The 55,181-nt window shown below is 44.9% G+C and carries 63 protein-coding genes and 1 pseudogene (2 of these 64 running past the window's edge); 48 read left to right on the top strand and 16 right to left on the bottom strand.

Features of this window, described 5'->3' with window-relative positions; genetic code table 11:
* Together rdgB and PV783_RS29370 are read right to left on the bottom strand one after the other, a co-directional pair.
* A protein-coding gene (gene rdgB, locus PV783_RS29375; protein WP_420990529.1) for an RdgB/HAM1 family non-canonical purine NTP pyrophosphatase crosses the window boundary here: on the bottom strand, positions 1-142 show its 5' portion. The gene continues 443 nt to the left of window position 1, outside the view; only the first 142 of its 585 coding nucleotides appear in the window; the start codon lies at positions 140-142; the stop codon falls past the left edge of the window.
* Between the two features lie 21 nt (positions 143-163).
* The gene (locus PV783_RS29370; protein WP_336389111.1) at positions 164-661 is read right to left on the bottom strand and encodes a hypothetical protein; all 498 of its coding nucleotides are present in this window, start codon (positions 659-661) and stop codon (positions 164-166) included.
* A 132-nt stretch (positions 662-793) separates the two neighbouring features.
* Here PV783_RS29370 and PV783_RS29365 point away from each other — a divergent pair, with 132 nt between their 5' ends.
* The 3 genes from PV783_RS29365 (at position 794) to rpsG (ending at position 3,060) form a co-directional block, all read left to right on the top strand.
* Positions 794-1,894, top strand: coding sequence for a branched-chain amino acid aminotransferase (locus tag PV783_RS29365; RefSeq protein WP_227024512.1), 1,101 nt, complete (start codon positions 794-796; stop codon positions 1,892-1,894).
* A 288-nt stretch (positions 1,895-2,182) separates the two neighbouring features.
* Complete coding sequence (gene rpsL, locus PV783_RS29360) at positions 2,183-2,563, top strand: 30S ribosomal protein S12 (RefSeq protein ID WP_012789278.1); 381 nt, start codon at positions 2,183-2,185, stop codon at positions 2,561-2,563.
* 29 nt (positions 2,564-2,592) lie between these two features.
* Entirely contained in the window at positions 2,593-3,060 is a 468-nt protein-coding gene (gene rpsG / locus PV783_RS29355) for a 30S ribosomal protein S7 (protein WP_079470783.1), read from the top strand.
* Between the two features lie 180 nt (positions 3,061-3,240).
* On the opposite strand, the gene PV783_RS29350 is transcribed toward rpsG, so the two are convergent.
* Genes PV783_RS29350 through PV783_RS29335 form a run of 4 tightly spaced genes read right to left on the bottom strand, consistent with a single transcriptional unit; the run spans position 3,241 to position 8,775 of the window.
* On the bottom strand, positions 3,241-6,576 hold the full coding sequence (locus PV783_RS29350) for a hypothetical protein (protein WP_420990528.1): 3,336 nt from the start codon (positions 6,574-6,576) through the stop codon (positions 3,241-3,243).
* A gap of 32 nt (positions 6,577-6,608) precedes the next feature.
* Positions 6,609-7,031, bottom strand: coding sequence for a hypothetical protein (locus PV783_RS29345; protein WP_420990527.1), 423 nt, complete (start codon positions 7,029-7,031; stop codon positions 6,609-6,611).
* Positions 7,032-7,053: 22 nt separating this feature from the next.
* Positions 7,054-8,235, bottom strand: a complete 1,182-nt coding sequence (gene porV / locus PV783_RS29340) for a type IX secretion system outer membrane channel protein PorV (RefSeq protein ID WP_420990526.1) — start codon at positions 8,233-8,235, stop codon at positions 7,054-7,056.
* A gap of 33 nt (positions 8,236-8,268) precedes the next feature.
* Complete coding sequence (locus PV783_RS29335) at positions 8,269-8,775, bottom strand: T9SS type A sorting domain-containing protein (protein ID WP_420990525.1); 507 nt, start codon at positions 8,773-8,775, stop codon at positions 8,269-8,271.
* A gap of 472 nt (positions 8,776-9,247) precedes the next feature.
* Here PV783_RS29335 and fusA point away from each other — a divergent pair, with 472 nt between their 5' ends.
* The 3 genes from fusA (at position 9,248) to PV783_RS29320 (ending at position 13,258) form a co-directional block, all read left to right on the top strand.
* Entirely contained in the window at positions 9,248-11,392 is a 2,145-nt protein-coding gene (fusA, locus tag PV783_RS29330; protein WP_079470779.1) for an elongation factor G, read from the top strand.
* A gap of 357 nt (positions 11,393-11,749) precedes the next feature.
* Positions 11,750-12,475 carry a glycosyltransferase gene (locus tag PV783_RS29325; RefSeq protein ID WP_420990524.1) on the top strand — a complete coding sequence of 242 codons (726 nt, stop codon included), beginning with the start codon at positions 11,750-11,752 and terminating at the stop codon, positions 12,473-12,475.
* 6 nt (positions 12,476-12,481) lie between these two features.
* The gene (locus PV783_RS29320) at positions 12,482-13,258 is read left to right on the top strand and encodes a polysaccharide deacetylase family protein (protein WP_079470777.1); all 777 of its coding nucleotides are present in this window, start codon (positions 12,482-12,484) and stop codon (positions 13,256-13,258) included.
* A gap of 216 nt (positions 13,259-13,474) precedes the next feature.
* On the opposite strand, the gene PV783_RS29315 is transcribed toward PV783_RS29320, so the two are convergent.
* On the bottom strand, positions 13,475-13,609 hold the full coding sequence (locus PV783_RS29315; protein WP_420990523.1) for a hypothetical protein: 135 nt from the start codon (positions 13,607-13,609) through the stop codon (positions 13,475-13,477).
* 36 nt (positions 13,610-13,645) lie between these two features.
* On the opposite strand from PV783_RS29315, the gene PV783_RS29310 reads away from it, so the two are divergent.
* The 33 genes and pseudogenes from PV783_RS29310 (at position 13,646) to carA (ending at position 35,408) form a co-directional block, all read left to right on the top strand.
* A complete protein-coding gene (locus PV783_RS29310) occupies positions 13,646-14,260 on the top strand; it encodes an outer membrane beta-barrel protein (RefSeq protein WP_079470776.1) in 615 nt (204 codons plus the stop codon).
* A 1,982-nt stretch (positions 14,261-16,242) separates the two neighbouring features.
* Complete coding sequence (rpsJ, locus tag PV783_RS29305) at positions 16,243-16,548, top strand: 30S ribosomal protein S10 (RefSeq protein ID WP_012789286.1); 306 nt, start codon at positions 16,243-16,245, stop codon at positions 16,546-16,548.
* A 193-nt stretch (positions 16,549-16,741) separates the two neighbouring features.
* Positions 16,742-17,359, top strand: a complete 618-nt coding sequence (rplC, locus tag PV783_RS29300) for a 50S ribosomal protein L3 (protein ID WP_079470775.1) — start codon at positions 16,742-16,744, stop codon at positions 17,357-17,359.
* Position 17,360: 1 nt separating this feature from the next.
* On the top strand, positions 17,361-18,005 hold the full coding sequence (gene rplD, locus PV783_RS29295; RefSeq protein ID WP_079470774.1) for a 50S ribosomal protein L4: 645 nt from the start codon (positions 17,361-17,363) through the stop codon (positions 18,003-18,005).
* A gap of 63 nt (positions 18,006-18,068) precedes the next feature.
* On the top strand, positions 18,069-18,368 hold the full coding sequence (gene rplW, locus PV783_RS29290) for a 50S ribosomal protein L23 (protein ID WP_079470773.1): 300 nt from the start codon (positions 18,069-18,071) through the stop codon (positions 18,366-18,368).
* Between the two features lie 88 nt (positions 18,369-18,456).
* The gene (rplB, locus tag PV783_RS29285; RefSeq protein WP_079470772.1) at positions 18,457-19,290 is read left to right on the top strand and encodes a 50S ribosomal protein L2; all 834 of its coding nucleotides are present in this window, start codon (positions 18,457-18,459) and stop codon (positions 19,288-19,290) included.
* A gap of 68 nt (positions 19,291-19,358) precedes the next feature.
* Positions 19,359-19,625, top strand: a complete 267-nt coding sequence (gene rpsS / locus PV783_RS29280) for a 30S ribosomal protein S19 (protein ID WP_079470771.1) — start codon at positions 19,359-19,361, stop codon at positions 19,623-19,625.
* Between the two features lie 96 nt (positions 19,626-19,721).
* The gene (gene rplV, locus PV783_RS29275; protein ID WP_079470770.1) at positions 19,722-20,069 is read left to right on the top strand and encodes a 50S ribosomal protein L22; all 348 of its coding nucleotides are present in this window, start codon (positions 19,722-19,724) and stop codon (positions 20,067-20,069) included.
* Positions 20,070-20,133: 64 nt separating this feature from the next.
* Entirely contained in the window at positions 20,134-20,925 is a 792-nt protein-coding gene (gene rpsC, locus PV783_RS29270) for a 30S ribosomal protein S3 (protein WP_079470769.1), read from the top strand.
* Positions 20,926-20,980: 55 nt separating this feature from the next.
* Positions 20,981-21,400: a 50S ribosomal protein L16 gene (gene rplP, locus PV783_RS29265; RefSeq protein WP_079470768.1), complete on the top strand. Its 420-nt coding sequence runs from the start codon at positions 20,981-20,983 to the stop codon at positions 21,398-21,400.
* 69 nt (positions 21,401-21,469) lie between these two features.
* Complete coding sequence (gene rpmC, locus PV783_RS29260) at positions 21,470-21,670, top strand: 50S ribosomal protein L29 (protein WP_079470767.1); 201 nt, start codon at positions 21,470-21,472, stop codon at positions 21,668-21,670.
* 91 nt (positions 21,671-21,761) lie between these two features.
* Entirely contained in the window at positions 21,762-22,022 is a 261-nt protein-coding gene (gene rpsQ, locus PV783_RS29255; protein WP_079470766.1) for a 30S ribosomal protein S17, read from the top strand.
* Positions 22,023-22,097: 75 nt separating this feature from the next.
* Positions 22,098-22,466 (top strand): 50S ribosomal protein L14, encoded by a 369-nt coding sequence (rplN, locus tag PV783_RS29250; protein WP_079470765.1) that lies wholly within the window; start codon positions 22,098-22,100, stop codon positions 22,464-22,466.
* Positions 22,467-22,635: 169 nt separating this feature from the next.
* Complete coding sequence (gene rplX / locus PV783_RS29245; protein ID WP_079470764.1) at positions 22,636-22,974, top strand: 50S ribosomal protein L24; 339 nt, start codon at positions 22,636-22,638, stop codon at positions 22,972-22,974.
* On the top strand, positions 22,974-23,549 hold the full coding sequence (gene rplE / locus PV783_RS29240) for a 50S ribosomal protein L5 (protein ID WP_079470763.1): 576 nt from the start codon (positions 22,974-22,976) through the stop codon (positions 23,547-23,549). The genes rplX and rplE overlap by 1 nt, the downstream gene beginning before the upstream one ends.
* A 20-nt stretch (positions 23,550-23,569) precedes the next feature.
* Entirely contained in the window at positions 23,570-23,839 is a 270-nt protein-coding gene (gene rpsN, locus PV783_RS29235) for a 30S ribosomal protein S14 (protein WP_079470762.1), read from the top strand.
* Positions 23,840-23,953: 114 nt separating this feature from the next.
* Positions 23,954-24,352: a 30S ribosomal protein S8 gene (gene rpsH / locus PV783_RS29230; RefSeq protein ID WP_079470761.1), complete on the top strand. Its 399-nt coding sequence runs from the start codon at positions 23,954-23,956 to the stop codon at positions 24,350-24,352.
* Positions 24,353-24,477: 125 nt separating this feature from the next.
* Positions 24,478-25,032: a 50S ribosomal protein L6 gene (gene rplF, locus PV783_RS29225; RefSeq protein ID WP_079470760.1), complete on the top strand. Its 555-nt coding sequence runs from the start codon at positions 24,478-24,480 to the stop codon at positions 25,030-25,032.
* Between the two features lie 90 nt (positions 25,033-25,122).
* Positions 25,123-25,476, top strand: coding sequence for a 50S ribosomal protein L18 (rplR, locus tag PV783_RS29220; protein WP_079470759.1), 354 nt, complete (start codon positions 25,123-25,125; stop codon positions 25,474-25,476).
* Between the two features lie 51 nt (positions 25,477-25,527).
* Positions 25,528-26,046 carry a 30S ribosomal protein S5 gene (rpsE, locus tag PV783_RS29215; protein ID WP_079470758.1) on the top strand — a complete coding sequence of 173 codons (519 nt, stop codon included), beginning with the start codon at positions 25,528-25,530 and terminating at the stop codon, positions 26,044-26,046.
* Between the two features lie 92 nt (positions 26,047-26,138).
* On the top strand, positions 26,139-26,324 hold the full coding sequence (gene rpmD, locus PV783_RS29210; protein WP_079470757.1) for a 50S ribosomal protein L30: 186 nt from the start codon (positions 26,139-26,141) through the stop codon (positions 26,322-26,324).
* A 121-nt stretch (positions 26,325-26,445) separates the two neighbouring features.
* A complete protein-coding gene (rplO, locus tag PV783_RS29205; protein WP_079470756.1) occupies positions 26,446-26,892 on the top strand; it encodes a 50S ribosomal protein L15 in 447 nt (148 codons plus the stop codon).
* Positions 26,893-26,970: 78 nt separating this feature from the next.
* Positions 26,971-28,314, top strand: a complete 1,344-nt coding sequence (gene secY, locus PV783_RS29200; protein WP_079470755.1) for a preprotein translocase subunit SecY — start codon at positions 26,971-26,973, stop codon at positions 28,312-28,314.
* A gap of 168 nt (positions 28,315-28,482) precedes the next feature.
* Entirely contained in the window at positions 28,483-29,283 is an 801-nt protein-coding gene (map, locus tag PV783_RS29195; protein ID WP_420990522.1) for a type I methionyl aminopeptidase, read from the top strand.
* A gap of 149 nt (positions 29,284-29,432) precedes the next feature.
* Positions 29,433-29,651, top strand: a complete 219-nt coding sequence (infA, locus tag PV783_RS29190; RefSeq protein ID WP_012789309.1) for a translation initiation factor IF-1 — start codon at positions 29,433-29,435, stop codon at positions 29,649-29,651.
* 70 nt (positions 29,652-29,721) lie between these two features.
* Entirely contained in the window at positions 29,722-29,838 is a 117-nt protein-coding gene (gene rpmJ / locus PV783_RS29185) for a 50S ribosomal protein L36 (RefSeq protein WP_073083232.1), read from the top strand.
* 59 nt (positions 29,839-29,897) lie between these two features.
* On the top strand, positions 29,898-30,278 hold the full coding sequence (rpsM, locus tag PV783_RS29180; protein WP_079470753.1) for a 30S ribosomal protein S13: 381 nt from the start codon (positions 29,898-29,900) through the stop codon (positions 30,276-30,278).
* 108 nt (positions 30,279-30,386) lie between these two features.
* Positions 30,387-30,788, top strand: a complete 402-nt coding sequence (gene rpsK, locus PV783_RS29175) for a 30S ribosomal protein S11 (RefSeq protein ID WP_079470752.1) — start codon at positions 30,387-30,389, stop codon at positions 30,786-30,788.
* Between the two features lie 154 nt (positions 30,789-30,942).
* Positions 30,943-31,548: a 30S ribosomal protein S4 gene (rpsD, locus tag PV783_RS29170; protein ID WP_079470751.1), complete on the top strand. Its 606-nt coding sequence runs from the start codon at positions 30,943-30,945 to the stop codon at positions 31,546-31,548.
* Positions 31,549-31,616: 68 nt separating this feature from the next.
* On the top strand, positions 31,617-32,612 hold the full coding sequence (locus tag PV783_RS29165) for a DNA-directed RNA polymerase subunit alpha (RefSeq protein ID WP_079470750.1): 996 nt from the start codon (positions 31,617-31,619) through the stop codon (positions 32,610-32,612).
* A gap of 115 nt (positions 32,613-32,727) precedes the next feature.
* Positions 32,728-33,078 (top strand): annotated as a pseudogene (gene rplQ / locus PV783_RS29160) (50S ribosomal protein L17); the annotation flags it as partial.
* 250 nt (positions 33,079-33,328) lie between these two features.
* A complete protein-coding gene (locus PV783_RS29155; RefSeq protein ID WP_133256167.1) occupies positions 33,329-34,156 on the top strand; it encodes a zinc ribbon domain-containing protein in 828 nt (275 codons plus the stop codon).
* Between the two features lie 139 nt (positions 34,157-34,295).
* Positions 34,296-35,408, top strand: a complete 1,113-nt coding sequence (gene carA, locus PV783_RS29150) for a glutamine-hydrolyzing carbamoyl-phosphate synthase small subunit (protein ID WP_079470747.1) — start codon at positions 34,296-34,298, stop codon at positions 35,406-35,408.
* 701 nt (positions 35,409-36,109) lie between these two features.
* Here the strand turns inward: carA and PV783_RS29145 are convergent.
* Complete coding sequence (locus PV783_RS29145; RefSeq protein WP_079470746.1) at positions 36,110-37,309, bottom strand: pyridoxal phosphate-dependent aminotransferase; 1,200 nt, start codon at positions 37,307-37,309, stop codon at positions 36,110-36,112.
* Between the two features lie 105 nt (positions 37,310-37,414).
* Positions 37,415-37,819 carry a DUF1573 domain-containing protein gene (locus tag PV783_RS29140; protein WP_079471001.1) on the bottom strand — a complete coding sequence of 135 codons (405 nt, stop codon included), beginning with the start codon at positions 37,817-37,819 and terminating at the stop codon, positions 37,415-37,417.
* A gap of 224 nt (positions 37,820-38,043) precedes the next feature.
* Between PV783_RS29140 and PV783_RS29135 the strand changes: the two genes are divergently transcribed.
* The 3 genes from PV783_RS29135 to PV783_RS29125 all read left to right on the top strand — a co-directional run bounded on the left by PV783_RS29135 (position 38,044) and on the right by PV783_RS29125 (position 42,592).
* The gene (locus PV783_RS29135) at positions 38,044-40,422 is read left to right on the top strand and encodes an alpha-ketoacid dehydrogenase subunit alpha/beta (RefSeq protein WP_420990521.1); all 2,379 of its coding nucleotides are present in this window, start codon (positions 38,044-38,046) and stop codon (positions 40,420-40,422) included.
* 250 nt (positions 40,423-40,672) lie between these two features.
* Entirely contained in the window at positions 40,673-41,629 is a 957-nt protein-coding gene (locus PV783_RS29130; RefSeq protein WP_420990520.1) for a D-2-hydroxyacid dehydrogenase, read from the top strand.
* Positions 41,630-41,869: 240 nt separating this feature from the next.
* Positions 41,870-42,592 (top strand): response regulator transcription factor, encoded by a 723-nt coding sequence (locus tag PV783_RS29125; RefSeq protein WP_079470743.1) that lies wholly within the window; start codon positions 41,870-41,872, stop codon positions 42,590-42,592.
* Between the two features lie 88 nt (positions 42,593-42,680).
* Here PV783_RS29125 and PV783_RS29120 read toward each other — a convergent pair whose 3' ends face one another.
* Positions 42,681-43,391: a YebC/PmpR family DNA-binding transcriptional regulator gene (locus PV783_RS29120; protein WP_079470742.1), complete on the bottom strand. Its 711-nt coding sequence runs from the start codon at positions 43,389-43,391 to the stop codon at positions 42,681-42,683.
* A gap of 174 nt (positions 43,392-43,565) precedes the next feature.
* A complete protein-coding gene (locus tag PV783_RS29115) occupies positions 43,566-45,062 on the bottom strand; it encodes an amino acid permease (RefSeq protein WP_079470741.1) in 1,497 nt (498 codons plus the stop codon).
* 197 nt (positions 45,063-45,259) lie between these two features.
* On the opposite strand from PV783_RS29115, the gene PV783_RS29110 reads away from it, so the two are divergent.
* The 3 genes from PV783_RS29110 to PV783_RS29100 all read left to right on the top strand — a co-directional run bounded on the left by PV783_RS29110 (position 45,260) and on the right by PV783_RS29100 (position 48,603).
* Complete coding sequence (locus PV783_RS29110) at positions 45,260-46,540, top strand: dicarboxylate/amino acid:cation symporter (RefSeq protein ID WP_111577869.1); 1,281 nt, start codon at positions 45,260-45,262, stop codon at positions 46,538-46,540.
* Positions 46,541-46,606: 66 nt separating this feature from the next.
* Positions 46,607-47,290, top strand: coding sequence for a DedA family protein (locus PV783_RS29105; RefSeq protein WP_079470739.1), 684 nt, complete (start codon positions 46,607-46,609; stop codon positions 47,288-47,290).
* A gap of 77 nt (positions 47,291-47,367) precedes the next feature.
* A complete protein-coding gene (locus PV783_RS29100; protein WP_079470738.1) occupies positions 47,368-48,603 on the top strand; it encodes an MFS transporter in 1,236 nt (411 codons plus the stop codon).
* Here PV783_RS29100 and PV783_RS29095 read toward each other — a convergent pair whose 3' ends face one another.
* The 3 genes from PV783_RS29095 to PV783_RS29085 all read right to left on the bottom strand — a co-directional run bounded on the left by PV783_RS29095 (position 48,604) and on the right by PV783_RS29085 (position 50,818).
* Positions 48,604-49,065, bottom strand: coding sequence for a MarR family winged helix-turn-helix transcriptional regulator (locus PV783_RS29095; protein WP_079470737.1), 462 nt, complete (start codon positions 49,063-49,065; stop codon positions 48,604-48,606).
* A 209-nt stretch (positions 49,066-49,274) separates the two neighbouring features.
* Positions 49,275-50,216 (bottom strand): malate dehydrogenase, encoded by a 942-nt coding sequence (gene mdh / locus PV783_RS29090; RefSeq protein WP_079470736.1) that lies wholly within the window; start codon positions 50,214-50,216, stop codon positions 49,275-49,277.
* A gap of 98 nt (positions 50,217-50,314) precedes the next feature.
* Complete coding sequence (locus tag PV783_RS29085) at positions 50,315-50,818, bottom strand: peroxiredoxin family protein (protein ID WP_079470735.1); 504 nt, start codon at positions 50,816-50,818, stop codon at positions 50,315-50,317.
* Between the two features lie 189 nt (positions 50,819-51,007).
* On the opposite strand from PV783_RS29085, the gene efp reads away from it, so the two are divergent.
* From efp to accC, 3 genes are all read left to right on the top strand, one after another.
* Positions 51,008-51,574, top strand: coding sequence for an elongation factor P (gene efp / locus PV783_RS29080; RefSeq protein WP_079470734.1), 567 nt, complete (start codon positions 51,008-51,010; stop codon positions 51,572-51,574).
* A gap of 132 nt (positions 51,575-51,706) precedes the next feature.
* Positions 51,707-52,177: an acetyl-CoA carboxylase biotin carboxyl carrier protein gene (gene accB, locus PV783_RS29075; protein ID WP_420990519.1), complete on the top strand. Its 471-nt coding sequence runs from the start codon at positions 51,707-51,709 to the stop codon at positions 52,175-52,177.
* A 113-nt stretch (positions 52,178-52,290) separates the two neighbouring features.
* Positions 52,291-53,628 carry an acetyl-CoA carboxylase biotin carboxylase subunit gene (accC, locus tag PV783_RS29070; RefSeq protein ID WP_079470732.1) on the top strand — a complete coding sequence of 446 codons (1,338 nt, stop codon included), beginning with the start codon at positions 52,291-52,293 and terminating at the stop codon, positions 53,626-53,628.
* Between the two features lie 82 nt (positions 53,629-53,710).
* Here the strand turns inward: accC and PV783_RS29065 are convergent, their stop codons facing one another.
* Positions 53,711-54,529, bottom strand: coding sequence for a hypothetical protein (locus PV783_RS29065; protein ID WP_420990518.1), 819 nt, complete (start codon positions 54,527-54,529; stop codon positions 53,711-53,713).
* Positions 54,530-54,736: 207 nt separating this feature from the next.
* Positions 54,737-55,181, bottom strand: partial view of a glutamine synthetase III gene (locus PV783_RS29060; protein WP_111577867.1) — the final stretch only. It continues 1,745 nt past the right edge of the window; 445 of the gene's 2,190 nt are visible here — the last part of the coding sequence; its start codon lies off the right edge, out of view; it ends in the stop codon at positions 54,737-54,739.

Raw genomic sequence — 55,181 nt, 5'->3', positions numbered from 1 at the left:
TGGCTTCCAGGGTATCGTGTGGCTCCGGGATGTCTATATCAATGCCGGCTTCCAGCAGGGTAACGATCTCAAACTGGTTACCGAGTAACGACCGGAACTCTTTTACTTTGTTTGGGTTATTGGTAGCGAATATCAATTTCATATGATTACAAAAGAAGTTTATTTAAATGCCTAATAATTGTTTTAACCCGGCCCATAGCCTGGCTTTCAGTACTTTATCGCTGCCTATCAGGGATAGCTCATCGGAAAACAATAACGTGGTACCGTTTACAGTTACCAGCTGATACAATGGAATATCATTTAACCCAAGTTGTTCCGGTGCAATCCCAAATACAACGCTCCGTTCTATCTTCACGGCAGCCTGCCAGTCGGGAAACGCCAGGGAAGGGTAGTGGATTACGTTGATAAGCGATACATCCTGCATCCCCAGTTTACAGGCATTTAATATATTAGTGAGGAGGTTGAATAATTCTTCGTTTAAGTACGCTTCGTTTTCGTTTTGTATGAAGAGCGCAATGTTTTTTTGATTTTCTCCTAAATATTTGACTTTGGGCGCCACTTTTTCTACGGCCTCAGCCGGCATGCTTTTCCCGGGAATGATTGGCTGGGTAAAGATTTTAGCCAGAAAGTACGGATCAAGTTGGGTTTGCTCAAGCGACATATTTATTATCGTTTAGTTTAATGTGAAAACCCCCTCTGGGGAAAAATCAGTTTATTTGCACTGCCGGTCCCGATAGGGCTCCGGTGGCACAGCGATTAAAATGTAAAAATATTGAGATAAAATCGATTAACCATGATGGTAGATAAATCAACAGTTAAGGAAGAGGCACTTCAGAAGATCAAAGTCACCAAAACTACGCGAAGCAGGCTGAGTGAGGTTGATTTCAACAACCTGGCATTTGGTAAAATGTATGCCGACCATATGCTGGTGGCCGATTTCGATGGAAAAGAATGGAAAAATGCGGAGATACTGCCTTTCCAGAACCTGTCTGTAAGTCCTTCAAATGCAGCCTGGCACTACGGGCAGGCCATCTTTGAAGGAATTAAAGCTTATAAAGATCCGGAAGGTCATCCCATGATCTTCAGGCCATATGATAACTATAAACGCTTTAACACCTCTGCCGAAAGAATGGGGATGCCCCAGGTACCGGAGTGGTTGTTTATAGGCGGATTGGATTTACTGATAGACCTGGACCGCAACTGGGTACCCACCGGTGAGGGTTGTTCCCTCTACCTGCGTCCCTTTATGATTGCGGCAGATGAATTTATCGGCGTCCGTCCGTCTGATACCTATAAGTTTGCCATCATCAACTCACCTTCTGGTCCTTATTTTAATAAGCCCATCAAATTACTGGTGCAGGATAAATATGTACGCGCTTTCCCCGGCGGCGTTGGTTACGCCAAAGCTGCGGGCAATTACGGCGGTACCATGTACCCCACCATGCAGGCAAAGAAACAGGGCTACGACCAGATCCTCTGGGTAGATGGCTATGAACATAAATACCTGCAGGAATGCGGTACTATGAACGTTTTCGCCATCATCGGCAATACGGCCATTACACCGGATCTCACCCAGGGCACCATCCTGGAGGGCGTAACCCGCGCCAGCGTAATGGATGTGCTGGCAGACATGGGACTTAAAGTGGAAGAAAGACCTATTTCCATCGATGAGGTGGTAACTGCCTATAATAATGGTACCCTCCGGGAAGTATTTGGTACCGGCACCGCCTCCAGTGTTGCCTACGTAGAACAGCTCGATTACCTGGATACCAAAATCAAACTGGATACGACCAAATATGAAGTAGGGGCGGAAGTAATCCAGCGCCTGGATGATATCCGTACCGGCCGCACCACCGATATCCGGCACTGGAATTACATAATAGACAAGAAATAAGCGTTTTATATATTATTATCGTCATGAGAATAGGGCCAATAAAAAGGCCCTATTTTTTTATGGTAGTTTCTAACGGATATCATACCTTTGCAATCCGGTTTTTGGTAATCCTGAGCTGCTACCAGAATAATAAGACCTTTCCCTGTTTATCCAGGAGATCATTCCGGCAAAAATATTTTCGAAACAATTTTGTTATTCACACATATAGTTTTACCTTTGCCGTCCCAAAATCCCTTTGTGGGGAATTTGGATGTCATTGTAAACCGACATAAAAAAACTAGGTAAAGAATGCCTACTATACAACAATTAGTAAGAAAAGGAAGAGAAATTATCCGGGCTAAGTCTAAGTCCAGGGCATTAGATAGCTGCCCTCAGCGTCGTGGCGTTTGTACTCGTGTATACACTACCACGCCTAAGAAACCGAACTCCGCTCTGCGTAAAGTAGCGAAAGTGCGTTTAACCAACAAAGTTGAGGTGATTGCCTATATCCCTGGTGAAGGTCACAACTTGCAGGAGCACTCTATCGTACTGATCCGTGGTGGAAGGGTAAAAGATTTACCAGGTGTTCGTTACCACATCGTTCGCGGTTCCCTGGATACTGCAGGTGTGAAAGACAGAAAGCAGAGCCGTTCCAAATATGGTACTAAAAAGGAAAAGGCTAAAAAATAATAATTATAAATAGTCGTAATTTTCAATAAATGAGAAAGCAAGCTGCAAAGAAATTGCCTCTGGCTCCGGATCCTCGGTTCAATGACAAGCTGGTAACCCGCTTTGTTAACAACGTAATGGAACAAGGAAAAAAGAGCATTGCCTATAAAATTTTCTACGATGCTGTGGATAAGGTAAGCACGATGACCGGTGAAAACGGTTACGAGGTTTGGAGAAAAGCATTAGCTAACGTTACTCCGGGTGTAGAAGTTAGAAGCCGCCGTATCGGTGGTGCTACCTTCCAGATTCCTGCGGAAGTTCGTCCGGACAGAAAGATATCCCTGAGCATCAAATGGTTGGTACGCTTCGCCGGCGAAAGAAACGGTAAAAGCATGGCTGATAAGCTCGCAAACGAAATCGTAGCAGCAAGCAAAGGTGAAGGCGCAGCGTTCAAGAAGAAAGAAGATACTCACCGTATGGCAGAAGCGAACAAAGCTTTCTCTCACTTCAGAATCTAGTTATAGCCCTCACAGGCAACTCAATATATTTGGCAAACAGTTCCTTTTGGAGCTGTTTGCCTTTTTGTGTTGATACCCGGAAACGGACACGCGCGTTAAGTATTACAGCATTTACCCGGGATACCGGCATAAAAAAGGCGGACATCCATAGATGCCCGCCTTTCGTTATTTCAGACTCGCTTATTTTACACTCACCAGCACATTGATCTTGCCTTCTGCACCACTGAATTCCTGCAGTGCCTTGCCAAGTACCTGGCCTGGCTTTACTTTATCAATATCCGCCTTCATCGCATAACCGGCCCTGCTGGAAGTAACCAGCAGATCTCCGCGGCGGATAGCGCCATTCTCATTACAAACTTTGGTAGGTATTACACCTATCACACCCATCGGTACTTCTTCATCTAAATTCGCATCAATATCCTTTTCAGTTAACAACAAACCTGGTTTAGTAGCAAACACTCCCGCTACCAGGGTAGAATAGGGCTCAGATGATTTTTCCACCATCCGGTCTGTATGGGTGGAGATCACCAGCACATCCCCGGCTTCGTAAGCTATACGCGCCCCGGCTACTGCAAATGATTCCGCCACATCGGCGCCACTGGCTTGGGTACCGCCGTTAAAGAATCCCCTTCCTGCTTTATTAATACGGGCTACATTGACACTGGCACTCTGGAATACTGCAATACTGCCGGATGGTCCCTGATGATTAATAAGCAGGGTGTTGCCGGTACCTGTGGTAGTAACGTGCACCACCGGCTGCCCGTTGGCATTATTAAAGTTGGCAAACCTGCCGGCTTTACCTGTTCCGAAGTTGGGTATAAAGCCGGAAATGGCATTCCCACCTCCATCGCAGGAAGCTTCAACACCATCGCCGTTGCCACCGGCATTGGCAGTTACGCCATTGCCACTACCTTCTGTAAGCGCTAGTACGGCAGGACCGTTACCTCCCGGATTGGAAGAATAAAATAATCCCGCGTACCCTCCTGTACCAGACGACTGACCGAAAATTCCCGCTGTTCCGAAATTGGCAAACATGGAATTCACTTCTCCTTTTACAGCGGGAGAAGTACCTGTTGTCCTGTCTACCTTGAAGCTACCGGCAATACCGTTACCCACTGTTTTAACCGTAATAACCTCATTGTCATTATTGTCATTAAAGATTTCAAACCTGCCTGCCCTGCCTGTGGCAAAAGTAGGCACCCAGGCATACAGGGCATTACCTGCTCCGTCTATATTGGTTTCTACCCCGTTGCCATCTTTGCCGGCATTGGCAGTAATGGCATTGCCATTACCATCTGTCAACGCTATCAGCGACGCACCATTACCAGCCGGGTTAGAAGCGTAGAACAAACCGGCACGTCCACCGGTGCCGGAGGAAACGCCAAATACTCCGGCTGCACCGAAGTTGCCAAAAATGGTATTTACCTCAGCCCTTACAGCAGCGCCCACACTATTGGTGTTGTCTAACAGGAAGGAAGAAGCATTACCCTGTGTATTATCCGGTATATTACCATTACCATTGGATGCCACTTCCAACGTATTCGCGGTGGTATTAGTGGCATTGAAATTCTCAAAACGTCCGGCTCTTCCGGTACTGTTGTTTAAACCTACCTGGCCCAATACGCCTACTGCGGTACCTGTGGTGTTGGTCGCAATAAAACCGCGTACACCATAACCACCGCCATCATTCCGGCCAACTACGGCCCCCGCAATGTCACTGGTGGTTCTTCCAACAACTGCCTCACCATTTCCGTTATTATCACCTACAACACCAGCTGAGGTTTGCGCACTGGTGATACCGTGAACCGCAAAACCGGCGCCTGTGCTGCTTCGTACCCCGGCTCCGTTGCCACTTGTAGTCACATTCACCACCGTACCATTTCCTACCGAGTTGGCATTTAAAGCGCTATTGTTATTGGCATTATTGAAAATGGAGATGCTTGCCGGAATACCGTTATTACTGGTGGCGGTTAACCCGGTGCCTGTATTACTGTTGGCATATACGCCGATACCGTTAGCGCTGCTATTGCCATATACGCCAAGTCCATTAGGAGTTACGCCGTACACGCCCCAGCCTGAACCAGCCTGGGAACCCCATACGCCTACACCCAATCCACCGGTGCCATTATTGATACCTCTTACCCCGCTGGAAAATCCACCCGGAGAGGCGGAAGAAACAATGCCCCTGACAGCAGCAATACTGCTGGTGGTGGTATTGTTAACCCCTTCCAGGGAAGTACCGTCGCCATCATTGGTAATGCTGAAAAGTGTAGCCGCATTATTTTCTGTGGCTACAAATGGAAGGGTTAAACCACCTCCGGGAGGGGCGCCTGCTACCCATTGTGCACCATCAAATTTGAGAATTTGTCCTGCCGCAGGCGCTACATTGCTCACCGCCTTGCCCTGCAGGGCTTGTACAACCGGGTTGGGATAAGTACCTGAGAGGTCTCCTCCGGCAGGGCCGTTGGGAGGGAGGGTGGTAGGAATAACGCCAGCAGCAATTTTCGCCAGCGTTACCTTTCCATTCCCGATAAGTGGGTTAGGATAGGTACCGGTCAGATCACCGCCTGCGGCTATGCCGTTAATATCGCCGGCAGGACCCTGTGGACCCACCGGACCTGCAGGGCCCATCGGGCCAACTGGTCCGGCTACACCGGGTACGCCTTGAATACCTTGTGGGCCTGCAACGCCGGGGTCACCTTGGGGGCCGGCTGGGCCTACCGCTCCCGCCGGACCAACGGGACCAACCGGGCCAACAGGACCTGGATTTCCCTGCGGGCCTACTGCTCCTGCCGGTCCAACGGGACCAACCGGGCCAGCTACACCGGGATCGCCTTTTGCTCCCTGCGGGCCTACCGCTCCAGCGGGTCCAACGGGACCAACCGGACCAGCTACGCCGGGATCGCCTTTTGCTCCCTGTGGGCCTACCGCTCCAGCGGGACCAACGGGACCAACCGGACCAGCCACACCGGGATCACCTTTGGCTCCCTGCGGGCCTACCGCTCCTGCAGGGCCTATCGGTCCAACGGGACCAACAGGTCCTGCTACGCCGGGATCACCCTTCGCGCCTTGCGGACCGGTAGCACCCGCTGGTCCGGCCGGACCGGGAGTGCCATTGGCTGCAAACAGCGCGTACGGCACACTCATTAACTGGGAAGTACCCAGCTCACTGAAGTTGCCGCCGTTTATTGATATTTCAACTTTTAAATACTGATTGGCATTCGCCCAGGGAACACCGCTGTACGTGCCTGTTAAGGGAGTTCCTTTACCGATCTGTAAAGTGAATAATCCCACGGTATTGGTGGAAGTACTATGTGTTTCCTGGTATTGTACAGGTCCTGCTGCAGAACCTCCCAAAATAGAAAAACGCACCGTTAAGGCCTGGTTGCTGAGTACTGTCCCATTTGTATTGCGGGCTACCGCCTGGTAGTTGGTTCCGGTTAATCCGCTTTGAGCCCATACAATATGAAATGATACCGTCAACAGGAGAAAGGTCAGGTAGCATATCTTTTTCATAATAGTCATTTTTGTGATAGTTTACGATGCGCTTAATTTTTTTTAGGTGATGTTCCGCCGTCCTGGCTGGGTATAGGTACAACTGCTTTACTGGCCTGGTTACCCGGTGCTGCAACTGCAGCGCTATCGGAAGGGAGAGGTTTGGTTTTGGAAGCACGGAGTTTGGGTGCAGCATTAGGGCGTTGCGGCTGGTAGTTGGTAAAAAGACGGGATTTAGTGTCTTTTGAAACTACCGCCCGATCTGCCGGCGGCAAAGTCGATCTTTGGTTCAGATCAGCAAGATCTTTCTTAAAAGTAGGGAAAAGCTGGTCCCTCACTTTACCGGTATTACCGCCAGTGTTATCCGGCTTTACGGATTCCTGTGCAAAAACACCGGGCATGAATCCGGCAAACAAAAGAAATGCAAGTATGAGCAGTGATTTCATATTATTGGGTGTTATAGATTCGCTTTTCATGTTGGATATTTTAGTAGATGAATTATGGTTGCTGAATTGCTTCGTCCCGCGTGCCGCCTATGTTATAGACCAGCGAGAACTTCAGGGTTCTTTTCTGTATTAAACTTTCCCCGGTAGGAAGCTGATAGGCGATATCCAGCGCAAGATTTGATACGCGTACGCCCAGTCCTGCTGAAAAATGTTGCCGGTAGCCTTTATTCGGATGCTCGTAGAAATACCCGGCGCGTACAAAAAATGCCTGCCTGTAAGCGTATTCAATACCGGATCCGATAGTGAATTCCCGTAACTCTTCATGGAAGCCGTCAGGTGCGTCGCCAAAGGAAGAGAACATCGCTTCCACTACGCCACGGTCAGGGTCTTTTCCTTTCAGGATCTGGCTTGTTTCCATGCCATTGGAATCCAGGGCATACAGCGGGGGAGTGGGTACCAGTAATTTGTTGATGTCTACGGAAAGGGTAAATTCATGTTCGTGTGTATGTACAAACGTATAGCCGCCACCGATACGAAGGTTCATTGGCAGAAAACTCTTCCTGTTGTTATCATCTGAGTATTGCAGCTTCGTGCCGATGTTGGTGATACTTACACCAAAGCAGTAGCGGTTGCCGAAATCCAGTTTGTCTACACTGTTCTGGTAGTAATAGGCAATGTCGCCTGCAACTGCCGATGCGGGTTTCTGCTGAATATTATTGTAGGAACCCTGTCCCAGCTGGCTGCGTACATACCGGATGCTGAGTGCCAGCGATGTATGGTTTCCCAGCTTCCTGGCATAAGCGCCATCTATCGCAAATTCTTTGGGGTTGTAGTCCTGCAGCACGGTTCCGTTATCATCCCGGAAAGTAACGGAGCCATAGTTGAAGTACTTCATGGAAAGCCCTACGCCTTCTGTTCCGTTCCATGTTTTGTAGCCGGATACATAAGCCATATTGGACTTATTGTTGTTCAGCTCCCACATCCAGGGGGAGTAGTTGGCGCTCACGCCCCAGTCGCCGGCAAACACTATTTTGGCGGCGTTTGAAAACAGGGAATTGGCATCCGGCGACAGGCCGATGGCGGCGTCCCCGGTACCGCTGCTCCTGGCGTCGGGGTTTACCAGCAGAAAGCTGGCGCCGATATTCGGAGGTTTCTGGGTGGTTTTTTGTGCCAACAGCTGCATACTGGTTGTCAGTATACCTGCAAGAAGTATAATTGTATAACCGTATTTCATGATGTCATCTGGTTAAAGGGTGATTGTGTAGTGTTATTGCACAATGAGTTTCTCAAAGAATACATTCCCGCTTACATTCAGCATAACGGTGTAAATACCTGCGGCAAAATGGTTCACAGGTAATACCAGTGTGCTTTTACCCGGACCCATTTCCAGGAACTGATGATGTATTACCTGGCCTGCGGGGTTGATCAGTTCGAGCGTTACACTCACTTTCGACAGCAGGTCAAATACAATTCTGGTATTGGTAATAGCAGGATTGGGGAACAGTATGTAGCTCTTTACCGGGTTTACGCCGGGTGTCAGCTTTGTAAAATCTTCGGGTTGCTGGAATCCCTGTGTGAGCAACACCCTGCCATCCGTGATAGGTAAAATAATGGGTTCTCCCACGGTATACTGGAACAGGATGTTCTGGATTACGGCGGAACCACCTGTACTGGCAACTACCTGTCGTTTAAGCGCTACCTGGCCGGAGGATGAAATGCAGGCACACACCAGCAGCAACAGCGCATGTGTGCATCTGAGTACAATTGTTCTCATATTATGTATGGTTATAAGTAAATAAGTGTTCGGGAACCGCTACAGCGCCGGGACAGGGAGGGGTACAATAGTAAATAAGGTATCAGCCTGTTATACAAGCGCGTTGAGTAATTTTTACTTCATATTGTTTTTCAATTTAGGGGAAAACCGATCTTTCAATTCTTACTTTTGGGCTGTTTTATTTAGCATTCTTCTTCAGGGTATATCCGGTTTTATAACTTACTGCGAATATGACAGAATTATGGCATCCGGAAAACGTTGATTTCTTTTTTGGTGGGATTTGATAAACAAGTGGTCGCTACCGTCTAAAAACTGGTTTTCGCGGAACTATTTATCGTTATTAAATTTAATGTGAATAACGCCTGCGCTTGTTAAAAAGAAATAACAATTTGGAAAAGAAGGTCATTTTATTTATTGTCAAAAATAAGTTACCTTTGCCCCCCAAATTGCATTATTTAGTCACTTTAATATTATGGCAGACTTAAAATTTCAAAGGAACTTTGGTATTGCGGCGCACATCGATGCGGGTAAAACCACTACCACAGAACGTATCCTGTATTATACAGGTAAATCCCACAAAATTGGAGAAGTGCACGAGGGTGCTGCTACAATGGACTGGATGGCACAGGAGCAGGAAAGAGGTATTACCATCACATCTGCGGCAACCACTTGTTTCTGGAATTTTCCAACCTTACAAGGTAAAGCCTTACCTGATACCAAACAATATAAATTCAATATCATCGATACCCCGGGCCACGTGGACTTTACCGTAGAGGTAGAGCGTTCCCTCCGTGTACTGGATGGTCTGGTGGCATTGTTCTGCGCTGTATCCGGTGTTGAACCTCAGTCTGAAACCGTTTGGCGCCAGGCTAACCGCTACCGCGTACCCCGTATCGGTTTCGTTAATAAAATGGACCGTTCCGGCGCAGACTTCCTGAACGTGGTTAAACAGGTTAAAGAAATGCTGGGTGCTAACCCCGTACCTTTAACTTTGCCAATCGGAGCTGAAGACACCTTCAAAGGTGTGGTAGATCTGATTACCATGAAAGGTATTATCTGGGACGAAGAAGGTAAAGGTGCTACCTACCAGGAAATTCCTATTCCGGAAGATATGCAGGCTGAAGCTGAAGAGTGGAGAGCTAAACTCGTAGAAGCAGTTGCTGAATACGATGACACCCTGATGGAGAAATTCTTCGAAGATCCGAATTCAATTTCTGAAGACGAAATCCACGAAGCTATCCGTAAGGCTACTATCGATATCGCTATCATCCCGATGATGTGCGGTTCCTCTTTCAAAAACAAAGGTGTGCAGAAGATGCTGGATGCGGTTTGCCGTTACCTGCCTTCCCCACTGGATGTTGAAGCAGTAAAAGGTACCAATCCTGACACTGGTGAAGAAGTTGAACGTAAACCAGATGCAAAAGCTCCGCTGTCTGCACTGGCATTCAAAATCGCAACCGATCCTTTCGTAGGTCGTCTGGCGTTCTTCCGGGTTTATTCCGGTCACCTGGATGCGGGTTCTTATGTACTCAATACCCGTACCGGCAGAAACGAACGTATCAGCCGTATCATGCAGATGCACGCTAACAAGCAGAACCCGATCGATTTCATCGAAGCTGGTGATATCGGAGCTGCTGTTGGTTTTAAAGATATCAAAACCGGTGATACCCTGTGCGACGAAAAAGCACCGATTATCCTGGAATCTATGACCTTCCCTGAACCGGTTATCCACATCGCCATCGAGCCTAAAACTCAGGCAGACGTTGATAAAATGGGTCTGGCTATCTCTAAACTGGTAGAAGAAGATCCTACCCTGAGAGCTAAAACTGACGAAGAAACCGGTCAGACTATCCTCTCCGGTATGGGTGAGCTTCACCTCGAAATCATCGTTGACCGTATGCGTCGCGAATTCAAGGTAGAAGTTAACCAGGGTGCGCCGCAAGTTGCTTACAAAGAAGCACTGACTACCAAAGTTGAACACCGTGAGGTATTCAAGAAACAAACCGGTGGTCGTGGTAAGTTTGCGGATATCCAGATCGAAATCGGACCTGCAGATGCAGAATGGCTGAAAGAAAATGAAGGTAAAGCCTTCCAGTTCGTAAATGATATCTTTGGTGGTGCTATCCCTAAGGAATTCATCCCTGCAGTACAGAAAGGTTTCGAACAGTCCCTCAACCAGGGTGTGCTCGCAAACTTCCCGCTGGTGAACCTGAGAGTTCGTCTGTTCGACGGTTCTTACCACCAGGTGGATTCTGATGCGATGTCATTTGAATTGTGCGCCAAACAAGCTTTCCGTGAAGCTGCCCGCAAAGCTAAACCAGTATTGCTGGAGCCAATCATGAAAGTGGAAGTACTTACTCCGGACCAATACATGGGTGATGTTACAGGTGACCTGAACCGTCGTCGTGGTATGCTGGAAGGTATGGACTCCAAAAACGGTGTTCAGGTAATCAAAGCAAAAGTTCCGCTGAGCGAAATGTTCGGTTACGTAACCCAGCTGCGTTCCCTGTCTTCCGGCCGCGCAAGCTCTATCATGGAATTCTCCCACTACGCTCCGGCTCCGAACAACGTAGCTGAAGAAGTGGTAGCTAAAGTGAAAGGCAAAGTAAACGCTTAATCATAGCTTCTTAATTATACCGGAAAGGTTGTTCTGCCAAAGCGGAACAACCTTTCCGCTTTTTATGGCACTAACTGACATGAACATGCTATTGCCATGAAAAGAATATTCGATATTTTACAATAGTAATAACCTACAACTGCAATTTACTTTTTGCTAACTGCCAGGGGTCCTGTTTTACAGGACCTTTTTTTATTATTTACCTCCCGTGATAGGGGGAGGCTTCCCTTTCCACGTCATAGGTATAAGTAGCACATAAAACCATCTCAACCGGTATTATTTACTGATAGCCTTTGAATTATGTCATTAGAGTTATTACAAGCACCTCCTACAACTGTGGTACATACAACGGGAGAAATGGTTACATTAACTCCCGGTCTGGATTTGATTCTGCCCTGCTGGAACCCATCCGGGCCCTGGGTGGAATCACTTATCAGGCATTACCACGAAATAACAGCCCTTATGGGGACGGCGCCCGTTCAGCTTATCCTGGTCAACGACGGCTCCGTGAAGAACTTTACCCGTCAGCATATCAGCTGGCTGGAGGCAGCTATTCCGGATATCATTATCATCAGCTATTCCCGTAACCGTGGTAAAGGATATGCGGTGAGGGAAGGAGTAAAGCGCTCCCAACATGCTTTCCAGGTGTATACCGACCTGGATTTCCCCTTTGGCGTATCAGCTGTTAAAGAAACATACGACCGTCTCCTGCAGGGCCTGGATGTGGTAGCGGGGGAAAGGGGCGAAGCCTATCTTCGTGAATTACCCCGTAAACGCCGCGTGATTACCCGCATCAGCCGCCTCTTGAACCGGGTGGTGCTGGACCTTAAAGTAGAAGACGCCCAGGCTGGTTTAAAAGGCTTTAATGCCTATGGAAAGAATATCCTGCTCAATACCCGCATCGATGGCTTCCTGTACGACAGCGAGTTTTTATACCATGCAGGCAAACGTCCCCATCTCAAAATTGGTGCAGTCCCAGTATCTTGCCGCCCGGGCATTCAGTTTTCATCTTTCAGGGTAAAACTCTTAATGAAAGAAATGCTGAATTATTGCAGGATCATTTTCAGCTCATCCGCTGCTTAAATTTTTATGGAACAGAGAAACAGGATACTGATCAGTGTAGACGTGGAAGAATTTGATATCCCCGAAGAATTCGGCCAGCAGGTAACCCTGCAGGAGAAACTGGAAGTTTCCAGGAGCGGGTTGCGGGCTACACTGGCTTTATTTGACAAGTATAACGTACGCGCCACTTTCTTCGTTACCGCTTACTGGGCGCAACACTATCCGGAGTTGATCAGGCAAATGGCCGCAAAGCATGAAATAGCTTCTCACGCTTATTATCATAGCTCCTTTACAGAGGCCGATCTGGAAGGTTCCCGCCTGGCCCTGCAGGAAATCAGTGGCCAGCCGGTACAGGGATTCCGTATGCCGCGTCTCCGCAAAGTAAATATGCAGGCGCTGAAAGCCGCCGGTTACCTGTACGATGCCTCTGTGAACCCCACATGGCTGCCGGGAAGATATAACAACCGGCACCTGCCAAGAACCGTGTTCAAAGAACAGGACACCTGGATCATTCCTTCTTCTGTGTCGCCCTTTCTCAGGTATCCCCTGTTCTGGCTGAGCGTAAAAAACATGCCGCTGTGGATAACCCGCCACTTCAGTAAAAGGATCCTGAAGAAGGACTCCTATCTCTCTTTTTATTTCCATCCCTGGGAGTTGAGTGATATCAACGCATATGCATTACCCGGTTATATTAAACGTGTGTCGGGGAAGAGAATGCAGCAGAAAATGGATGGATTCCTTAGTTTCTTACAACAACAGGGAATTTTCTGCACACATGCCGATCTGCTGGAAGGCCGGTCCTGATAGGTTGCAGCTGATGATCTCTCTTTTCTTTTCCGATGATTCCCGTTTTTATGCAACAACATTTAAGTTCTAAATGTTATAGTAATAATAAATAAGGATAAGTATTCATGTTGAGAGAATATATGAAGGGATCTGATGTTGTTTTTTTTAGATTTTTTTAGAAAGATGAATACTTATTAGATTCATTTTCAGTAGTTTTGTGCTGTAATAGTATTGTTAACTGTGATGTTGTTTGTTTTGACGATGTAAGACTACTTCCCCATTATCCCCCTGCCTTTTTATTTTCTTACGGCTGATATCAACAGCTATAGTTGCAAACGGAAAGCGTTTGCCCGCTAATTTCTTATTCATTCAACAGGTAAAATTGTTAAAACTAAAAATCAGACTATGAAAAGAATTCGTCTCTTGACCCTTGCACTTGCGGCTGTATTGTTTGGTTCTGCTGCTAACGCCCAAATTCAGAAAGGAAATATTATGGTAGGCGCCGATCTGACCAATATTAATGTTACTTTTCAAAAGGAGAGTACCGCTTTTAATTTTAATCTTTCACCAAAGATAGGTTGGTTTATCAAGGACGGTCTCGCTATTGGTGGTTATGTTGATTTTGGCGCAAATACCACAAAAAATAAGACAACTGATACAAGGGCTTCCAATACTAACTATGGTGTTGGCGCTTTTGCCCGTTATTTTGTGGAAGATAAAAATGTCAGGAAACTGGAATTTTCCAAGAGAACGCGGTTCTTCGTGGAGGCAAATGCCGGATTTGCTGGTACAAACCCTGCGAGCGGTGCATCTACCAATGGTTTTAACGTTGGTATAGGCCCGGGTATTTCCTATTTTATCACCCCCAATATTGGTTTGGAAGGATTGTTTAAGTATGACCTTACTGTAGGTGGAGGTAATTCAACCACAGCTAACCGGCTTAGTCTGGGTATAGGTTTCCAGATTTACCTGCCTTCAGCAAAGGCTAAACAGATTTACAAGGAAGAAACAGGAAAATAATTTAGTATATAATACAAACTCTTCAGCAACGGCGGCAATGATTATTGCCGCCGTTGCTGTAATAAGGAATCCTATCATTTTATTTATGGGCGCTGAATGAAATGAACAGCGGACACAGAAATGAATTAATTGAACGGAGGATTTTATACCGGAACTATTTATTTTAGTAACTGTCTGTGAAGGTGCAGACAGGGGGATGCTGAAAACCCGGAACAGAGTAGGCATTTACATCCATAAATACTCCAGATATGGTAAACTCTATTCTCCTGGCAGTGCTTAAATTCCTGAGCACTGTTGCTGGCGCACTGTAATTTTTTCACCCTTGTTGCACAAGGATACTAATGGGAATTGCCGAAAACCATAAGTAAGAGTAGACCCCAAATGAAAACAACACCTTATGATCCCTGATGTTTTAAACACATTCCTGACGGGATTGCTGGCGCTGCTGGAGTCTGCAATTAGCGGCATTTAACCTGTATTGTTAGTTTAATACTAACCCCGGCTGAGGTTCGTAAACATGAAAGTACCTGCATTTTTGGGGTGCTGATAATGAAAGTACAACGCCTGCTGCCGGTAATTCCCTGATCACGCTTCAATATTGAGCTGATTAAACAACTTCTGAATGAAAAAGCCCTGGTATTATTTACCGGGGCTTTTTCATTTAATATAAACTGGCCATGATGGCTTATTGAACAGTATTATATCAGGATGCCGAACTGAACAAAATGAACGAACGGATTTCTGTGAATAGCCATTAATTTCGGCGGACACTTAAAAAATAAGTGTACCTGGGATTGCCGAAAACCAAATAAAAAGAGTAGGTGTCACCCGTAGTAAAAACTATCTTATGGATTTACTGACTCAACTGCTGGCAACGTTGGTTGCACTGCTGAAATCTCTGCTGGGTGGCCTGTAATTAGGACTCCTTTCGGTAAGGGATTATTCCGTCTTTAATGATACTATTTCCCTTACGCACATCATCCGGGAGGCTGTTCAATATCAGAACAGCCTCTTTTTTTATCACCGGTATCCGCCTGAATCAGCTATGGTGGCTGAATGAACATGTTAAACTCATTCGATTGGAATGAATAAAATGAACGACCGGATATTGAATGATAGCTTTTAATTTAGACGTGTTAACTGAATAACAACTGGGCATCGCCGAAAACCAGGTAATAGAGTAGGCAATATCTTATAAAAACCTTTTTCCATGGATTTACTGAATCAACTGCTGGCATTAATCTTAGGATTAGTTAAGTCATTATTAGGTGGTTTACCACTCTAAGGGTTGTTGGATCGTTTGACCAACAGATCATCAAACCACTTTAATTATTCGGAAAGGGGTTGTTCCAGGTAAGCGGGAACAACCCTTTCTCTTTGTCCCTTCTTAATACTTCTCCCATACTTCTCAGATACTTCTCCCATACTTACCGGGTACTTAGGACTCGTGTATGTGTTGTACTCCCTATATAGTTCCTATACATTCCCTATACAGTTTCCATACACTCCCTATACACTCCCCATACACTCATGATACACTCCCCATACACTCCCTATACACTCAGGTGCTTTTAGCATACTCTGCCATTATACTTTTTTACCTGCTTTCAGGAGAAAATACAGCAGTCCGGGATCTTCCTGGTTTCCGCTTCTGTTCGGAGGGGAATCTGCTTATTCTTCCATCTCCCGGAAAAAAAATTGTAAAGAAATTCTCCTTTTTTTGGTTTTGAAATATGTTTTCCTATATTTGTCAAAACGAGCATGTGAAGTTACCTTAAGGCTTAACGTACACACAATGAATGATTTCTGAAGCCTTAATCACCGGATAATATCATTTTTACCGCACCTCTTTCGCCGCCGGAGCCAGCCCCTTGCCCGGTTTCTTTTATTTTTTCCTGAGAATTATTTGCCAAATAGAAAAAACGGGTTACCTTTGCCCTCCCAAATTGTATTGGGAAAAAACAAGAAGAAGTTCATTGCATATGTCTCAGAGAATAAGAATCAAGCTGAAGTCCTACGATCATAACCTGGTAGACAAGTCTGCTGAGAAGATCGTTAAAACCGTGCGTAACACGGGTGCCGTGGTAACAGGTCCAATTCCTTTACCTACCGAGAAGAAAATATTTACAGTATTACGTTCTCCGCACGTAAATAAGAAAGCGCGCGAGCAGTTCCAACTGTGTACACACAAACGTTTACTGGATATTTACACGTCTTCTTCCAGAACTGTAGACGCGCTGAGCAAGCTCGATCTGCCTTCCGGAGTAGAAGTTGAAATTAAAGCATAGGACAACAGCAAGGCGGGCGAAAGGCCGGCCTTTTATTGATTTATGGTTATCTTGTTGGTTACCAGCAAGATAACAATTTTAACAAGCAAACATAGGTCGCGCCTTCTGGGCGGCCGCCCAATAAATGTATTTAAACCGCCCATCCTGGGGATAGCACGAAATCCCCCAGGCGCTGGGTAAAATCATATAAAAAATGAAAGGTATTATTGGCAAAAAGATTGGTATGACCAGTATCTTCGAGTCTAATGGTAAGCAAACTGCTGTTACCATTATCGAAGCGGGTCCCAACGTTGTAACTCAGGTAAAAACCCTGGAGTCAGATGGTTACAATGCAATTCAGGTTTCTTTCGGTGAGAAGAAAGAAAAACACACCACTAAAGCAGAAAGCAGTCACTTCGCGAAAGCAAGCACCTCTCCCAAACGTTTTGTAAAAGAACTCCGCAACCCGGACGTACAGAAAGCCCTCGGTGAATCTATCACCTGCGAAATCTTCGCAGAAGGTGAAACAATTGACGTTGTAGGCACTTCCAAAGGTAAAGGTTTCCAGGGTGTTGTAAAACGCCACGGATTCAGTGGTGTGGGTGAAGCTACCCACGGTCAGCACGATAGAAGCAGGGCTCCTGGTTCTGTTGGTGGATCCTCTTATCCTTCCCGCGTATTCAAGGGTATGCGTATGGCCGGCCAAACAGGTAACGAAAGAGTGAAAGTGAAAGGTCTGAAGATCGTGAAAATATTCCCTGAAAAGAATTATATCCTGGTAAGTGGTTCCGTTCCCGGCCACATTGGTTCAATCGTTTTAATCCAGAAGTAACATGCAAATCGATATTTTAAATATAGAAGGTAAGAAAACCGGAAGGACTATTGAACTTCCTGAGGAGATCTTTGGTGTTGAGCCTAACAACCACGTAATCTACCTGGCTGTTAAACAATACCTCGCTGCTCAGCGTCAGGGTACCCACAAGGTAAAAACCAGAGCTGAAGTACAAGGTGCTTCCCGTAAACTGCACAAACAAAAAGGTACCGGTGGCGCCCGTAAAGGTAACATCCGTAACCCATTGTATAAAGGTGGTGGTACCATCTTCGGACCAAAACCACACGGTTGGGGTTTCAAACTGAACAGAAAAGTAAAAGATCTCGCAAAGATCTCTGCCCTGTCAGTGAAAGCTAAAGAAAACAGCATCATCATTGTTGAAGATCTGCAGCTCGAAACACCAAAAACCAAACAATTCGTTGGTTTCCTGAAGAATCTGAACATCAATGTTGAAGGCAGAAAGACTATGTTCATCACGCCTGAATACAATGACAATGTTTACCTGTCTTTAAGAAACATTCCTACTGTAGACGGTACTGTACTGAGCGACGTAAACACTTACGACATCATGAACAGCAACTATATCGTGTTCACTGAAAGCGCTGCAAAGATCTTCACTGAAGAGCCTGCAGAAGCGGAAGCATAGGATGTCAAAACCAATTAAATAACAGCTCGCGGCCAACGCCAACAGCTTAATGCTATAAAGAAGATGAAACTTTCTGACGTTTTAATCAAACCGGTGGTATCCGAAAAGGTTAACAAAGCAACCGAAAAATTCAACCGCTACTACTTCATTGTTGACAAAAAAGCCAACAAACTGGAGATCAAGAAAGCAGTGGAAGAGTTTTACGGTGTAACCGTAGCAGAAGTAAATACTGCTGTAATGCCAGGTAAAGCTAAATTCCGCTTTACTAAAGCCGGTTTCATCGCAGGTAAAAAACCGTCTTACAAAAAGGCGATCATTACCGTTGCAAGTGGTGAAACTATAGATCTGTATGCTAACATGTAGTGCCGTTCCGGCCTGAACAGCCGGGATGTGGATGTATATACAGATCACTATTTATATTTAATAACAACATTTAACTTTTTAGGAAGTAATGGCACTGAAGAAGTTCAAACCAATGACGGCCGGTACCCGCTGGAAAATAGGCAACGCTTACGCTGAGCTGACATCGGATACCCCTGAGAAAAGCCTGCTGGAGCCCATCAAAAGGACCGGCGGTAGAAATGCGCAAGGTAGAATGTCTATGCGCTACATAGGTGGTGGTCACAAGAAACAATACCGTGTAATTGATTTCAAACGTGATAAAGAGAATGTACCTGCTACAGTTAAAACGATCGAATATGATCCTAACCGTAGCGCATTCATCGCACTGGTAAACTATGCTGACGGTGAGAAACGTTACATCATTGCTCCACAGGGCTTACAGGTTGGTGGTACCGTTATAAGCGGCTCCGACGTAGCTCCTGAAGTAGGTAACGCTTTGCCACTGAAAAACATGCCGCTGGGTACTGTTGTGCACAACATCGAGCTGCAGCCTGGTAAAGGTGGTGCTATCGCAAGAAGCGCCGGCGCTTACGCACAGCTGTCCAACAAGGAAGAAAAATATGCCGTACTGAAAATGCCTTCCGGCGAGCTCCGCAAAGTATTAAATACTTGTAAAGCAACCGTAGGTACTGTTTCTAACTCCGACCACGCACTGCAATCCATCGGTAAAGCAGGTGCTAACCGTTGGAGAGGTATCCGCCCCCGCAACCGTGGTGTGGCTATGAACCCTGTGGATCACCCGATGGGTGGTGGTGAAGGTAAATCTTCCGGAGGCCATCCAAGATCAAGAACTGGTAAATATGCGAAAGGTCTGAAAACCAGAAAACCGCATAAGAGTTCTGATAAGCTGATCATTAGCAGAAAAAACGGTAAAAAATTATAGTATTTCTGAATCAGGGCTCCGGTAGCAATACCGGATCCCGGGTTTGAAAAATCATAAATCAGTAAGACATGGCTCGTTCCATAAAAAAAGGTCCTTACGTAGACCTGAAATTAGAAACAAAAGTTGAAAAGATGAATACCGGTACCAAGCGTTCTGTTATCAAGACCTGGAGCCGTCGTTCTACTATCACGCCTGATTTCGTTGGTCACACTTTCGCTGTTCATAATGGCAACAAATTTATTCCTGTTTATGTAACGGAATTTATGGTTGGTCATAAACTGGGCGAATTTGCACCTACACGTAACTTCAGAGGACACGTAAACAAGAAAATGTAAATTATAGTCTGAGGTTTGAGGTTTGAAGTATTCGTTTCAAACCGGAACATCAAACACCAGACATCAGACATTAAATAATAAAAGAAATTAATAACAATGGAAGCAGTAGCTAAGCTGAATAATAATCCTACATCTCCCCGCAAAATGCGTTTGCTCGCGGACTTAATCCGTGGTCTGGATGTGGAAAAGGCTTTGAATATTTTGAAATTCCATCCGAAACACCCAAGCGTGCCTTTAGAGAAGTTGCTGATATCCGCTATCGCCAACTGGAAAGTGAAGAACGAAGGTGCAAGGGTAGAAGATGCTAACCTGATCGTAAAAACCGTTTTTGTTGATGGCGGCCGTACTCTGAAAAGAATGCGCCCGGCTCCACAGGGAAGGGGTTACCGTATCCGCAAGAGAAGTAACCACGTAACGATTGTAGTGGACGGTAAAGCACAGTAATTCAGTGCAAACCGGAAACAAAATAGAAACAAAACTATTAAACTAATAGACAAATAACCAGAACATGGGTCAGAAAACAAATCCTATTGGTAACAGGTTAGGTATCATCAGAGGATGGGACTCTAATTGGTATGGCAGCAAAAAAGACTTTGCTGTTAAACTGATCGAAGATAACAAGATCAGAACTTATCTGAATGCCCGTATCAACAAAGGTGGCATCTCAAGAGTTGTGATCGAAAGAACTTTAGGTAAGTTAATCATCACTGTTCATACTTCTAAGCCTGGTATCATCATTGGTAAAGGCGGTAACGAAGTTGATCGCATCAAGGAAGAGCTGAAGAAGCTGACAGGCAAGGAAGATGTACAGATCAACATCCTGGAGATCCGTCGTCCGGAAATGGATGCTAACATCGTTGCTGAAACAATCGCAAAACAGATTGAAAGCCGTATCAACTACAAACGTGCTATCAAAATGGCGATTGCTACCGCTCTGAGAATGGGCGCTGAAGGTATCAAGGTTAAAATCAGCGGCCGTTTAGGTGGTGCTGAAATTGCCCGCTCCGAAGAAATGAAACAAGGTCGCGTGCCTTTACATACTTTCCGTATGGACATCGATTACGCTTCCCTGTTCGCATTAACCGTTTATGGTAAAATCGGTATCAAAGTATGGATCTGTAAAGGTGAAGTACTGGGTAAACGCGATCTGAACCCGAACGTTTTAACCGGTAAGGAAGGCGATAACCGTGGCACTGGTCATGGCGGCGAAAGAAGAGAACATCACGGTGAACGCAGAGACAACCGCGGTGGTGGCGAAAGAAGAGGCGGTGGAGAACACCGTGGCGGTGGCCGCAGATAGTATCTGGCGGTTAAGCAGACATTAACAATTACTATTAACATTAACAACATAGACGATGTTACAGCCAAAAAGAACGAAACACAGGAAGATGCACAAAGGCCGCATCAAAGGGAACGCTAAAAGAGGCGCTACCCTCTCCTTTGGTACTTTCGGTCTTAAAGCATTAGAACCTAAGTGGATCACCGACAGGCAGATCGAAGCTGCACGTGTTGCGCTGACAAGGCACATGAAACGTGAAGGTAACGTATGGATCCGCATATTCCCTGACAAACCTATCACTGCTAAGCCTTTGGAAGTGAGGATGGGTAAAGGTAAAGGTGCTCCTGACCATTGGGCAGCAGTTGTAAAGCCAGGTAGAATTTTATTTGAAGCTGATGGCGTTTCCTTACAGGTAGCAAAAGAAGCAATGGAACTCGCAGCTCAGAAACTGCCCATTAAAGTAAAATTTGTAACCAGCCGCGACTACGTAGCTTAATTACAGGTACACAATAACTAAAAATCCGGTAACACTGCCCCGGCAGCTAACCGAATCAAACTCAATACAATGGCAAAAGAAAAGCTGGAACTGAAAGGCCTGAGCGAACAAGATCTGAAAGAGAAAATCTCTGCAGAAGAACTCCGCTTGAAAAAAATGACCTTTGGTCACGCAATTACGCCAATCGAAAATCCAATGAGCATCCGCGCCGTAAGACGCGATATCGCTCGGATGAATACCGAACTGCGTAAAAGACAACTGGGCTTCTAAATCTTCAGTCCCGGTACCCCCGGGGCTGCTGACATAGCAATAGTATAACACAATTTATGACCTCCTCACGGAGGGTTAAATACTTTCAACAATGACGACCGAAAGAAAATTAAGAAAAACCAGGATTGGTGTGGTTGCCAGCAACAAAATGGATAAAACCATTACCGTTAAGGTGGAGCGTAAGGTAAAGCACCCGATCTATGGTAAATTCGTGAAAAAAACTACCAAGTTCATGGCGCATGACGACAAGAACGAGTGCAGCATCGGCGATACCGTGAAAATCGCGGAAACACGCCCTCTGAGCAAGAACAAGTGCTGGAGACTGGTAGAAGTAATCGCTAAAGTAAAATAATTATTTATTTGTTTCAAGCTGCTGCCGGCAACCCCGGTGCCAGCCGCTGACTAAACAATATCAAATCTCATTTCGATGATACAACAAGAATCAAGACTGAGTGTAGCTGATAACAGCGGTGCCAAAGAAGTATTGTGCATCCGCGTATTAGGTAACTCCGGTCAGGACTACGCTGGCGTAGGCGATAAAATTGTAGTAACCGTTAAGGACGCAATGCCAGGTGGCGGTGTGAAGAAAGGTATGGTGACCAAAGCTGTAATCGTAAGAACTAAGAACAAATTACGTCGTAAAGACGGTTCTTATATCCGTTTCGATGATAACGCGGTTGTACTGCTCAATAACTCAGACGAACCTCGCGGTACCCGTATTTTCGGTCCGGTTGCACGTGAGCTGAGAGACAAGGGTTATATGAAAATTATCTCCCTCGCTCCTGAGGTATTATAAAGATATAGCGGTACAGGGATTTTGGAATTTTTATGATTTTTATCAAAAAAAGCCAAAATCCCGAAATCCGAAAATATTTCTTATCTTTGCAGCCCGTTTGCAAAACGAGAAAAAACATTAATCAAGCGAAACTATTGTTTCGCTTGGCGTTTATAAATAAATCAAAGTAATGAAAACTAGATTTAAGCCTAAATTTAACATTAAGAAAGGCGACCTGGTTGCGGTAATTGCCGGTGATGACAAGGACAGAACCAAAGCGCGTAAAGTGCTGGAAGTGAATCCTGATAAAGCCCGCATTCTTGTAGAAGGCGTTAACATTATTACCAAGCACACGAAGCCAACTGCCCAGAATACCAAAGGTGGTATTGTTAAGCAGGAAGCTCCTATCGCCATCTCTAATGTAATGCTGTGGGATGCTAAAACTGGTAAACCAACCAGGGTTAACAGGCAGAGAGAAAACGGTAAATTAATTCGTATCGCTAAAAAATCAGGGGAGGAAATTAAATAATGTCAAACACAAAATATACTCCGAGACTGCAGACCAAATACCACGAGGAAGTTAAATCTGCACTGATGAAGAAATTCAACTACAAAAGTGTAATGCAGGTTCCTCGCCTGGTAAAAATTTGCCTGAACCAGGGTATCAATGGTGCAGTAGGTGATAAGAAACTGGTAGACATCGCAGTAGACGAAATGACCCGCATCGCCGGTCAGAAAGCTATCGCTACCATGTCTAAAAAGGATATCTCCAACTTCAAACTCAGAAAGAACATGCCTATCGGTGCACGTGTAACTTTACGCAGCACTAATATGTACGACTTCCTGGATCGTTTGATCGCTGTATCCCTCCCACGTGTACGTGACTTCAAAGGTGTGAACGAAAAAGCTTTTGACGGTCGTGGTAACTACACTATGGGTATCACCGAACAAATCATCTTCCCTGAAATCGATATCGATAAAGTAACGAAAATGTCCGGTATGGATATCACCTTCGTTACCACTGCAAACACCAACGAAGAAGCTTACGAGCTCCTGAAAGAAATGGGTATGCCGTTCAAGGGTATGAAAAAAGATAATCAGTAAATCGAAACGATAATATAATTATGGCAAAAGAATCCGTAAAAGCCAGACAAAGGAAAAGAGAAGCTATGGTAGCTAAGTTCGCAGAAAAACGCGCTGCCCTGAAAGCTGCCGGTGACTACGCTGCACTGGATCAACTTCCAAAAAACGCTTCCCCTGTTCGTCTGCACAACAGATGCCAGCTGACCGGTCGTCCTAAAGGATACATGCGTCACTTCGGCCTCTGCAGGAACATGTTCCGTGACCTGGCTCTCGCAGGTAAAATCCCTGGCGTTAGAAAAGCCAGCTGGTAATTCAAGGTATTTATCTTCCGGTTTACCGGAGGTGTAAATCCGAAAAAGTTATTTGATTCCCATCTTATTACGATTGGATATCGCATTGTAAACATTTATCAAACTATTACAACAATGGTTACTGATCCAATAGCAGACTTCCTGACACGTATCCGGAACGCGCAAATGGCCACCCACAGGATTGTGGAAATTCCGGCTTCCAAGCTGAAAAAACGCATTACAGAAATTCTGTACGATAAAGGTTATATCCTCAAGTACAAATTTGAAGAAGATACTAAACAAGGCGTAATCAAAATCGCTTTGAAGTACGATCCGATCTCTAAAGAACCCGCTATCAAGGAATTACAACGCATCAGCCGCCCAGGTCTGCGTCAGTACGCTAAACCAGATGAGTTTAAGCGCGTGAAGAACGGTTTAGGCGTAGCGATTATCTCTACTTCCAAAGGTGTAATGACCGATAAGGAAGCAAAAGCTCAAAACGTAGGTGGCGAAGTAGTTTGCTTCATCTATTAATATATTGAATGACTGGTTGTTACCCAACCGGTCATTCACTTAAGTTATCTGACAATTAAGCTCTCTATACGGCGCTGAACACGGATAACCGGTACATCAATATCAAACAACTTTAAATTAAAGTTATGTCTCGTATAGGTAAAAGTCCTATCAAATTGGCTAGCGGTGTTACAGTTACTGTTTCCCCTTCCAATGAAGTAACCGTAAAAGGCCCTAAAGGTGAACTGAAAAAGAACATCGACAGGGAAATGAAGATTGAGGTGAAGGACGGCGTTTTAACAGTAATCCGCCCAACTGAACAGATCCGTCATAAAGCACTCCACGGTTTATACCGCGCTTTACTGGCAAACATGGTTCAGGGTGTTACTGAAGGATTCAAAAAACAACTGGAACTGGTGGGTGTTGGTTATAAAGCAGCAAACAACGGTCAGTTACTGGATCTCGCTTTAGGTTACTCTCACAATATCGTTTTCGAAATTCCGAAAGAACTGAAGGTAGCTACCCTGACTGAAAAAGGTCAGAACCCTAAGATCATGCTGGAAGGTATCGACAACCAGTTGCTGGGTCAGGTAGCCGCTAAGATCCGCGGTCTGCGTAAACCAGAACCATACAAAGGTAAAGGTGTTCGCTACAGCGATGAAGTGGTACGTAAGAAAGCTGGTAAATCAGCCGGTAAGTAAAATATTTAATTGGCTAATCAGCTACTATAGCTGGTTAGCTGATTTTAACAGATATCCCGGCAGCATCGGGGTAATAAAATAAAACTCAAAATGAGCACAAAAGTTAACAGGAGACAGAAAATCCGCTACCGCATCCGTAAGAAAATTTCCGGTACTGCACAGCAACCAAGATTATCTGTATTTCGCAGCAACAGCGATATCTATGTGCAGTTGATAGACGATACCAATGGCACTACCCTGGCTTCCGCTTCTTCCCGTGATAAGGATATCAAAGCACAGGCAGGTAACAAAAGCGAAAAATCTGTACTGGTAGGTAAAGCGCTGGCTGCTAAAGCACTGGCACTGGGTCTGACCACCTGCGTTTTCGACAGAAGTGGTTATTTATATCATGGCCGCGTGAAAAGCGTAGCTGACGGAGCAAGAGAAGGCGGTCTTCAGTTTTAATCACGGAGTCCGAATCTTATAATTCTGAACAAGTAATTCTTATAAAATAAAATGGCAAAGAATTCATTCAATAAAGTAAAGGCTGGTGATCTGGAGCTGAAAGAAAAAGTAGTGGCGATCAACCGTGTTACTAAAACCACTAAAGGCGGTCGTACATTCAGTTTCTCCGCACTGGTAGTTGTAGGTAACGAAAACGGTGTTGTTGGTCACGGTCTTGGTAAAGCCAAAGAAGTACAGCAGGCTATCACCAAAGGTATAGACGATGCTAAGAAGAACCTGATCAAGGTTCCTGTTATGCACGGTACCATTCCTCACGATCAGTTTGCTAAAGAAGGCGCCGCCAAAGTGTTGATCAAACCAGCCGCTCACGGTACCGGTGTGATCGCAGGAGGTTCCATGCGTGCAGTACTGGAAAGCGTTGGAGTAACCGACGTACTGGCTAAATCTCTGGGTTCCGCTAATCCACACAACGTGGTGAAAGCTACCTTCAAAGCTTTAGGCATGTTACGCGAACCAATCAGCATCGCCAAAACAAGAGGCGTTTCCCTGAAGAAAGTTTTCAACGGTTGATTTATACCAGCTGAAAAGCTGGGTATCTCCGGAAAATTTTGAAAATAATTCATTAACAATTAAATTACTCCGCTTTTAGCGGATAGGGGTTTATGGCAAAGATTAAGATCACTCAAGTGAAAAGTGGTATAGACCGTCCGGAAAGGCAGAAACTGACCTTGAAGGCACTGGGCCTGACTAAAATGCACGCTACTGTTGAAGTAGAAGCAACTCCTCAGATCCTGGGTATGGTCCGTAAAGTTAATCACCTTGTAACGGTAGAAACAGTTAACGCTTAATTAAGTAACACTGCTGTGGGATTGTCTGTTGATAATCTTACCTTTACATTTGTGACTTTACCATTTTTATTTTAGAATAAAAGCGAGCGGTTAATTTCCGCGCAAGTAAAAACAATTAATTATGAATCTGCATTCATTAAAGCCTGCACAAGGCGCTGTACATAAAGAAAAACGTCTTGGACGTGGTGAGGCTTCCGGTAAAGGTGGTACCTCTACAAAAGGTAACAAAGGTATCCAGCAACGTGCTGGTTACGCGAGCAAAAGAGGCTTCGAAGGTGGCCAGATGCCAATCCAACGCCGTATGCCAAAACGCGGTTTCAAAAATAATAACCGTGAAGAGTATAAAATCTTCAACCTGGGTCAGCTGGATCAATTAGTTGAGAAATATGGCCTCCAGGAGTTTAATCTGGAAACCTTGTTCATGAACGGTCTGATTAACAGAACAGCTAAAGTTAAGATCCTCGCTAACGGCGAACTCAAAACAAAGGTGACTGTTAAAGTTAACGCTATCAGCGAAAAAGCTAAACAGGCCATCGAAACAGCAGGTGGATCAGTAGAACTGGTATAAGACTTTACGACTGAGGAGACGCCTACGGAGTAGTGCGTCTTTTCATATTTAATAGCGCTATTAAACCTTTATCTTCCTGTGAAGAAATTTATCGAAACGATTAAGAATATCTGGAGTATTGAGGATTTGCGTAACCGCATCCTGACCACCCTGCTCCTGGTCCTCATCTACCGCGTAGGATCCTATATCGCTTTGCCCGGCATTGATGCAAATGCGCTCACCGACTTTGAGAAAAATTCTAATCAGGGTATCCTGGGTTTGGTTAACATGTTTGCCGGCGGATCGTTTTCAAGGGCCTCCATATTTGCATTGGGTATCATGCCCTATATTTCTGCGTCCATTGCTATCCAGTTATTAACCATAGCTGTTCCGCAATTCCAGAAAATGCAGAAAGAAGGTGAAAGTGGCCGCAAAAAAATTAACCAGTTCACCCGTTACCTCACAGTTATCGTAACAGGTTTCCAGGCGAGTGCTTACGTTGCATATCTGCGTAATCAGTCAGGTGGCGCTATTATTGCCGAATATGGTACCTTTTTCTTCTGGCTCTCTACCACCGTTTTACTTACTGCAGGTACCCTGTTTGTAATGTGGCTCGGTGAAAAGATCACAGACAAAGGAATTGGTAACGGTACCTCCATCATCATCATGATGGGTATCCTTGCCCGTTTGCCACAGGCTTTAGTCGCAGAATTTTCCAGTAAAGTTGCAGGTGAAGCGGGTGGACCGATCCTGTTCCTCATTGAAATTGCCATCTTTATCTTAATCACCGTAGGCCTTATCCTGCTTGTTCAGGGTACCAGGAAAATACCGGTGAATTACGCTAAACGTATCGTAGGTAACAAACAATATGGTGGTGTACGCCAGTTCATTCCCCTGAAAGTGAATGCTGCCGGTGTAATGCCTATCATCTTCGCCCAGGCGATCATGTTCATCCCTGCAACTGCAATAGGCTTTGCCACTTCCTCTGAAAGTGCGTCAGGCTTTATCCGCATCTTCAGCGATCATACAAACGGCTGGTACAACCTCATTTACGCGGTGCTCGTTATTGTATTTACCTACTTCTATACTGCGCTCATTTTTAATCCAACTCAAATGGCGGATGAAATGAAACGTAATAACGGATTCATCCCGGGTATCAAACCTGGTAAAGCTACCGCTGATTATATCGGTGCTGTAATGGACCGTATCACTTTGCCCGGTGCATTCTTCCTGGCAATAGTGGGTATCATGCCCGGCCTGGCTGCCGCCTTCAAAGTGAACAGCAACTTTGCTACGTTCTTCGGAGGTACATCCCTGCTGATCATGGTGGGAGTTATCCTGGATACACTGCAACAGATTGAAAGCCAGCTCCTCATGCGCCACTACGATGGTTTGATGAGCACCGGCCGAATCAAAGGCAGAACTGCCCCGGCTAACGCATAAGTAATTGAACACAAAAGTGTTACAAGAACAATAAAATAGCCACAGAAGCTTTTCCGCTTTAGTGGCTATATTATTTTTGAATAAAGAACAGTTAGTCCTTAGCTTCAGTTATAAGCATACGCAAAAAGCTGACGCTGATCACTAACAGCGACAGAAACAAGGATTGTTATGATTCACTATAAGACGAAGGAAGAAATAGAGTTGATACGCAAAAGTGCCCTGATCCTGAGTGCAGCCCTGGCGGAAGTGGCCAGAACGCTGAAACCAGGTATGAGCACACTGGACGTGGACGCAGTTGCTGATAAGTTTATCGTTGAAAATGGTGGAACTCCTTCCTTCAAAAATTACAAAGGTTTCCCGAATGCCTGCTGCATCTCCGTAAATGAAGAGGTAGTACATGGCATTCCCAACAAATATGTGCTGAAAGACGGTGATATCCTCACCGTGGATGTGGGAGTGTACATGAATGGATACCATTCCGACAGTGCCTACACCTTTGCCATCGGCAATGTACCCGAAAACGTACTCCGCCTGATGACGGCCACCAAAGCTTCCCTGTATAAGGGCATCGAAAAAGCAATTGTTGGCAACAGGATAGGGGATATCTCCTATGCAATACAGGAGTATACCGAAAAAGAGCGCGGTTACGGCGTAGTAAGGGAACTGGTGGGACATGGCCTCGGCCGGAACCTCCACGAGGATCCTCAGGTGCCTAACTACGGTAAAAGAGGTAGCGGCCCCGTAATGAAGGAAGGACTGGTGATAGCCATTGAGCCTATGATCAACCTCCGCTCCAAAGACGTGGAATACCTGGAAGATGGCTGGACAGTAGCTACCCGCGACGGAAGCCCGTCTGTTCACTTTGAACATACCGTAGCTGTTGGAAAAGGGAAGGCAGATGTATTATCTACCTACGTGGATATAGAAAAAGCAGAGAAAAACAACCCTGAACTGAATTCAAATTACTAGTAAAGCAGTTTGGATTTATCTAATACAGGAGGGGTTTTGAGGGTAAAAAAGACAGGTTTTAGTAAAAAAACTGGCAATATTAATAATAATCAGGGTAAATTTTTCTATTTCAAAAGATAAATGCTATCTTTGCAGTCCTAAAAATTTTTATGGCAAAACAGGCACTCATTAAACAGGATGGAATTATATTAGAAGCCTTGTCGAACGCTATGTTCCGTGTAAAATTGGAAAACGGGCATGAGATCCTGGCCACCATTTCTGGAAAAATGAGAATGCACTACATACGCATTCTGCCAGGAGATAAGGTTGGCGTGGAGATGAGCCCATACGATTTGTCAAGAGGCCGTATAATTTTCAGATACAAATAAGTGGGAACAGCGTAGCGGAGATTGGAATTATAATTTAACAAATATCATAACCTTTTATAAAGTATTAATCATGAAGGTAAGAGCTGCAATCAAAAAAAGAAGTGCGGATTGTAAAATAGTTCGTAGAAAAGGTGTTTTGTTGGTAATCAACAAAAAGAATCCTCGTTTTAAACAACGCCAGGGTTAATCGATTCCCCTAACGGAATTTGATTTTTTAATCAGAATCATAAAATCTAAAATAGAAATATGGCACGTATAGCCGGTATAGATCTTCCTAAAAATAAAAGAGGAGAAATTGGCCTCACCTATATCTTTGGTATAGGCCGTTCTACCGCCCAATATATCCTGAACAAGGCGGAAATTGATGTAAACAAAAAAGTGCGTGAGTGGAATGATGATGAGCAAGCTGCCATCCGTAACATTATTAACGGTGAGTTTAAGGTAGAAGGTCAACTGCGTTCCGAAGTGCAAATGAATATCAAGCGTTTGCTGGATATCGCTTGCTACCGCGGTTTGCGTCACAGGAAAGGCTTACCGGTAAGAGGTCAGCGTACACGTACCAACAGCCGTACCCGTAAAGGTAAACGTAAGACAGTGGCTGGTAAGAAAAAAGCAACTAAGAAATAATAAATAAAATCCCAGGTTGAAATCCCAAATCCGAATCTGAGGGGTTTCAATGACAGTGAGTCATGTAAATTTGGGATGCGGAATTTCATATTTGGAATTTAAATCATTATGGCAAAAGCAAATAATACAAAAACTGCTGCTAATAAAAAGAGAGTAGTAAAGGTAGATAACTACGGAGATGTTCATATCTCTGCTAGCTTTAACAACATCATCGTGAGCATCACCAACAAGCATGGTCAGGTTATTTCCTGGTCTTCTGCTGGTAAAATGGGCTTCAGAGGTTCTAAGAAGAACACTCCGTATGCTGCTCAGCTGGCTGCACAGGATGCTGCTAAAGTTGCAATGGACTCAGGTCTGAAAAGAGCAGATGTATTTGTAAAAGGCCCTGGAGCTGGTCGTGAAAGTGCTATCCGCGCTATCGCTAACTCCGGTATCGAAGTGAACATGATTAAAGACGTTACGCCTTTACCTCACAACGGTTGCCGCCCTCCTAAGAAGAGAAGAGTATAGTAATATATATTTACAACATCCAGATACCAGATTTCGTTAGAAGTTTGGTATCTGGACGTTGTAATATTATTAAATAAATGGATGCATGATCAGGTTTTCAGATTTTTTGAAGAGCATGCATCATTAACTAAAAAATCTAAAGTATATTTAAAACATGGCAAGGTACACAGGACCCAAGACCAAAATTTCCAGAATTTTTGGTGAGCCCATTCTCGGTAATGGCAAGTATTTAAGTAAGAACAGCAACCCTCCGGGTCAGCACGGTGCTAACCGTAAACGCAAACAATTGGGCGAATACGCACTGCAGCTGAGAGAAAAACAAAAAGCTAAATACACTTATGGTTTGCTGGAACGCCAGTTCCGTAACCTGTTTGATGAAGCTACCCGTAGAAAAGGTGTTGCCGGTGAAGTATTGATCAAACTGCTCGAAGCCCGTCTGGATAACACCGTTTTCCGTCTGGGTATCGCTCCTTCACGTCCTGCTGCACGTCAGCTGGTTTCTCACAAACACGTTACCGTTAATGGTATCGTTGTTAACACTCCTTCTTTCCAACTGAAACCAGGAGACGTTATCAGCCTGAAAAACAAAACCGCAAACAATTCTGCACTGACCAGCGTTATCCGTGGAAAAAATCCTAAGTTCAGCTGGCTGGATTGGAACGAGAAAGAAATGAAAGGTGTATTCATTGCTTATCCTGAGAGAGAGAGCGTTCCTGAAAATATCAAGGAACAACTGATCGTAGAATTGTACTCTAAGTAATAAATAATTAGTCCGTGGCCAAAGGTCACGGACTAACCTCATATTTAACAAATAAATCTATCATATCAATGGCAATTTTAAATTTCCAGAAACCTGATAAGATCGTATTGCAGAAGTCTACCGACTTTGAAGCTCAATTCGAATTCCGTCCATTAGAACCAGGTTATGCTGTGACTGTCGGTAATGCGTTACGTCGCGTACTGTTGTCTTCTTTGGAGGGCTATGCCATTGTGGGTATTAAAATTGAAGGAGCCGATCACGAGTTCGCTACACTGAAAGGTGTTACTGAAGACGTTACTGAAATCATCCTGAACCTGAAACAGGTTCGTTTCAAGAGGATTTCAGAGAGTGATGTAACGAACGAAAAGATCACACTGTCCATTAAGGGTAAAACAGAGTTCCGCGCTGATATGATTGAAAAAGCCACCAGTGCTTTCCAGATCATGAATCCGGAGCTGTTGATCTGCACCCTGGATCCTTCTGCCAAGCTGGATATCGAACTGACTATCGGTAAAGGCCGTGGTTATGTTCCGGCTGAGGAAAATAAACCCAAGGATGCAGTATTCGGCTACATCGCGATCGACTCTATCTTTACGCCTATCAAGAACGTAAAGTACAGTATAGAAAACACCCGTGTGGAGCAGAAAACTGACTATGAGAAGCTCGTTATGGAGGTGATCACCGACGGTACTATCCACCCGGAAGAAGCAGTGAAACAGGCTTCCCGCATTCTCATTCAGCACCTGATGATCATCACCGATGAAAACATCAGCTTTGATACCAAAGACACTGAAAAAGAAGACGTTGTAGACGAACAAACACTGCAACTGCGTAAGATACTGAAAACACCACTCGAAGATCTCGATCTGAGCGTACGTGCTTTCAACTGTCTGAAAGCAGCTAAAATCAATTCCCTCAGCGAACTGGTACAATACGAACAGGAAGAACTGATGAAGTTCAGAAACTTCGGCCAGAAATCACTCAGCGAAATTGAACAGGTATTAGGCGAAAGAGGTCTGCACTTCGGTATGGATCTGTCTAAACTGAAACTCGAAGAAGAATAGTATTTATCTGTTAAGCCAAAGCCGTTGCATCCGCATCGCTTTGGCTTAACTACTTTATAATTAACAAGTACCTTGCAATTCCTGACACGGTGTAAGGGTTAAAACAAATAATGTCATGCGTCACGGAGTTAAATTAAACAAATTAAGCAGAACTGCTTCCCACCGTAAAGCCCTGATGTCCAATCTGGCTTGCGAACTGATCAGCCACAAACGTATCACCACTACACTGGCAAAGGCGAAAGCCCTCCGCGTGTATGTTGAGCCGCTGCTGACAAGAGGCAAAACCGATTCTACCCACAACCGTAGAATTGTGTTCAGCTACCTGCAGGATAAAGAAGCTATCAAGGAACTGTTCAGCACGATCAGTGAGAAAATAGCTACCCGTCCTGGTGGTTACACCCGTATCATTAAACTGGGCAAACGTGTGGGCGATAACGCAGAAGTTGCACTGATCGAACTGGTAGACTTCAACGAAATCTACGGTAAATCAGAAGAAAAAGCTGCTGCTAAGAAAACCCGTCGTGCCGGTGGTGCTAAGAAGAAAGCAGAAGAAGCAACTGAAACTAAAGCTGCTGATACTGCAACAGAAGAAAAATCTGCTGAGTAATCTTATATCAAACGATACGAAAAAGGACAAAGCCTGGCTTTGTCCTTTTTTTATGCACTAATAAATACATATATTTCGTAATATTACAGTAGTTTTAACGAGCGTTCCTATGAAATACCTGCACTGTGATAGTTGTGGTCATCCCAACCCACTTAAATCTGAATACCTTACTTTTTGCGATGCGTGCGGAAAAAAGCTGCCGCAGAATTTTGCCGAATGGCGAAAGCTCCGCCCAATGGCCACATTTCCGGAATATACCCAGGCAGTTGGCATCTCCCTGAAAGAGAAAAAAAACACCAGCCCGCTTTACTGGATTAAAAACCAGCTGCAACCCGCTAACAAAGGAAAAGTAATCGTTTTCTTTTCACTCGTTTTTCTGCTGATAGCCATTACCGGCACCCTGTTCGGTAAAAGAGCCGTGTTTACCTTCCTGTATCCCAAAGTACCATCAGCCAGTTTGTACAGCACCTGGCACACCGCTACCATAGGCCGTCAGGCATTGGAAATCAGCACGCCTGTAAAGTTGTGGGTACACGACCAACCGTTGGAAGGAGAAGAGGCTAAGGTGATAGAATACGCGAAAACCTACAGTAATGAAGATGGCGGCGGCATCCGCATCGCGGTAAATATGTTCAGCTATATCAGCAGCGTAGCCAATAGCCTGGAAGATGCAGTAGCGGCCTCCCATAACAGCATGCAGCTGAAGGAAACCGCTACGGATATCGACTGCAAGTCAATACCGGTACTCATTTCCGGGATGCAGGGAATGCTGGAGGAAGGAAATTATCTGTATAAAGGCGGTATCCGCCTGGCCTTTTGTAACCTGGTAATGATCAAAGGAAGCAACCGCTGGCAGATCCAGATTAATTACCGTGACGACGACCCGGTTGGCCGCCAGGTGGCGCAGCGCGTGCTTAAATCTGTAAAAATTAAGTAACATCTTCCTTTCCGGTAAAAAAAATCTGTATTTAACTGTTGCATTTCATACCTTTGCACGGTTTTTTATCCGAACCTTCAGGGCAATTTTGTACCCTTGAAGGTTTTTTTTAAAATATAAAACAAGACAGATACCAGAAATGCCTCAGACAAGAACCATCCAACCTGCCATACTGCTGTTAGAAGACGGTACGGTTTTTCAGGGAAAAGCTTTTGGGAAAATTGGCACAGCCGCCGGTGAATTAGCTTTCAATACCGGTATGACGGGTTACCAGGAAGTGTTTACGGACCCTTCTTATAAAGGACAGGTACTTATAATGAACAACTGCTACATCGGGAACTACGGTACCAAAAAGGACGACGTAGAGAGCAGCAGTGTGAAGATCAATGGTTTGATCGCTAAAAATATCGCGTATAACTATTCCAGGAAAATGGCCGACGAGTCACTGGAAACGTTCCTGACCGATAATAACCTGGTAGCCATTTATGACGTAGATACCCGCGCGCTCGTTTCCCACATCCGCAGCAAAGGTGCTATGAACTGCATTATTTCTTCCTCTATCCTGGACCTGGATCAGCTGAAAGCTGAACTGGCAAAGGTTCCGTCCATGGAAGGACTGGCCCTCTGCAAAGAAGTGACCACTCCGGAAATTTACAACGTAGGCGATCCTGCTGCAGAGATCCGTATTGCGGTGCTCGACAACGGCGTGAAAAGAAATATGCTGAAATGCCTGTCCGATAAAGGCGCTTACCTGCAGGTATTCCCAACCGATACCACTTTCGAGGCTTGCGAGGAATTTAAACCGCATGCCTACTTTATTTCCAACGGCCCCGGCGATCCGGCTCCGCTGACTTATGCCGTAGACACCGTGAAAAAGATCCTGGCTGCAGAAAGACCTATGTTTGGAATCTGCCTGGGGCACCAGCTGCTGGCGCTCGCCAATGGTATCCCTACTTACAAGATGCACCACGGTCACCGCGGCTTAAACCACCCGGTAAAGAACCTGAAAACAGGCTTGTGCGAAATCACTACCCAGAACCACGGCTTTGCAGTAGATGCAAAAGCAGTAGCAGCCAGTGAAAATGTGGAAGTGACCCACGTAAACCTGAATGATCATTCTGTAGAAGGTATCCGTATCAAGAATAAACCTGCGTTCAGCGTACAGTATCACCCGGAATCAACACCTGGTCCGTTTGATAGCCGTTACCTGTTTGATGATTTCTTTGAGATGATTAAAGCGAACAAGGCATAACCGGAAAGAATTTACATACTAACAGCTAAGTGCTGGAAGACAATCTGCTTAAATGAAGACGGTCCCGAGGAATCGGGACCGTTGCATTTTAAAATTCCACGTTATGAAAACAAACGGATATTACCATTGCTAAGAGCGCCGGTAGCTCCGCCCGTTTTATTACATAACAATATTATAGAAAAAAGGTAAACGGGAGGGGGAATATTTTCAGAATCTTTGGGAGTTCAGCTGTTTTTTAGCTGTTAATAGTGGAAAAGGGGAGGGTTAGGACAAAAAAATACGGCTCTGTGATCAGAGCCGTTTGCCTTTATAAATTCCACGTTATGAAAAACTGATACAAAAATACGATATTTTGCTAAAACGTTTTAGTTAATCTTTGAGTTTTACAGAAGACTGATAAATCTTCTTCTTTTAATAATTCAAAGGTCGGACCAAATAAACGTTATAAGAAATAATGCAGGTTAAATTTTTCTTAAACAAGTTTAGATTTTGCAGTCCATCGTATCTGTAAATATTTTTATAATTAGATAATTTTTGTCGTTGTTGTTATTTCTACATCAAATATACGAAACAAAAGATGAAAATTCCAAGCATCTAGTGTTAAATAATTGCATTTTTCTTTAAAAATACATATATAGAATTTATTGTAATGTATTTAACGGCTCTCATCTCGGATTTTACACCTTGTTTTGACGCAAAAATTATTTGGAAATTTTTCCCGGATATACCTCCAATGCTTTTTCCAGGCAGACCATTGCGTGACTAATGTCTGTTGTATTCAGTACATAAGCCAGTCGCACTTCATTTTTTCCCAACCCCGGGGTTGAATAAAAGCCTGTTGCCGGCGCCATCATAACTGTTTGCCCCTCGTAAGAGAAGGATTCCAGGATCCACTGGCAGAATTTATCGGAATCATCGATGGGCAGCCTGGCCATTGCATAGAAGGCGCCACCCGGATTTGGACAAAATACGCCCGGGATGTCGTTTAACATCTTTACCAGGATATCCCGGCGGCTTAAATACTCTGCCTTGATACCATCAAAATAATCAGCAGGCAGATCCACTGCGGCTTCGCCGGCAATCTGCGCAAAGGTGGGAGGGCTCAGGCGGGCCTGGGCAAACTTCATAACAGCATCCAGTACCTGTTGGTTTTTAGTTACAAAGGCGCCAACGCGGCCTCCGCAGGCACTGTATCTTTTAGAAATGGTATCCATCAGGATCACATTGTTTTCCATTCCTTCCAGGTTCATGGCTGAAAAATGTTCGCCGGTATAGCAAAACTCCCGGTAAGCCTCATCAGAGAAGAGGAACAGGTTGTATTTCAGGCAAAGCTGTTTCAACACTTCCATCTCTTCTTTACTGTAAAGATAACCGGTGGGGTTATTGGGATTACAGATCATGATGGCTTTGGTGCGCGGGGTAATTGCCTTTTCAAAATCGGCCATCGCGGGTAAAGCAAAGCCGGTTTCAATACTGGAGGTAATGGTTTTGATCTTTATTTCCGCTTCTACGGCAAAACCATTGTAGTTGGCATAAAAAGGTTCCGGAACAATCACCTCGTCTCCCGGATCCAGGCAGGCCATGAAGGCAAATATGATAGCTTCTGAACCACCGGTGGTAACAATGATCTGGTTGTGGTTCACTGCAATGTTGAACCGGTCGTAATAAGTGACCAGTTTACGGCGGTAACTTTCAAAACCTGCGCTGTGGCTGTACTCGAGGATCTTGAATTCTGAATGGCGTACCGCATCCAGTACGGGTTTTGGTGTTTCGATGTCCGGTTGCCCGATGTTCAGGTGGTATACTTTCACCCCTTTTTTCTTGGCTGCTTCGGCGAATGGTACAAGCTTTCTGATGGGAGAAGATGGCATTTGCTCACCTCTCTGGCTAATGGTAGGCATAAAATTGTTTTGACTTTTGCATTGCAAAGATAGGGGATAGGATGGGCAACAAAAAAACCTTACAGCATGTGCTGTAAGGTCTTAGTATGTTTTAAAGTGTGGTAGTTACTTGTTGTTGGAACCAACTGTACCTGTTAAGTGCAGTTCCTTGTCCTGATCCACGCCTCTGAACTTTACCCAGATGGTTTTATTCTGTTGACCTAAACCGTTTGCGCTGTAGCTCGCGGTTACTTTACCTTTTTTACCAGGTAAAATAGGTTCCTGCGTCCATTTAGGGGTAGTACAGCCGCAACTTGCACGGGCAGCTTCAATCAACACCGGTTCTTTGGAAATGTTAGTAAATTCAAAATCAACAGTAACTGGCTTGTTTAATTCAGTTTTACCAAAATCAACAGTTTCTTTGGCAAATTTTACTTTTGTATCTGCCGGATTCTGTGCTGGAGCGGTCTGGGCCCACAGCGCTGTAGTCAGCAGCATGCTCGCAAACAGGGATAAGATAAATTTTTTCATTTTCATATGATGGTTTTAAAGCGACCGGTTAAAAAATATTGATATCTTTCTTGGTTAGAACAAATTTACAGCCAAAAAGCATTATAAACCTTACAATTTATTAAAATCTTATTAAAAAAAATCAGATTATTTTAAATGAAAGATTCACAGCATTTTTCAACTGTATAATTAACCTTACTTTTGTACTTTAACCATGAGGCATGATAGAAAATAACGAACTAGCTATGAATTTAGAAAGCCGGTTATCATTCGAAGAGTTCCGTAAGGAGGTGCTTAATGATTACAGGTTGGCCTGCGAAAGCAGGGAAGTTAGTCTGCTGGCCCGTAAGGAAGTGCTTACAGGCAAGGCAAAGTTTGGCATTTTTGGAGATGGAAAAGAAGTGGCGCAGATAGCAATGTCAAAATACTTTCAGCCAGGGGACTTCCGTTCCGGTTATTACCGCGACCAAACTGTTGCATTTGCCACTGGTATCGCCACTCCCGAACAATTCTTTTCGCAGTTATATGCAGATCCCGATCTGGAAAATGATCCTTTTTCAGGCGGCCGGCAGATGAACTCCCATTATGCCACCCCGAATCTTGATCAGGATGGCAACTGGCTCAATCTGACGCAGATGAAAAACTCTGCTGCCGACATGGCGCCTACAGCCGGGCAAATGCCCCGCGCACTGGGCCTCGCCTATGCCTCTAAAATGTTTCGTGAGGTAGAAGCCTTGCATTCATATAAAAATCTTTCCAACAACGGTAACGAAATCTGTTTCGCTACTATCGGTGACGCCTCTACGTCGGAAGGTCATTTCTGGGAAACCATGAATGCCGCCGGTGTTTTACAGGTGCCACTCGCCGTATTTGTATGGGACGATGGTTACGGTATTTCCGTACCCCGCAAATATCAAACTACAAAAGGCTCAATCAGCGCCGCACTGGAAGGCTTCCGCAAAACGGAAGAATCCAACGGATTTGATATATATAATGTAAAAGGCTGGGATTATGCCGGCATGTGCGAAGTGTTTGAAGCGGCCATCCGCAAGATCCGCGAAACGCACATCCCTGCACTGTTTCATGTGGAAGAAATTACCCAGCCCCAGGGCCACTCTACCAGTGGTTCACACGAACGGTACAAAAGTAAGGAACGTCTTTCCTGGGAACGGGAATTCGACTGCAACGTGAAGATGCGTTCCTGGATCATCGAAAATGCTTTATGCGAAGAGGAAACCCTGCGCGCCGTTGAAGCAGAAGCAAAAGTAAAAGCACAGAACGCCCGCAAAGCTGCCTGGGAAAAATATATCACACCAATCAAAGAACAGGTGCAGTCGTTTACTGCCCTGGCAGCACCGGTAGTCGCTATTGAAGGCGCCGATGCAAACATGATTAACACGTTCATCCGCGACCTGCAGAATAACCGCGAGCCGCTCCGCCGCGATATCCTGAAGGCCAGCGCCATGATCCTCCTGAAACACCGGCACCTGAAATCAGATGCCGCCATACAGGCATTGCAGCAATATTATGATACTTACCTGGCCGGCGAAAAAGAAGTGTATAATACACTGCTCCACGCCACCGGTGTGAACTCTGCCCTGAATGTACCGGTAGTACCGGCCGCATACGAAGCAGACAGTATCACCGTAAACGGCTACGAAATACTGAATAAATATTTTGATCAGCTGTTCACCAACAACGACCGCGTATTTGCTTTCGGGGAAGATGTGGGGAAGATTGGCGACGTGAACCAGGGCTTTGCCGGACTGCAACAGAAACATGGTAAAGTACGTATAGCCGATACCGGTATCCGTGAGCTAACCATCATGGGACAGGGAATAGGACTGGCATTGCGCGGCCTGCGCCCCATTGCTGAAATCCAGTATCTCGACTACCTCCTGTACGGCCTGCAGCCACTCAGCGATGATGTGGCTTCCCTGCAATACCGCACTAAAGGAATTATGCACTGCCCGCTGATAGTACGTACCCGCGGTCATCGCCTGGAAGGCATCTGGCACAGCGGATCCCCAATGGGCATGATCATCAATTCCCTGCGCGGTATGCACGTGTGCGTGCCACGTAACATGGTTCAGGCAGCAGGAATGTATAACACATTGTTACAGGCCAACGAACCGGCCCTGGTGATAGAATCTTTAAACGGTTATCGTCTGAAAGAAAAATTACCAGCCAACCTGGAAACTTATACCGTACCATTGGGCATACCGGAAATACTGCATGAAGGAACAGATGTAACCATCGTTACCTATGGTTCTATGACGCGTATTGTGGAAGAAGCAATGGTGACACTGGCGGAAACAGGAATCTCCTGTGAGCTGATCGATGTGCAGACTTTACTGCCATTCGACATCCATCATAGTATTGTGGAATCATTACAGAAAACCAACCGCATCCTCTTTATAGATGAAGATGTACCTGGTGGCGGAACTGCTTACATGTTCCAGCAGGTAATTGAAAAACAAGGCGGCTACCGCTGGCTGGATGTATCACCCCGCACAATGAGTGCGCAGGCCCATCGCCCGGCGTATGGCTCCGACGGGGATTATTTCTCCAAGCCTAATACAGAAGATGTAGTAAAAGTAATTATGGAGATGATGCAGGAATAGCTGCACTTCCAAATCATACTAAAGCCGGTTGCCTTAACAGGAGCCGGTTTTTCTTTTAATTGGCGAAGCCACCATAACAGCATTTATCTGCTGATATGGTGGCTTCTTAAATTAAGCAGTTTGCAGGCTTAGAGGTATTTGCTATTATGGCGCAGCAAAGGTGAGAGGATTTTTTGGATGCAGAAAGAGATGGGAATGGAGTTAATGATTATTTCATGTATGATGTATCTTGTTTGATAAAACGAAGACCATGAAAAATATTGTAGTACTCGACGGGCATACATTAAACCCCGGCGACCTCGACTGGAGCGGGTTACAGGCATTGGGCAACGTAACATTATACGATCGTACACCCGAAAAAGAAGTAGCCGCCAGATCAAAGGATGCACATATCATCTTAACCAATAAGGCTATCGTAAGCGGGGAAACTATTCAGCAGTTGCCACAACTGGAATATATAGGCGTAACGGCTACAGGGTTTAATATAGTGGATATACAGGCAGCAAAAAGCCGTCATATTCCGGTAACGAATGTACCGGCATACAGCACTACCTCTGTTGCGCAGCTGACTTTTGCGCTGATCCTTGAATTATGCCATCATACAGGTTTGCATGCTGCAAGTGTACGGGCAGGGGAGTGGAGCAGCAGTATTGATTTCAGTTATTGGAAAACGCCGCTCACAGAACTGGCGGGCAATACGCTGGGCATAGTGGGACTGGGGCAGATAGGACAGGCGGTGGCCCGTATTGCCCTGGCGTTTGGGATGAAAGTGATAGCCCATCATAAGCACCCCGACAGGGATGCCATGCCCGGCGTTACTTTTGTGGACCTGGCTACCTGCTTCCGGGAGGCAGATATTATATCGTTGCATTGCCCGCTGAATCCTGCCAATAAAGAGTTTGTGAACGCCGCCCTGCTGGCCACGATGAAAAAAAATGCCTTCCTGGTAAATACCAGTCGCGGTCCGTTGATCCGGGAGGCTGATCTGGCGGAGGCTCTGGAGAAAGGAATTATTGCCGGCGCCGCGCTGGATGTATTATCCACAGAGCCGCCACCGGCAGGAAATCCTTTGATCACCGCACCTAATACCATTATTACACCACATATTGCCTGGGCTACCCAGGCCGCCCGGAAACGGTTGATGCATACATCGGTGGAAAACGTAAAAGCCTTCCTGGAAGGAAATCCTAAAAATATTATCAATTAGGATTACCCGTTAAGCGAATAAACAGGTTATAGTAAGTAGAAGTCCAAAACAGAAAATAGTAGTCTTTGGGGTATACCGCGTAACTGAATGGTTGAAATGAATGATGCCTTCAGAAGTGAATAGGATGGATGGCCGGGGTTATGATTATGTTATTTATTTTTGGATAAAGGTACCTACTACACTTATTTAAAGGTACGTCTGCAACTAAAATCTATTTATTTCGCTTAAAACCAACGTTACATGCAATCAAGCATTCTTTTGGTAGAGGACGATGTATTTTTTGCCAAAGTGGTAAAAAGACACCTGGAGCGCGCCGGTTACAACGTAAACTTCTGCGAGAACGGCCAGGAAGGTTGGGAAAAATTCCAGAAACATGTATTTGACCTGTGCATACTGGATGTGGTAATGCCTAAAAAAGACGGGTTTGCCCTTGCAGGAGACATCCGGTCGATGGATGAAAACATCCCCATCATTTTTACTTCGTCCCGTTATATGGAACAGGACAGGCTGCAGGGATTTGAAGCCGGCGCGGATGACTATATCACCAAGCCCTTCAATATGCAGGAAATGATCTGCCGTGTGGAAGTATACCTGAAACGCAGCCGGCTACTGAAAAGTGAGCGCCGCGTAGTATACACCATCAGTAACCTGATCTTCGATTATTCACAATATCATATCCGGCATAAAAATGCCGACTCCCATGTTCGTATGGCCCCAAAAGAAGCGGAGTTGCTTCGCTTTCTATGCGAGAATTCTAATAAAAAACTGAAGAAAGATGATATCCTGTCTGTTATCTGGGGACAGGAAGATTTTTTCGCTTCACGCGTGATGGACGTTTATCTGACCCGTCTTCGTAAACACATTGCGCAAGACCCTGCCGTAAGACTTGAAACCTACCACGGCAAGGGACTCATGTTCATCGCAGATGACCTGGGACGCACACACACCATCGCTAAAGTTTAGCTGTTTTTTGGTTTTAGAAGTTAACCGTATCCAATGAAAAACGTCCGCCATTACGGCGGACGTTTCCTTTTTTATATGGAGTAATATCCTATTTCAGATTGTAGAAAACCTGCTGTACATCTTCATCCTGCTCCAAACGATCCACCAGTTCCAGTACTTCTTTTGCCTGCTCGTCATTCAGTTCAACAGTGGTGGTGGGGATACGCTTCAGCTCAGAGCTGATCACTTCCAGTCCTTTTTCTTCCAGCGCTTTGGCCATGTTGCCAAATTCGGTAAATGCAGCACGGATAATGATGTTGCCTTCACTATCTTCTCCCACTTCTTCCAAACCAAAATCAATCAGTTCCAGTTCCAGTTCTTCCAGATCCTGGCCGGCATTCTTTATTTTGAATTCACCTACACGGTTAAATAAAAATCCAACAGATCCGCTATTACCTAAGCTGCCACCACCTTTGGTGAAGTGCATACGCAGATTGGCTACAGTACGGGTAGTATTATCGGTAGCGGTGTCAATGATCACTGCTACGCCGTGAGGAGCATAGCCTTCATACACAACTTCTTCATAATCAGTTTTGTCTTTACCCATAGCACGCTTGATGGCTGCGTCTACACGGTCTTTAGGCATGTTAACACTCTTTGCATTGAGAATGCAGCGGCGGAGTGCGGGGTTGTTATCCGGATCAGGACCAGACGCCTTTACGGCAATGGCTATTTCCTTACCTATTCTTGAAAATGCTTTCGCCATCTTATCCCAGCGGGCAAACATGGTCGATTTTCTTACTTCAAATATTCTTCCCATTGGAGTGGATATATTTATTATGACTTTTAAAAACAGAACGCAAAAATAAGGATTTTCAGGTACCAGAATAGCGGATTCCCCTGATTTTAACTAAAGCGGAGAACAAAACAAGGGTAAACCCCTTTGTTCTGTTCTCCGCTTCATATGATATCCGGAAGTATTAATCTTCCTAAACTATTTTAATAATTTACGGGCCTTACTGTGTTTTACACTATAGCCGAAGTAAACAACAAAGCCAATCCCCAGCCATACAAACAAACGTGCCCAGTTTTCTATACCGAGGCTAATGATCATGGTAAGGCAGAAAGCCGCTCCCAGCAAAGGAACAAACGGCACCCACGGCGTTTTAAAGGCGCGCGGTATTTCCGGGTTGGTTTTACGCATTACAATAATACCAATACACACCAGCACAAAGGCAAACAGGGTGCCTATACTGGTCATATCACCTACCACATTGTCCGGAATGAACGCAGCAAACAGGGATACGAAAACGAAAAACATCCACTGTGAACGGTAAGGAGTGCGGTATTTAGGATGCAGTTTGGCAAATACAGCTGGTACCAGTCCATCGTTACTCATAGAGTAAAATACCCTTGTCTGACCCAGCAACATCACCAGGATAACGGAGGAGAACCCCGCCAGGATAGCCACGGTGATGAAAGTAGACAACCAGGAGTAACCAGGCATATAAGTATCAATAGCATAAGCTACAGACGCTTCACCACCTGCTTTCAGGAAGTCGGTGAAAGGCGCGATACCCGTAAGTACAAAAGAAAACAGGATATACAATAAGGTACAAACTGCCAGTGACACGAGGATACCAATCGGCATATTCTTTTTAGGATTCTTGGTTTCCTGTGCAGCAGTAGATACCGCATCAAAACCAATGAAAGCAAAGAATACTACCCCGGCCCCCCTGAGCACCCCGGCCCAGCCATGATTCCAGAAGTTGGAATAATCCACGATCTGACCATTGTGCATTTTTACTGTACCGGCATCTGCAGGAATGGTAAAAGGCGTATGGTTAGCAGGGTTGATAAATTTCCATCCCAGGAAGATGAATAACAGTACGATGGCTACTTTGGTGATAACGATGATGTTATTCACGATGGCAGAACCCTGTGTTCCCCTGATCAGCAGCATCGTGAGCGCCAGCAGGATGAACAGGGATGGAACGTTCATGATACCCTGTACACCGGCATCAGACGTTTCAAAAGGACTGTGACACCACTGGTACGGTATCGTGACGTGAAAGACATTGGTAAGCAACTTGTTGAGATACTGCGACCAGCCAATAGCTACGGTAGCCGCCCCCAGCGCATATTCCAGCACAAGGTCCCAACCAATGATCCAGGCAATAAATTCTCCCAGTGTAGCATAGGAATAAGTATAGGCGCTTCCGGCAATAGGAATCATGGAAGCAAATTCTGCGTAGCATAAACCAGCCAGCGCACAACCTATAGCAGCAATAATGAAGGAAATGGTGACAGCAGGTCCGGCATGTTGACCGGCAGCTGCAGCTGTTCTTACAAAGAGGCCGGCGCCAATAATAGCGCCAATACCTAATGCTATAAGAGAACCTGCACCAAGCGTCCTTTTCAGACCCTTTTCAGATTCTCCAGCTTCGGCCAATAAAACAGACAGTTGTTTTTTAGCAAAGAGTTTGCTCATACGCAGTCGTATTGTGGTTGATGTTTTAAGGTAGTTTAGTTGTTGTTGTATTCTGTTGATCGCCAAATATAATATCTAAAATCAAAAACAGATAGTTTTATTTTACCTGCTAAAGCGCATGTTTAGCTGCTTAACCTTATTTTTGGGAAATTTTCCGGTTACAACTTTTAATTATACAAGATAAATTCTGGCTACGCATGAAGAAATCATCGAATCTGCTTACTTTATATATATTCATTGCTATGGTAATCGGAATAGGTACAGGTTACGGTGTTTTCCTTACCTATGGTAATGCTCCTGTTACAACAGGCGCCAAAGACACACCGCAGATCTTCGCTGATAATATCTCCATTCTTACAGATATCTTCCTCCGTCTTGTTAAAATGATCATTGCCCCGCTGGTATTCTCCACCCTCGTGGTGGGAGTGGCCAAGCTGGGCGACATAAAAGCCGTTGGCCGTATCGGCGGAAAAACGATGCTGTGGTTTATCAGTGCAACCTTTGTATCATTGTTTCTCGGCCTGGTATTGGTTAACCTGCTCAAACCAGGATTATCACTGGCGTTGCCCCTGCCTGATGAACATGCCTCTTCCGGCATTGCCAAGGCGGATATGACCCTGAAAGGATTTTTCCGTCACGTAGTACCGGACAGCGTAGTAGATGCAATGGCGCATAATGAAATACTACAGATCGTGGTATTTGCCATTTTCTTTGGCGTAGCAGCGGCAGCCATAGGTGAAAAAGCCAACCCGGTGGTAAAGCTGCTGGACAGTGTTGCCCACATCATGCTGAAAGTAACCGGTTTTGTAATGAACTTCGCCCCGTTCGCAGTATTTGGCGCTATGGCCGGTATCATCGCCCTGAAAGGCCCTGTTGTACTGGTAACCTATGGTAAGTTTATTTTACAGTTTTATTTCGGACTCCTGTGTTTGTGGGTGGTTATTTCCCTGGTAGGTGGACTGATCCTGGGCAAACAGGTATTCAAACTCCTGGGAATGATCAAAGACCCGCTGTTACTGGCTTTTGGCACAGCCAGCAGTGAAGCGGCCTATCCACGTACAATGGAAGAGCTGGAAAAATTTGGCTGCGACAGCCGCATTGTCAGCTTTGTATTACCCCTGGGCTACTCCTTTAACCTGGATGGATCTATGATGTACATGACTTTTGCCAGCTTATTTATTGCCCAGGCATATGGTATGCACCTGAGCATCGACCAGCAGATTACCATGTTGCTGGTATTAATGATTACCAGTAAAGGTATTGCGGGCGTACCCCGCGCTTCCCTGGTGGTAATTGCCGGTACACTGTCGATGTTCAAGATCCCTGAAGCCGGCCTGATATTACTGCTGGGGGTGGATCATTTGCTGGACATGGGCCGTTCTGCTACAAATGTTATCGGAAATGCAATGGCTACTGCCGTGGTTTCCAAATGGGAAAACAAGCTTACGCCGCCAACAGAAGATATTGCCAAAGCCTAACTTAACAAATGCGTAACAGTTTATTGATTATTTTACCACTTCAGAAATAGAAATAGCGTATTTAGCATGGACCAGATTATTGAGTTTTTTAAACACCTCATTAATCCCTCGTGGATTATTGAACATGGTGGCCTTTACCTGTTACTGGCAATTATATTTGCAGAAACAGGTCTTTTCATTGGATTCTTCTTGCCGGGGGATTCCCTGCTCTTTGTAGCGGGTATCTACAGCGAAGACCTTTGCCGCAGCTTCTTTGATCTTCCATTTGTGGTGATTATGTTCCTGATTGCCACCGCCGGTGTGCTCGGAAATATGGTTGGCTTCTGGTTTGGTAAAAAATCCGGACCTATTTTATTTAAGAAGAAGGATACTTTCTTTTTCAGAAAGAAACACCTGCACCAGGCCCATGAGTTTTTTGTGAAGTATGGCGGCGGCGCTATCTTCTTTGCCCGCTTCCTGCCTATCATCCGTACTTTTGCGCCTATAGTGGCGGGTATGGTTGGCATGGACGGTAAGAAATTTATGTTCTTTAATATTATCGGCTCCTTTGCATGGGTATTTTCCATGATGCTGGCGGGCCACTACCTGGATAGAGCTTTTCCTAATCTGAAAAATCACCTGGAACTGATCATCCTGGTAATAGTAGTGATCACTACCTTACCGGTACTTATTAAAGTAATATTTGGTAAAGCAAAACCGCAGCATGCACACACACCTGCTGAAACAGAAAAAACTGATTCTCCATTATAATTTTTTATATCTTTAAAAGGGCCTTTAAATGAGGCCCTTTTTTTTATTCCCGTTATTATCGTCAACCAAATTAAAAGATGAAAGCCGACAACCGTCCCGTCTCCATTTTCAATATTGCCGTTATAGTGGCATCGCTGGGCTATTTCGTGGATATTTACGATCTCCTGCTATTTACAATTGTAAGGGTTCCGAGTTTGAAATCACTTGGATTACCTGATAGTGAAATTGATGCCGGCGCCGGTCTGCTGCTGATTAATATCCAGATGGTGGGATTACTCATCGGGGGGATTTTCTGGGGTATTATCGGAGATAAAAAAGGAAGGCTGAGCGTATTGTTCGGTTCTATCCTCATTTATTCTGTTGCCAATATTGCCAATGGCTTTGTACAGGGCATCAACGGATACGTGCTATGGCGCTTTGTGGCTGGCTTCGGGCTGGCAGGAGAGCTGGGCGCAGGTATTACGCTGGTGTCGGAAATACTGCCGAAAGAGAAGCGGGGCTATGGTACCATGATTGTAGCTACCGTAGGGGTTTCCGGCGCAGTGGCAGCCAACCTCATCGCTAAACTGGTGGGCGACTGGCGCATCTGTTATTTCATAGGAGGCGGATTGGGACTGGCATTGCTGGTGCTGCGGGTAAGCGTTATGGAATCGCATTTGTTTAATGCGGTAAAGTCGTCTGCCGCTTCCAGGGGAAGTTTTATGGCATTGTTCACCAACCGCGAACGGTTTATCAAATACCTGAAATGTATGTTGCTGGGTACTCCTACGTGGTTTGTGGTGGGCATCCTCATTGCTTTCTCCAACAAGTTTGCCACTATGATGAACGTAAAAGGCGCCATCAGTCCTGGCGATGCGATAGCATTTTGTTACGCCGGACTGGTAGTGGGCGATTTCGCCTCCGGTTTAATCAGCCAGTTATGGAGAAGCCGCCGGAAGGTGATGCTGTTATTCCTCGCTTTAACCGGGATAATGGTAGCAGTATATTTAAACCTGCATGGTGTGGAAACATGGGTGTTTTATACCGTATGTTGTATACTCGGCTTCAGCGTGGGGTTCTGGGCAATTTTTGTGACGATTGCAGCCGAAAGCTTTGGTACCAATCTGCGGGCTACCGTGGCTACTACTGTTCCTAACTTTGCAAGGGGAATGCTACCGTTGATCTCTATCTTATTTATACAAGTACAGAAATATTTTACTTTCCTTCAAAGCGGGGCTATTGTGGCGGTGGTTTGTATTGGCGTTGCGTTGATTACAGCCTGGAAGGTGGAAGAAACGTTTGGCAAAGATCTTAACTACCTGGAAGAGATTTAATTAATGATAGCTGTCCAGCATTTTATCCAGTAATTTATTCAGCTGGATAACTTCTTTCTCGTTTAACGACTGGAGGGTGTTATCCAGTTGCCTGATTTCGTTATCGATTAACTTCAGCAGCTGCAGGCCCTTGTCGTTGATACGGACGTCTACTGCGCGCCTGTCCATTTCACTGTTCTTACGTTCCACCAGGTCTGCTTTGCGGAGCCTTTCTACCAGGCGGGATACGTCGCTCATTTTATCGAGCATTCTTTCCTTTAAGATGTTGATGCTGGCGGCCTGGGGATGTTGCCCCCGAAGAATCCGCAGGATATTAAACTGCTGCATGGTGATACCATAGCGTTTAAAAAATTGCTGATGACGGGACGTTATCCAGTTCCCGATGAAAATCAGGCTTATCAGACCTCGTTGATTTTCGTTTTCAAATGTTTTTTGCGTAATCAGTTTTTCCAGGTTAGACATATATTCAGAGTTAAACCAAATTTTATGAAACTATTTAGAACTGCTTCATTTAGACTGCTTTAGCCAATTTCAGGATCGGGGTAAAATTACGAATAAATGCGGATTTATATTCAGCAGGAGAGATTTTAAAAAGATGTGGGGAGAAGAAAGCGACGTATTGCTTTCATCTCCCCAAAATTTTTTAAAGAATAAAATCAGTGGAATTCTGATCAGGCAGTAGCGGATTGCATTTTATCCAATACGTCCATCACTTCTTTTACATGTTGTGCAGAGGTATTCAGTAATTCTTTTTCGGCAGGATTGAGTTGTAGTTCGATGATTTTCTCGATTCCTTTTTTACCCAATACTACGGGTACGCCCAGGTAAATATCTTTCAGTCCGTACTGGCCGGTAAGCCATGCGCAAACGGGGAAAATGCGTTTTTCATCTTTTACAATGGCTTCCACCATCTGTGCAGCTGCGGCGCCGGGAGCATACCATGCAGAAGTACCGAGGAGGTTCACGATTTCACCGCCACCTACTTTTGTGCGCTGGATAATAGCTTCCAGTTTTTCGTTGGATACCAGTTCTGTTACGGGAATACCGCCAACAGTGGTATAACGGGGCAAAGGCACCATTGTATCGCCATGACCACCCATCAGGATCGCCTGGATGTCTTTTGGTGAGCAGCCTATTTCATCGGCCAGGAAAGCGCGGTAACGGGCAGTATCCAGGATGCCTGCCATACCAAATACCTTGCTGCTGTCTTTCTTTGCGGTGAGGTAACTGCAATAGGTCATTACATCCAGCGGGTTGCTTACAATAATAATGATGGCATCCGGAGAATGTTTTGTAATATTTTCGGTAACCGATTTCACAATATTGGCATTGGTAGAAATCAGGTCATCCCTGCTCATACCTGGTTTACGGGGAAGCCCGGAAGTGATTACCACTACATCGCTGTTCGCGGTTTTGGTGTAATCGTTGGTTACCCCTGTAATTTTGGTGCTGTAATAATCAATGGGAGCCTGCTGCCATGTGTCCAGCGCCTTACCTTCAGCCGTTCCTTCTTTAATATCCAATAAAACCACCTCCTGCAGAAAATCTTTGTGGGCCAGTACATTGGCACACGTTGCGCCTACATTCCCGGCTCCTACTACTGTAACTTTCATTTTGTCTTTAGCTTTAAAAGTGAAGAATGAATGTGATTAAACAAATGTAATGATTCGGCCTTACAATAATCCGCTGGCGGCTACATTTTCACAAAGCATTATTTGTTGAGGTAAAGTAGCAGCGAATCGAGCTTTACTGTTCCCTCAAAACCTTTTACAAACTGTTGTTTCTTATTATATATATACAGGCCAGGGAAATAATGGAGGTCATAAAAGTACATGATCTGCCGGGAAGGTTCACTGGCCATGATGATGTTGGGATAGTTCTGGATTTTGTAATGGTCGTAATATTCCTTCATTTGTTCCACTCTGAAGGGAGTGACCATCACAATCTGTGTTTTTTTGAACTTGTCTATATTTTTCAACATTTCCTCGGTGAGGTGTTTGCAGTGATCACAATCTACACTGAATACAAAGAGCATGGTTTTCTCATTTTTCTTCAGGTCATTTTTGGTAATAGTGTGGCCATCAACAAGGCTTAGCGGAAAGGCGGGTATAATCGGGTATTGTAAATAAGGTGCTTTGGTGCTGGAATTAGCAGGCGTTTGGGCCATCAAAAACACGGGTAAACAGCTTAAAATAACGAAAAACACGTAGCGCATACTTATAAAAGTTTCTTGATTTGAGTTTAAAATTACCGGATAAATGTCATTATTTGAATAAAAAAGCCGAAAATTGAGCCGAAAAGGGACTAATCTCTCTAATTTTGGGAATTAGTTGCTTGTTCATATGCGAAAATTTTTACTTTTGCAATCCGTATAAATTTTTAACTTAAAATCAGTAACCTATTTATGGCTACCACCGCAGATATCAGAACAGGATTAATTATCAAGCTGGACAACAGCTTGTATTCTGTTGTAGAGTTTGGTCAGAACAAAACCGCCCGTGCAGCCGCAAAGGTTTGGGCTAAATTGAAGGGCGTTGACAATAGCCGTTCCATTGAGCACACCTGGAACTCAGGTGATACTATCTTTCCGATCCGTATTGAGAAGAAACCTTTTCAGTATTTATATAAAGATGATACCGGCTACAACTTCATGGACAATGAAACATTTGAGCAGATCGCTATGCCGGAAACAGCTATCGATGCACCTCAGTTCCTGAAAGAAGGACAGGAAGTAAGTGTACAGATCAATACAGAAACCGATCAGTACATGGCTGTTGAATTACCTGATAAAATTGTAGTACTGGTAACTTATTCTGAACCCGGAGTGAAAGGTGATACGGCTACCCGTACCCTGAAGCCAGCTACTGTTGAAACCGGCGCCACTGTTATGGTTCCACTGTTTGTAGACGAGGGAGAACTGATCCGTGTGAACACCAAAAATGGTGAATACATCGAAAGAGTAAAAGCATAAGCATTTCTGAAATACTGGTTTTCGGAGAAAAGGAATTTTGTTTCTGAGAGATATCTTTCTGAAACAAAGTTCCTGAATGCGTGAAATAGTATTTGTCATATTCTATATATTTCTAAACCAAAAACTGTCTACATGGACTTTAAACAGATTCAGGAACTGGTAAAAATGATCAACAAATCAAATATCAGTGAACTGAGCATTGAACAGGACAAGTTTAAGATTACAATAAAGCAGAAGGATAATGAAGTTCAGCAGGTAATCACTGTTCCTGCAACTATGGCACCCGTACAGGCAGTAGCCGCTGTAACTCCTGCAGCAGCTCCGGCCACCGCAGCACCAGCCGCTGCACCTGCCAAAGCAGATAACCTGGTAACCATCAAATCTCCCATGATTGGTACCTTCTACCGCAGCGCCGGCCCGGATAAAGCACCATTCGTAAATGTTGGTGACGAAGTAACTTCCGGTAAAGTGGTATGCATCATCGAAGCAATGAAGTTATTCAACGAAATAGAGAGTGAAGTAAGTGGGAAAATCGTGAAAGTACTGGTAGATGACGCTTCTCCGGTAGAATATGATCAACCTTTATTTTTAGTTGAACCATAATAATAGCCTTTACCCGTTAGCCTTTAGTTTTCAGACTTACCAATGGTAGTGCGCTGATCGCTAAAGGCTAACAGCTAAAAGCTAACAGCTATTATTAACTTATAAGGAAAACAATGTTCAAAAAAATATTGATTGCCAACCGTGGTGAAATTGCCCTTCGGATTATCCGTACCTGTAAGGAAATGGGTATTAAGACGGTGGCAGTTTATTCAACAGCGGATAAAGACAGTCTGCATGTGAAATTTGCCGATGAAGCAGTATGCATAGGCAAGCCACAAAGCTCAGAGTCTTATCTGAACATCCCTCACCTGATGGCAGCTGCAGAAATCACCAATGCAGATGCGATCCACCCCGGATATGGCTTCCTGGCAGAAAATGCCCGCTTCGCTGAAATCTGTGGTGAACACGGTATTAAGTTCATCGGCCCCACTCCGGAAATGATCCGCAGAATGGGAGATAAGATGACTGCCAAAGAAACCATGATTGCTGCCGGTGTACCGGTTATTCCAGGTTCTGAAGGTTTGCTCCAGAGCGTGGAAGAGGCGAAAGCCATCGCTAAAAGCATGGGCCTTCCGGTAATCATCAAAGCTACTGCCGGTGGCGGTGGTAAAGGTATGCGTGTGGTATGGGAAGAAAGTGAGCTGGAAACAGCCTACAACATGGCTAAAAATGAAGCCCGTGCATCCTTCAGCAATGACGGTATCTACATGGAGAAATTCGTGGAAGAACCCCGCCATATTGAAATCCAGGTAGCGGGCGATCAATACGGTAAAGTATGTCACCTCAGCGAAAGGGATTGCTCTATCCAGCGTCGTCACCAGAAGCTGGTAGAAGAATCACCTTCTCCGTTCATGACGCCTGAACTGCGTGAGAAAATGGGAGATGCTGCTATCAGGGCCGCCAGCGCTATCAATTATGAAAGCGTAGGTACCATTGAATTCCTGGTAGACAAGCACCGCAATTTCTACTTCATGGAAATGAACACCCGTATCCAGGTAGAACACGGGGTTACGGAAGAAGTGATCAACTTCGACCTGGTAAAAGAGCAGATCAAAATTGCTGCAGGTATTCCTATCTCCGGAAAAAATTACACGCCACAGATGCACGCCATCGAGTGCCGTATCAATGCGGAAGATCCTTACAACGATTTCCGTCCGTCTCCGGGTAAAATTACTACCCTGCATATTCCCGGTGGTCATGGTGTGAGAGTGGATTCACACATCTATGCCGGTTATGTAATTCCGCCGTACTATGATTCTATGGTGGCGAAAATTATCACCATGGCGCAAACCCGTGAGGAAGCGATCAACACAATGGAACGCGCCCTCAGTGAGTTTGTGATTGAAGGGGTGAAAACAACGATTCCTTTCCACCAGCAACTGATGCGCGATGAAAACTTCCGTAAAGGTAACTTTACCACGAAGTTTACAGAAACGTTTAAGCTGGTATAACGGTAACGGATATATTATTTTGAAAAGTCCTCCTGATCAGGAGGACTTTTTTTATGCTTTTTACATCCGCAGAAAGTATGGCTTACTTATATTCATAAGCGATTTCAAGACTACTGAAAGAGTTTAACAGGAATACAATTTCACTCAATTTGGCTCCAGTATTAATATGTACCGGCAGTCCGTAATTATTGTATGAATCAGCTATAAACGCATTGTTTCTGCTGTAATCAATATCTATCAGTTGCCAAACCGGATGCAGCTGATGAGGGTTTACTTTATTGTCGTACACTGGAAATACATCAGAGGAGGAGATGCTGTTGTCAGAATATTTTATGACAGAATTAATCTTATATGCGTTGCCGGACGAATTGTAAAAGAATGTAGTGGTACGCATTTCGGTATAAGAGGTGCCAGGGAAGCGTTCTTCTGTTACCTGGGTAATTCTGTCCTGGTTATCATATACGTATTTTTTGAACGAGAATAAAAGATGGAAATCAATCAGGGTGAGGGTATTTCTGTCGTAGTGGCCGAATTCAAAAGTACTGTCCAAAATCACTCTTTTCTTTGAGTCACATAAATACTTGTGCGCCAGTTCGTAGGCAGGATTACCGTCGTAATAGGCGCCTATCAGAATCCTGAGCCTGTACTGGTCGTCGTATCCAAATAAGTACTGGGGATAACCGGTACTGATGTGTTGACCGGCAATCTGGATGGGATAATGTTTGGAGTTGTAGCTGACCCGGATGGTATCCGGCCCGCGGAATGGGATCTCTCCCATTAATTGGGCAACTTGGTAATGTTTCTGACCGGGGATAATAATCGGGGGCTTTACACAATTGCTGAGCAGCATTGTAAATAGCAAGGCGATGGCACCAAGTGCCGGATGGTAACACTTTTTCATGTTGGGGATCTTTTTGGATTAAGAAAAACTCGCTATTGAGGTGTATCTGGAAGTAGGAAGGATGTAAAATTTTTTGGTACAGCGAAGATAAGGAATTAGTTGTATCCGGCTGCCGGATGTTATTAAGCGGACACGGGGGGATATTTCAAAAACAAAGCCCCGGATGAAAATCCGGGGCTAATCATACACCAAAACAATCTTACGGTTTTATCGCAAGAAAAGCAGCTCTCTGTATTTAGGCAGCGCCCATTTTTTGTCGTCCACCAGGAACTCCAGTTTGTCGGAGTGGTAGCGGATAACATCAAAGTACGGCTTAATCTTTTCACAGTAGTCAATCGCTTTCTGACGGCTGTCGGTAAGCTTGTTAGCTACCTTACGCGCCTCGATCATAGCCTGTACATTTTCACTAATAACATTAATATGTTCAGCTATTTTAGCAGCAATTTGTTTTTGAGCTTTTACTGATTCGTCGCCCAGGCCGATTCCTTTCAGACCGTTGATATTAGTTACGAGGTCGTTCAGGTAGCTGATAGCAGACGGGAGGATAGTGTTGGTAGCGAGATCGCCGATTACGCGGGCTTCGATCTGCACTTTCTTCACATAATCTTCCAGCAGAATTTCGTGACGTGCGTGCAGTTCTTTTTCGTTGTAA

It is taken from the genome of Chitinophaga sp. CC14 (genome assembly GCF_048957795.1).
Lineage (GTDB): Bacteria > Bacteroidota > Bacteroidia > Chitinophagales > Chitinophagaceae > Chitinophaga > Chitinophaga ginsengisegetis.
This window is presented reverse-complemented; position numbering and strand designations above follow the sequence as displayed.

What these genes read in the sequence shown, in the direction of transcription:
- rplB (WP_079470772.1), top strand. Translation starts at nt 18,457, where the DNA reads ATGGCACTGAAGAAGTTCAAACCAATGACGGCCGGTACCCGCTGGAAA.
- PV783_RS29105 (WP_079470739.1), top strand. Translation starts at nt 46,607, where the DNA reads ATGGACCAGATTATTGAGTTTTTTAAACACCTCATTAATCCCTCGTGG.
- rplF (WP_079470760.1), top strand. Translation starts at nt 24,478, where the DNA reads ATGTCTCGTATAGGTAAAAGTCCTATCAAATTGGCTAGCGGTGTTACA.
- PV783_RS29065 (WP_420990518.1), bottom strand. Translation starts at nt 54,529, where the DNA reads ATGAAAAAGTGTTACCATCCGGCACTTGGTGCCATCGCCTTGCTATTT.
- PV783_RS29140 (WP_079471001.1), bottom strand. Translation starts at nt 37,819, where the DNA reads ATGAAAAAATTTATCTTATCCCTGTTTGCGAGCATGCTGCTGACTACA.
- rplO (WP_079470756.1), top strand. Translation starts at nt 26,446, where the DNA reads ATGAATCTGCATTCATTAAAGCCTGCACAAGGCGCTGTACATAAAGAA.
- efp (WP_079470734.1), top strand. Translation starts at nt 51,008, where the DNA reads ATGGCTACCACCGCAGATATCAGAACAGGATTAATTATCAAGCTGGAC.
- rpsC (WP_079470769.1), top strand. Translation starts at nt 20,134, where the DNA reads ATGGGTCAGAAAACAAATCCTATTGGTAACAGGTTAGGTATCATCAGA.
- rpsH (WP_079470761.1), top strand. Translation starts at nt 23,954, where the DNA reads ATGGTTACTGATCCAATAGCAGACTTCCTGACACGTATCCGGAACGCG.
- rpsQ (WP_079470766.1), top strand. Translation starts at nt 21,762, where the DNA reads ATGACGACCGAAAGAAAATTAAGAAAAACCAGGATTGGTGTGGTTGCC.
- PV783_RS29370 (WP_336389111.1), bottom strand. Translation starts at nt 661, where the DNA reads ATGTCGCTTGAGCAAACCCAACTTGATCCGTACTTTCTGGCTAAAATC.
- rpsL (WP_012789278.1), top strand. Translation starts at nt 2,183, where the DNA reads ATGCCTACTATACAACAATTAGTAAGAAAAGGAAGAGAAATTATCCGG.
- mdh (WP_079470736.1), bottom strand. Translation starts at nt 50,216, where the DNA reads ATGAAAGTTACAGTAGTAGGAGCCGGGAATGTAGGCGCAACGTGTGCC.
- accB (WP_420990519.1), top strand. Translation starts at nt 51,707, where the DNA reads ATGGACTTTAAACAGATTCAGGAACTGGTAAAAATGATCAACAAATCA.
- rpsM (WP_079470753.1), top strand. Translation starts at nt 29,898, where the DNA reads ATGGCACGTATAGCCGGTATAGATCTTCCTAAAAATAAAAGAGGAGAA.
- rplX (WP_079470764.1), top strand. Translation starts at nt 22,636, where the DNA reads ATGAAAACTAGATTTAAGCCTAAATTTAACATTAAGAAAGGCGACCTG.
- rplR (WP_079470759.1), top strand. Translation starts at nt 25,123, where the DNA reads ATGAGCACAAAAGTTAACAGGAGACAGAAAATCCGCTACCGCATCCGT.
- rpmC (WP_079470767.1), top strand. Translation starts at nt 21,470, where the DNA reads ATGGCAAAAGAAAAGCTGGAACTGAAAGGCCTGAGCGAACAAGATCTG.
- PV783_RS29320 (WP_079470777.1), top strand. Translation starts at nt 12,482, where the DNA reads ATGGAACAGAGAAACAGGATACTGATCAGTGTAGACGTGGAAGAATTT.
- rplE (WP_079470763.1), top strand. Translation starts at nt 22,974, where the DNA reads ATGTCAAACACAAAATATACTCCGAGACTGCAGACCAAATACCACGAG.
- porV (WP_420990526.1), bottom strand. Translation starts at nt 8,235, where the DNA reads ATGAAATACGGTTATACAATTATACTTCTTGCAGGTATACTGACAACC.
- PV783_RS29335 (WP_420990525.1), bottom strand. Translation starts at nt 8,775, where the DNA reads ATGAGAACAATTGTACTCAGATGCACACATGCGCTGTTGCTGCTGGTG.
- PV783_RS29315 (WP_420990523.1), bottom strand. Translation starts at nt 13,609, where the DNA reads ATGAATAAGAAATTAGCGGGCAAACGCTTTCCGTTTGCAACTATAGCT.
- rplP (WP_079470768.1), top strand. Translation starts at nt 20,981, where the DNA reads ATGTTACAGCCAAAAAGAACGAAACACAGGAAGATGCACAAAGGCCGC.
- PV783_RS29100 (WP_079470738.1), top strand. Translation starts at nt 47,368, where the DNA reads ATGAAAGCCGACAACCGTCCCGTCTCCATTTTCAATATTGCCGTTATA.
- PV783_RS29165 (WP_079470750.1), top strand. Translation starts at nt 31,617, where the DNA reads ATGGCAATTTTAAATTTCCAGAAACCTGATAAGATCGTATTGCAGAAG.
- rpmD (WP_079470757.1), top strand. Translation starts at nt 26,139, where the DNA reads ATGGCAAAGATTAAGATCACTCAAGTGAAAAGTGGTATAGACCGTCCG.
- rplV (WP_079470770.1), top strand. Translation starts at nt 19,722, where the DNA reads ATGGAAGCAGTAGCTAAGCTGAATAATAATCCTACATCTCCCCGCAAA.
- rpmJ (WP_073083232.1), top strand. Translation starts at nt 29,722, where the DNA reads ATGAAGGTAAGAGCTGCAATCAAAAAAAGAAGTGCGGATTGTAAAATA.
- rpsJ (WP_012789286.1), top strand. Translation starts at nt 16,243, where the DNA reads ATGTCTCAGAGAATAAGAATCAAGCTGAAGTCCTACGATCATAACCTG.
- PV783_RS29345 (WP_420990527.1), bottom strand. Translation starts at nt 7,031, where the DNA reads ATGAAAAGCGAATCTATAACACCCAATAATATGAAATCACTGCTCATA.
- PV783_RS29120 (WP_079470742.1), bottom strand. Translation starts at nt 43,391, where the DNA reads ATGGGAAGAATATTTGAAGTAAGAAAATCGACCATGTTTGCCCGCTGG.
- rplN (WP_079470765.1), top strand. Translation starts at nt 22,098, where the DNA reads ATGATACAACAAGAATCAAGACTGAGTGTAGCTGATAACAGCGGTGCC.
- PV783_RS29325 (WP_420990524.1), top strand. Translation starts at nt 11,750, where the DNA reads ATGGTTACATTAACTCCCGGTCTGGATTTGATTCTGCCCTGCTGGAAC.
- carA (WP_079470747.1), top strand. Translation starts at nt 34,296, where the DNA reads ATGCCTCAGACAAGAACCATCCAACCTGCCATACTGCTGTTAGAAGAC.
- rpsK (WP_079470752.1), top strand. Translation starts at nt 30,387, where the DNA reads ATGGCAAAAGCAAATAATACAAAAACTGCTGCTAATAAAAAGAGAGTA.
- PV783_RS29310 (WP_079470776.1), top strand. Translation starts at nt 13,646, where the DNA reads ATGAAAAGAATTCGTCTCTTGACCCTTGCACTTGCGGCTGTATTGTTT.
- rplD (WP_079470774.1), top strand. Translation starts at nt 17,361, where the DNA reads ATGCAAATCGATATTTTAAATATAGAAGGTAAGAAAACCGGAAGGACT.
- PV783_RS29155 (WP_133256167.1), top strand. Translation starts at nt 33,329, where the DNA reads ATGAAATACCTGCACTGTGATAGTTGTGGTCATCCCAACCCACTTAAA.
- rpsN (WP_079470762.1), top strand. Translation starts at nt 23,570, where the DNA reads ATGGCAAAAGAATCCGTAAAAGCCAGACAAAGGAAAAGAGAAGCTATG.
- rpsD (WP_079470751.1), top strand. Translation starts at nt 30,943, where the DNA reads ATGGCAAGGTACACAGGACCCAAGACCAAAATTTCCAGAATTTTTGGT.
- rplW (WP_079470773.1), top strand. Translation starts at nt 18,069, where the DNA reads ATGAAACTTTCTGACGTTTTAATCAAACCGGTGGTATCCGAAAAGGTT.
- PV783_RS29130 (WP_420990520.1), top strand. Translation starts at nt 40,673, where the DNA reads ATGAAAAATATTGTAGTACTCGACGGGCATACATTAAACCCCGGCGAC.
- PV783_RS29145 (WP_079470746.1), bottom strand. Translation starts at nt 37,309, where the DNA reads ATGCCTACCATTAGCCAGAGAGGTGAGCAAATGCCATCTTCTCCCATC.
- PV783_RS29125 (WP_079470743.1), top strand. Translation starts at nt 41,870, where the DNA reads ATGCAATCAAGCATTCTTTTGGTAGAGGACGATGTATTTTTTGCCAAA.
- fusA (WP_079470779.1), top strand. Translation starts at nt 9,248, where the DNA reads ATGGCAGACTTAAAATTTCAAAGGAACTTTGGTATTGCGGCGCACATC.
- PV783_RS29095 (WP_079470737.1), bottom strand. Translation starts at nt 49,065, where the DNA reads ATGTCTAACCTGGAAAAACTGATTACGCAAAAAACATTTGAAAACGAA.
- PV783_RS29350 (WP_420990528.1), bottom strand. Translation starts at nt 6,576, where the DNA reads ATGAAAAAGATATGCTACCTGACCTTTCTCCTGTTGACGGTATCATTT.
- rplC (WP_079470775.1), top strand. Translation starts at nt 16,742, where the DNA reads ATGAAAGGTATTATTGGCAAAAAGATTGGTATGACCAGTATCTTCGAG.
- infA (WP_012789309.1), top strand. Translation starts at nt 29,433, where the DNA reads ATGGCAAAACAGGCACTCATTAAACAGGATGGAATTATATTAGAAGCC.
- accC (WP_079470732.1), top strand. Translation starts at nt 52,291, where the DNA reads ATGTTCAAAAAAATATTGATTGCCAACCGTGGTGAAATTGCCCTTCGG.
- PV783_RS29365 (WP_227024512.1), top strand. Translation starts at nt 794, where the DNA reads ATGATGGTAGATAAATCAACAGTTAAGGAAGAGGCACTTCAGAAGATC.
- map (WP_420990522.1), top strand. Translation starts at nt 28,483, where the DNA reads ATGATTCACTATAAGACGAAGGAAGAAATAGAGTTGATACGCAAAAGT.
- PV783_RS29110 (WP_111577869.1), top strand. Translation starts at nt 45,260, where the DNA reads ATGAAGAAATCATCGAATCTGCTTACTTTATATATATTCATTGCTATG.
- PV783_RS29115 (WP_079470741.1), bottom strand. Translation starts at nt 45,062, where the DNA reads ATGAGCAAACTCTTTGCTAAAAAACAACTGTCTGTTTTATTGGCCGAA.
- rpsE (WP_079470758.1), top strand. Translation starts at nt 25,528, where the DNA reads ATGGCAAAGAATTCATTCAATAAAGTAAAGGCTGGTGATCTGGAGCTG.
- rpsG (WP_079470783.1), top strand. Translation starts at nt 2,593, where the DNA reads ATGAGAAAGCAAGCTGCAAAGAAATTGCCTCTGGCTCCGGATCCTCGG.
- PV783_RS29135 (WP_420990521.1), top strand. Translation starts at nt 38,044, where the DNA reads ATGAATTTAGAAAGCCGGTTATCATTCGAAGAGTTCCGTAAGGAGGTG.
- PV783_RS29085 (WP_079470735.1), bottom strand. Translation starts at nt 50,818, where the DNA reads ATGCGCTACGTGTTTTTCGTTATTTTAAGCTGTTTACCCGTGTTTTTG.
- rpsS (WP_079470771.1), top strand. Translation starts at nt 19,359, where the DNA reads ATGGCTCGTTCCATAAAAAAAGGTCCTTACGTAGACCTGAAATTAGAA.